Raw genomic sequence first — 57,671 nt, 5'->3', positions numbered from 1 at the left:
AGGGAAGTTCGGAAATACCCCTTAATGCAAGAGGGCGTCAGCAGGCAAGAGAGACACATGAACTAGTGAAAAGTCTTGGCCTTATTCCAACAAAATTAATAACCAGTCCACTGGGAAGAGCAATTGAGACAGGCTGTATAGTAGCTGGAATTGATATTAGTGACTATCAGGAAAATGAAATAACTAAGGACAATAAGCCTGATGATGTGGTAATTGAGCCAGATTTAATAGAAATGTCTTTTGGAATATATGAACAGAAAAATATGGAACAGGAAAATCCGGAATTTCTTGTTGAATGTTTCGATAAACCTGAAACTTATAATCCTCCTGAGGGTGGAGAAAGTTATGACGAGGTTATAGCAAGAGCGAGACGTATGATAGAAAAAATCAGAAGTGCTATAAAAACAGGTCAGTTTAATGATGATGACATTGTTATGCTGGTAAGCCATGGGGCACTTAGCCATGCTGTTTTTGAGACAATTAAAAAGACTCCACGAAGCCAGTATTGGGATGTGGATTTCAATAACTGCGCCATAGCAGAATTGTTTATAAGTGAAGATGGCACAAAAGACAATTACCAGTTCATCTCAGATGGATTTGAGAAAAACTGGTAATTGATAATAGTATTATTCAGAGTAGACAACCTTGTTGCGGCCTGTTTCTTTGGCCTCATACAAGGCTTTGTCAACTTTGGCAAAGGATTCAATTTTATCGATATCCTTAGTTATTAGGCAAACACCGATACTTATAGTTACCTGATCAACAGGAGTAAAATCGGTTACAGACACTCTTATGCGGATACGCTCTGCCACATCAATAGCAGTTTCTTTATCGCAATTTGGAATCAGACACATAAATTCTTCTCCACCCCAACGGGCAAAAAATGCATTGTCTGGAAGTCTTTCCTTTATTGTATTTACAACTCCTGTAATTACTTGATCTCCCACATCATGACCGAAAGTGTCATTGACTCGCTTGAAGTGGTCAATATCAAACATAATCATAGCCACGGTGTCAAAGGCTGAAATATTGTGAATTAGCTCATCATAATAATAGTCAAGTGCTGCGCGATTATAGATTTTTGTAAGCTGATCATGACTAGCCATGTTTGCAAGAAGGTTTATATTATCATTTAAATCCTCGGTGGTTGATTCAAGGAATGATATCAATCGATCAGTTAAATCGATTACCTCTGGCTCAGCTTGCAAACGTGGATCGGTGATAGGGGAAGAATCGGTGACTGGTTTGTTACCTTCCTTTATACCAACTGCGACAAGAGAACCATTTAATAGGCCATCGCCATGCTCGTCGTAAAGAAGTTCTCCATATCCACAGGACCAGGTTACATTAGGATTAACCTGTTTAAAGTATGAAAATTCTCTTTCAGCTAGTTCATCCCCCATAAGTGTTCTACGGCTCATACATGCATAAATAAGTATTGCATCAGGATTGAATTCCTTCATCTTGTTGGCACAGGTCAAGGATTCATCCAAAAGATAATTCGCTTTTGCATAGGCTAAGCTGAACTTTGTTCCCTCTGGTATTTCAATTCCAAACTGAAGAGAGGTTACTGTGTGCTTTAATGCAACACGGGCAACCAGCTTATTGTTATGTTTGAAAATAAAAGGAAATGCTGCTGTATTCTCGAAAAAGTATTCATTAATAGGAACCCCTAAATATTTATTATATACAGTGACAGCAGGCTTATCATTTATTTTGTAAACCTTTCCATCAGATGAGCTTTCTGTAACAGTAAAGGTGTTTCCTAAAGGTTTCCAGCCAAGATTATAGTGGGTGGTTATCTCCAGAGTAGGTCCGTGAAATACCACAATTACCATACCTCTTTCATATACGTTGTTGTTATGGAAAACCAAAGACTCGTCTGATTTTAAAGTTGAAGTGCCAGCCAAAGCACCAAACAAAGGAATATTAGGATACTTCGCTGATACTACATCTATAAAATCCTGAGGAGTCAGTGTAATATCTGAGCCCATCATTAGAATGCCTTTTACATCTTTGATGTTTTCCAGTTCCTTACATAATTCAATACCTACTTCTCTAGGAGTTAGTTTATGGCAGTCATAAGAGAAGGCTGTATAATCGTTTTCTTCAAATAAAAGAACGGATACAACCGGAAATTTTGCGGCATGAGTATCATGGGTCATTGCGCAGTGAGAAGTCATACCGATGATTGTTATTTCTGGAAGTGCAATATGAGCATACTCCAGTCCCTTTTTTATATAATCAATATCGCCGCTAGGCTCTACAGCTTGAAAAAGAACTTTTTTGTGTGGCGTTTCTTCAATAAAGTTAAGCAGCTGTAGGGCAACATCATCCATTTCATCAGCTTTGTCAAATACAATAGTTCTTTGTTTCATATTGCCTCCTAAAACGATATGTCAATATTGTCACTTTGGTACATAACGTGACAGTATTAGTATATTGAAAAAAAAACAACATTTCATGGAAATTGTGTGAACATACTCGAAAATAGAAAATATTTGTGATACAGTTAGGTTGCTGGGGAATATATTGTCAGAAAGGGGTAATTATGCAAATATCAATTGGTACATCAATGAAGGCTGATGTCAATTCAGCCGTAGCCGAAGTAATTGGAAAGGCTAATAATCCTAAATTATTAATTTTATTATGCGCATACGAGCATTTGAAGGACGCTTCGGAACAGATTGCTAATAAGTTCCCTGGTGTTGATTTAATCGGCACAAGTACAACGTCTTATTATGAATCAGAATCATCAGATAAGCGAATGGTTTTGATTTCGTTTGGTGCAGATGCAGAGGTTGAAGTAGGAATCTTGCGAAATCTATCGAAGGCACCTCTTCAGGATATTGCATCAATGGAACAAAAAGTTTCTAAGATTGGGGCAGGAGATGGCAACACAGTTTGCATTGAGTTCTGTACTAATGATGAGGAACGTTTGGTTTCATCTATGAATGTGGCTTTAGAGAAAGCTAACATTCCTATTGTTGGTGGTACTATTTTTGGATACCCAGCAGATGCAACAGGATATGCAATGCTTAATGGTGTTCTTTATCCAGATGCATGTTGTTATGCTTTAATTAAAAATAAAACAGGAAAGATTAGAACATATTCTGAGCTAATTTTCAGACCTATAGAAGGGGCAAATACACATATTGCAACAAAGGTTAACCTGGCGAAGAAGGAACTTATTTCTTTGGATGGTAGACCTGCAGCTGATGTGTATTGTGAGGATGCTGGCGTTAGTAGAAGCGAGTTAGTAGACAATGTTTTGGTTAGTCCGCTTGGTCGTGTAATCGGTGATGAAATCTTCATCAGTAGCCCTTATGCGATTGGTGAGAACGGTTCATTGATTAATTACAAAAAAATCAATGAAAATGATACCATTCAGATAATGGAACTGATGGATTACGACGAGATTGGTGCAGAAACAAGACGACAAATCAAAGAAGAGAATAAGAAAATCTCATTTGTATTCTCTGTAAATTGTATCTATCGTCATCTACTCTACACTCAGAGGAATTATCTAACCGAATATTTGACAGCCATGAAGGGCGTTGGCCCACATGTTGGAATCATCGGTGGTGGTGAGCAGTACAAGAAACAACATGTAAATCAGACAATGGTATGTGCAGTATTTGAGTAGGGTAGATAGGAGGACGATATGGGACTTTTTGGTAAGAAGAAAGTAGTTGAGCAGGAAGTTGCAACAACTACGCCAGCAAGTGAGAAAGCTGTTAATTTAAAAGATAAAATGCATGCCTTAAAAGAGGTTGGTAGATTCTCGATTGAGCAAAAGAATATGCTTCAGAGAGAAGAGGCAAATACTATTCAGGGTATTGAGACAATCAGAGATTCTTTCTCAGTTGTTGAGGAAAAGTATGGTAACATTTCTGATTCAGTTGCCAGATTCCAGGATCAATTCAAAACAATTGAGGAGATTACACAAGCCTTTGATGAAATCGTAAAGAAGCTTGAAATTACAGCTGACGATTCTCATGAAGGTATGGAAAATGTAGATAGAAGCTCTAGTGCAGTTTCAGATACAATCGCAGAGGTTGAGGAAGTGTTTGAAGCATTCCAGAAGAGCTTTGATGACATTCGTGAAAAGGTTGAACAGATTGGTGGCTTTGCAAAGCAGACAAATCTTTTGGCCCTTAACGCTTCAATCGAAGCTGCACGTGCAGGCGAGGCAGGCCGAGGATTTGCCGTTGTTGCTGATGAAGTAACAAATCTTTCTACTGAAATCCAAAGCGTTGTAACATCTATCTTTGATAGTATGAAAGAACTTGATGAGAATAATAACCGCTTGGTTGAATCAGTTGATCATACAAAGGATGCTATCAGTGCTTCGCATGAGAGAGTAGTTGAAACTCAGGAAGTTGTTGGAAAGATTAAGGACGTTGCAGATGAGGTAACAGGCCAGAGTGCTCAGATGGCAGATGTATTTAAGAACTGCGAATCATCAATTAATGAAATCTCTGACAACATTGACGACTCTCAGAGATACTTCGATACAGTTTCAGACGACATCGAAGATATCAAAGTTAAGATTACTAAGAAGGGATTCATGTTTGAGGATATGAATAACGTCCTTGAGCAGATTGCTCCTCTTACTGAACTTTAATTGAAAAGATTTATCACGAGTGGGACCGGCTTTTTGCTGGTCCCTATTTAATGTGGTAGAATACTACAGAATAACAGTTTAGAGGAGACGCAAAATGAATTTTCCAAAAGATCCAGTGATGCTTCTTTCTGTAGTAAATACTGCATTAAGAGATTATTATTCAAGCTTTGATGCATTAGTGGAGGATAATGAAATTGATGGTGATGAAATTATTGCAAAGCTTGCAATGATTGATTATCACTACGACGCTGAAAAGAACAAATTCAGATAATAGAGAGAATAAACTTATGAAAAAATTTTTTGCAGGGTTAATAAAAACGGTACTGGTGCTTGTAATAATCGGCGCATGTATGTGGTATGCATTCGGTGAAAATGGTCCATTTAATGAGCAGGCAAAAGCCTTTGCCAAAGAGCAGGGAATGGAAGATGAGCTTCAGTGGCTAATAGGTGAGACGGAAACCACGGAGGATGAGCCTATTGCCGTGGAGGCAGAAGATACTGAGGATACATCAGAGGCTGAACCTACAACAGAGGATTTAACAACATCAATTGTCTTTACTGGAGATGTTGAGCTTAGTGAATATGTTCAGTCAAATTATGATAGTCAGGGAATTGATGGTGTTGCATCAGCTGAGATACAGTCACTTTTAAATGACGCCACATTTACCATGATTAACAATGAATTCTGTTTTTCTGAAAGAGGACAGCAGGCTCCAGATAAGCAATACACATTTAGAGTAAATCTTACTTACGTAACAATTCTTAATGATTTAGGCGTAGATATAGCGGGGCTTGCAAATAATCATGTACTTGATTATGGTCAGGATGCATTGACAGACACTTTTACAACACTTTCTGATGCCGGTATTGAATATACAGGTGCTGGAAACAGTCTTGAAGAGGCTAGTAAACTTATTGTTAAAACAGATGCGAAAGGCAGAACCTACGGCTTTTTAGCAGCCAGCCATGTGATACCAGTTGGAAGCTGGAATGTTCTAAACTCACAGCCAGGAGAATTCTGCTTCTATGATGAGACAGATTTATTGAATGCTATTTCAGAGGCAGACAGTCAGGTGGATTATTTATTCGTAATGGTTCACTGGGGCGTGGAGCACACAACCGAGCTTGAGGATTACCAGACTAATGATGGCTACAAAATGATTGATGCTGGCGCAGATGCTGTAATCGGCATGCACAGCCACTGCTTACAGCCAGTTGAGTACTACAATGGTAAGCCTATTTTCTATAGCTTGGGCAACTTCATTTTTAACCAGACAATCAAGTCAGGTGGAGGTGGTGCAGTTCAATTTACAATTGATGAGAATGATGCTATTAGCTACAGAATAGTACCAATTAGCGCCTCAAATGCAGTGACTTCAATAGACGAATCAGGCTATTCATATGTTGAAAGTATTTCTAGCAATGTAGCCGTTGATGAGAATGGATTTATATCAGAAAAAATACAATAAAGTACAAAATCGAGAACAATAAAAAAAGCCATCCATTTTTCACAAAAAAGGTGTACACTAGCTATGGTTTGTAGTAACTAATTAAATTTTAAATAAATAGTTAAAGAAAGAAGAGGAATTAAAAATGGCAGGATTTGGAGCATTAATTGACATCCTTAAAAAGGATCCTAAGAAAATCGTATTTACAGAAGGTACAGACCCACGTATTATTGAGGCTTCTAGCCGTCTTCTTGGTTCAGATTTCCTTCAGCCAATTCTTATTGGTAAGGAAGCAGAGGTTGCAGCAGCTGCAGAAGAAGCTGGTTTCAACATCCGTGGAGCAGTTATCATTGATCCAGATAACTATGACAGATTTGATGAGATGTGCGAGCTTTTCTGTGAGCTTAGAAAGAGCAAGGGCGTTACAATGGAGCAGGCAGCTGCTACATGTAAGCAGGCAAACTACTTCGGTACTATGCTTGTAAAGATGGGCGTTGCAGATGCACTTCTTGGTGGCGCTACATACTCAACAGCTGATACAGTACGTCCAGCACTTCAGGTTATTAAGACAAAGCCAGGTAACAGCATCGTATCATCATGCTTCATCATGGTACGTAACTCTGCTACAGGTGATAGAGAAGTTCTTGCTATGGGCGATTGCGCAATCAACATCAAGCCAAACGCTGATGAGCTTGCAGAAATCGCTGGCGAGACAGCAGCATGTGCAAAGATCTTCGGTATCGATCCAAAGATTGCTATGCTTTCATACTCAACACTTGGTTCTGGAAAGGGCGAGGATGTTGATAAGATGCGTGAAGCTACAGCAAAGGCTAAGGAGAAGTATCCTGAGCTTGACATCGAAGGCGAGCTTCAGTTTGATGCAGCAGTTTCACCACGTGTTGCAAAGACAAAGTGCCCAGGCTCTACAGTAGCTGGTCATGCAAACACATTTATCTTCCCAGATATCAATGCTGGTAACATCGGATACAAGATTGCACAGCGTCTTGGTGGTTTCGATGCTTATGGCCCAATCCTTCTTGGACTTAACGCACCAATCAACGACTTATCTCGTGGATGCAATGCACAGGAAGTATACTCAATGGCTATTATTACTGCCGCTCTTGCTTAATATTTATAGAACGACTAAATTCCGCGACGGAAGTCGCGGAATTTTTTTAACGGAGAGAAATTGTTATGAGTAGATGGATTCTACAAAGAAAAGCTGCAGACTATGCAGGCTTAAGTTCGAAATTAAATGTGGACCCTGTTATTGTGCGTCTTATGGTAAATCGCGGTCTTAAAACATATGAGGAGATGAATGAGTATCTTCATCCTACGTTAAATAATTTCCCAGACCCTCATCTTTTTGCTGATATGGATAATGCTTGCGAACTACTTCTTGAAGCTATTGATGAAGGAGTAAAGATTCGCGTTGTAGGTGATTATGATGTAGATGGAATTATGTCTACATACATTCTTACCAGGGCTATTCAGGAGGCCGGGGGAGATGTAGACTATGCAGTACCTGACCGAATGATTGATGGATATGGCATAAATCCAGATATGGTTCAAAAAGCGTATGATGAAGGTGTTAGATTCATTATTACTTGTGATAATGGTATTGCAGCAGCTCCAGCAGTCAATTTGGCGAAAGAACTAGGTATGACAGTTGTTGTAACGGATCATCATGAGGTGCCATTCGAATTGGCAGATGATGGAGTTACTAGAAAGCAAATTCTTCCTAATGCAGATGCTGTGGTCGATCCTAAGCGAGAGGATTGCCAGTATCCATTTAAAGGAATCTGTGGAGCACAGGTAGCATGGAAGCTTGTGGAAGTTCTTTACGAGTTCATTGGAATTGAAAAAGAAGAATCTGATAAGTTTCTTCAGTTTGCCAGCATTGCTACGGTTTGCGATGTTATGGAATTAAAGGGTGAAAATCGCTCAACTGTATATCACGGAATCAAGGCAATTGAAACTACTGACAACATCGGCTTAAGTGCTCTTATTGCTAGAACGGAGCTTTCAGGAAAACCATTGAGCTGCTATCATCTTGGGTTTGTAATTGGGCCATGCCTTAACGCCAGTGGCCGTCTGGATACTGCAGCTAAAGCAATAGAGCTTTTGATGGAGGAAAATCAGGCAAAAGCACTTGCAATGGCAAATGAGTTGGTGGAACTTAATGCGGAACGAAAGGCAATGACACAAACCGGTATTGATAAAGCTAGAGAGCTTATCGAAACTACCGACATTGTAAATGATAGAGTTCTAGTAGTGTACATTCCTGAGCTTCACGAAAGCCTGGCTGGTATTGTGGCAGGACGTATTAGAGAAAGCTACAGCAAGCCTGTACTTGTGATTACAGATGCTGAGGATGGAGCGAAGGGAAGTGGCCGCTCAATTCCGGCTTACAATATGTTTGAGGAGCTTACAGCAGTTAAGGATGTGTTTACAAAGTTCGGTGGACATCCAATGGCAGCAGGTGTCAGCCTGCCAACAGAAAAAATAGATGAGCTTCGCCAAAGACTTAATGCAAACTGCAAATTGACAGATGATGATATGCAGGAAATTATTAATATTGATTGCGATATGCCTCTAGGGTACATCACTGAGGAGCTTGTAGATTCAATAGACTTACTTGCTCCATTTGGTACAGGTAATACAAAGCCATTGTTTGCTTTGAAAAATATACCTATAACCAGGGCGGCTTATATTGGTAAGGAAGGTCAGTATTTACGCTTATCATTACTTACAGAAAAAGGCCAAAATATAACAGCTCTTATGTTTAGAAATGTTCCTGAATTCGAAAACGCTGTTATCCAAAAATATGGAGATTCCAGCTGGCAAGGACTCTTTTCAGGAAGAAATACCGGCGTTAAAATGGATATTGTATACGAGCCATCTATTAATGAATTTAGAGGCCAGCGCAGTGTACAAATTATGATTGAACAGTTTCAATAGATTGCGTGTGATTTATTGAATCTCGCTGTTAAATCATTTAGAATCAATATAAATGCAAATATAAGGGGGATATATTTATGGGAAACCAGGAGACTTATACATTTGTTTCAAAGGATGGACATTCTGTAATACATTGTAGAAAGTGGCTTCCAGACAGAGAGCCAGTAGCTGTTTTACAGCTTGTTCACGGCATGGTTGAATATATTGAAAGATATGATGAATTCGCTACATTCCTTGCATCAAAGGGATACGTCGTTGTAGGTCATGATCACATTGGTCATGGTCAGTCTGTTACAAAGGATGAAGAGCTTGGTATCATGACAGGCAAGCATCCTGCTGACGATATGGTAGAGGATATCTATACTCATTATGCAAAGACAAAAAAGGAATATCCTAATCTTCCTTATTTCATTTTAGGACATTCTATGGGTTCATATATGCTTCGTAAGTTCTTATCTGATAAAACTGCTTATTTGGAAGAGCTTACTGGTGCTGTTATTATGGGTACAGGTCAGGAATCTGCAGGCACATGTAATGGCGGTCTTGCTGTTATTGCTGTTCTTTCACTTTTAAAAGGCAAAAATTACCGAAGCACATTTGTAAGAGATATGACATATTCTGCACCTTACAAGCAGTATGATTGCTACGGAAACGATTATGCTAATTCATGGCTTTCTAAAAACATTCAGAGCGTTGAAAAGTACTACCATGATAAATATTGTACATTCACATTCTCTTTGAATGCATATAAGGGCTTAGTAGAAGCTACAAAATATGTTGGAACAAAGGCTTGTGTAGAAAAGATGCGCAAGACTTTACCACTTTTAGTTGTATCCGGAGACGAGGATCCAGTTGGAAATATGGGCAAAGGTACAACAGCTGCAGCAGATGCTTTTAAAGCTGCAGGCATAAAGGATGTTACTCTGAAATTATATAGGGGTGACAGACACGAAATATTAAATGAGCTTGATAGAGAGCAGGTTTACGAAGATATCTATCAGTGGCTTGAAGCACACAAATAAAGGTAAAATGGAGTAGTTATGGATTCTTTGGAGCATTTAATAACAAGGTCAATAAAGACATATTATAAAAGTAAGCTATATGCTCCTATTGTCTTTTTGGTGATTCTTATTGCGGTAACCTTCATTTTCCCAATAGGACATATGCTTTTCCCTAAGACATACAGTGAGGATTCTATCAGCTTATACGAAATGTATAATGATGGTGAAAACTACGCAAAATTTGATTTAAAGAATTTATATTTTACAGGATATACCAGCAAATGGTTGGATAGAACCAGAGGCTACTATTATTACACTATGATTAATTCTGAGTGTGTTATAGTGCTTCTGGATCCTGATACTTGTGAGCAGGGCTCACCAACTATTGAAGAACTTACCATAAAAGGAGAAATCCTTTATGATTCTGAGGCAGCTAGAAACCTTCTAGCAAACTTGGCTAGTGATTTGAATTGGAGCGAGGAGGGCATTCTTTCTACAGTTTCTACATACACTATTTCTGAGCCAGATGCTACAGGACCTTCGGCAGAGGCCTTCCAGTTTTTCTACACGATTTTTGGTCTATACAGTGTTGCATCAATCATAGTATACAGTTTGTATATTGCATTTCCGGTGTTGTCTTTGCCAGTTCAGAAAACAAGAGCTTACGGCAAGCCAGCAGAAATACTCGAGGAAGCTGAGGAGGAGCTTGCTACATTACCACAGCTTGCAACAGAGGATATGTTTATTACAGAGCATTATTTTATTGAAACAAGTAGCTATGGTGTTGCCATTGTTCCAATTGATGCTATAATTTGGATTTACAAGTATTCAACAATGCACAAGTTTTTATGGCATCATTTCTCTATTACTTATACATTGCACATTACTGCAGGAAAGAGACACTATATCAAGTGTCCAAAGAATATCAAAAGTGATATTGACGGTATTATGGACTATTTGGCTGAGGCCAACCATGATATACTTGTGGGATTCTCGGAGGAGAATCGTCTCAAGGTTGAAGAAATTCAAAATGATTTTGATGTTATCAGAAAGATAACAAGCTTTTTATCTAAGAGGGTATAACAGGATGGAAGCTTATACAGGCTTTGCCACAGTCTACGATAGATATATGGACAATATTCCATATGATGATTGGGCACAAAATATAAAAGTACTATTTGAAAAATATAATATGCCAATGGAAATCGTATGCGATTTGGGCTGTGGTACAGGACAGATGACAAGACGCCTTAAGGAAATGGGCTACGATATGATTGGTATCGATGTCTCCTACGATATGCTTATGGAGGCTATGAGTCAGGAGGATTCCGATGGAATCCTTTATCTATGTCAGGATATGCGTTCCTTCGAATTATACGGAACGGTAGGAGCAGTAATCAGCCTTTGCGATAGCATGAATTATCTTGCGGACACAGATGAGCTGCTTCAGGTTTGTAAACTGGCAAATAATTATCTTGATCCTAAAGGTCTTTTCATATTTGATATGAAAACAGACAGCTACTATAAAAAACTAGGAACTGGTACGATTGCGGAAAACCGCGAAGAAGGAAGCTTCATTTGGGAAAATGAATACAATCCTGACACCAGAGACAATTATTATTACCTGACCATTTATGAAGAAAATGAAGAGGGCACTTTTGACAGATTCGAGGAAGAACATATGCAGCATGCGTTTACCGTCGATGAAGTGAAGGCTGCCATTGAAGAAAGTGGCTTAGAACTTCTTCAGGTGCTTGATGTTTCCAAAATGGAAGCACCTACAGAAGATAGTGATAGATTGTATTTTATAGCAAGAGAGGTTACAAAATGAAAGATTATATAGTTAGAGCAACAGCAGCAAATGACGCAGTTAGAGCATTTGCAATTACAAGTAAGGATTTAGTTGAAGAGGCCAGAACTCGTCATAATACATCACCAATCGTTACAGCAGCCCTTGGAAGAATGCTTTCAGCAGGCTCTATGATGGGCGTTATGCTTAAAGGCGAGGATGATTTGGTTACACTTCAGATTCAAGGAAGTGGTCCAATGAAGGGAATCACAGTTACATCCAACAGCAAGGGTGAGGTTAAGGGATTTCCTAATGTATCAGTAGTTGATTTGCCACCAAAGAATGGAAAGCTTGATGTAGGCGGAGCAATTGACCTTGGTATTATGAGGGTTATCAAGGATATGGGCCTCAAGGAGCCATATGTTGGTACTGTTGAGCTTCAGACTGGTGAAATCGCAGAGGACCTTACATACTATTATGCAGTTTCAGAGCAGATTCCATCATCAGTAGGACTTGGCGTTCTTATGAATAAGGACAATACAGTAAATTGTGCAGGTGGATTTATTGTTCAGCTTATGCCTTTTACTCCAGAGGAAGTTATTACTCAGCTTGAGGAGAATTTAAAGACTCTTCCTTCAGTTACAGATATGCTTTCAAGTGGTAAGACACCAGAGGAGATGCTCCAGATTGTTCTTGCAGGATTAGATGTTGAGATTAAGGAAACATATCCAGCAGCATACAAGTGTGATTGCTCAAGAGATAGAGTTGTAAAAAGTCTTGCATCACTCGGCAAGGAGGATATGGACGAAATCATTGCAGATGGCAAGCCAGTAGAGGTTAAGTGTCAGTTCTGTAATGAGGCATATGAGTTTACAATTGAAGAGCTCAAGAGCTTTAGGAGGAATTAGTCAAATAATTGCGCCCTATTAGATAAAAGTTTAGTTGTTTTTATTTGCTGATTTCCTGTAAACTAACACACGGAGATTTATTATCATTTTTAGAGGATTATGCACAATGAAAGCAAAAGGTCGCAAAAAGATTTATCCACCAAGTTATTACAGAGCAAAAAGAATCAGACTTGGAATAATTCTTGGTATTATTTTAATAATATATTTGGCAGGAAGCTTGTTCTTTAGAAATCACTTCTATATCAGAAGTAAGGTTAATGGCGTTGGTGCTTCATTTAGAACAGCTCAAAGCACATACGACAAAATCATCAACAGCGCTGATAAATACACTATTTCATTTATTGACGCTGATGGAAATGTTATCAACGAAGTCAGTTCAAGTGAATTAGGAGTAGGAGTTAACTACGACGAATCAGAGGTTCAGACACTTCTTGATTCTCAGACAGGTTTTAACTGGGTACTTCGTTTGTTTGCCCCAGCTGAGTACTACACAGCTACAGGCAACTCATATGATTCAGCAAAGGTCACAGCGGTAGCCAGCAGTCTTGACTTCAGCAATCAATCATCCACAACAGAATCTCAGGATGCCACTATCCAGTTTGATGGCGAAAAGTTTGTGATTGTTGATGAAGTATACGGAGATAAAATCACAGAAGAAGGCGTAGAGGAAGCAATCATCTATGCAGTTGAGAATCTTCAAACTGAGATTAATCTTGCAGATGGCACATGCTATGAAAAGCCAAATGTTCTAGCATCTGATGCTAATATTCAAAAGGCAGTTGATGTTTTAAACAATTACATGGATACAGATATCCATTATGATTTAGGCGAGGGCATTACAGAAGAAATCCCTGCTGATACAAAGGCTACATGGTTCACATGGGATGACAGCTTTAATGTTTCTTTCGATAGAGATGCTATTGGTGAGTACGTTAACTCAATGGGAGATAAGTACAACACTTATGGCAAGAAAAAGGAATTCACAACCACTTCAGGTGAGACAATAGAAGTTCCAGCAGGTTCATTCGGTTGGAGAATAGCATATGATGGCGAAATCGATGCAATCATTGCTGATCTTGAAGGGGGCGAGGATGTTACTCGTGACTTCACTTATCTTTACTACGGAACAAGCCATGGCGAACACGATTATGGCAATTCCTATGTAGAAGTTAACCTTACAGAACAGCATGTGTATGTTTATAAGGATGGTGAAATGGTATTTGATACAGATTGTGTATCAGGTAAGATTTCAGCAAACCATGGAACTCACACAGGTGTATACCCAATTGCTTACAAGCAGACAGATGCTACACTTAAGGGTGACAACTACGAATCACATGTTAATTACTGGATGCCATTCAACATGGGCGAGGGCCTTCACGACGCAACATGGCGCTCAAGCTTTGGTGGCACAATTTATAAAACAGGCGGAAGCCACGGATGCGTTAACCTTCCACTTTCCGCTGCAGAGCAAATCTACAATATAGTAGAAGCTGGTTGGCCTGTTATTGTTTTCTACACTGGCGACACAGAGGAAGAAAACTACCTTATCCAGAATCCACAGGTTAAGGTATCAGAGCTTATCGCAGAAATTGAGACAGTTACACTTGAGTCTGAACCTCAGATTGCTGAAGCTAGAGCACAGTACGAAGCTTTAACAGAAGAGCAGAAGGCACAGGTTTCAAATTATCAGGATCTTGTTAACGCAGAGCTTACACTTCAGACATTGAAGTTACAGGCTGCCGCAGAAGCGGCTGCAGCAGCTCAGGCTGGCGGTACAGATACAGGCGTTGTTCAATAGTGCACGATAGCGAGGCAAAATATGGCTAATTGGAAGAGTAATGTTAGAGAGGTAGTACCTTACACTCCAGGCGAGCAGCCTAAAACTAAGGTAATTAAGCTAAACACAAATGAAAATCCATACCCACCAAGTCCTTTGGTGGGTAAAGCTATTTCTAAAATAGAATTGGATTCTCTTAGAAAATACCCGGACCCAGGATGTCAGTCACTGATTTCGGCGTTGGCTAAATATCATGGATTTGATGAGGAAAATGTTTTTGTAGGAGTAGGCTCAGACGATGTTCTTGCAATGAGCTTTCTTACATTTTTCAATTCAGATAAACCAATTTTTTTCCCAGACATTACCTATTCGTTTTATGATGTTTGGGCATCACTTTTTAGAATTCCATTTGAGACTAAAGCACTTGATGAGGATTTTAAAATTATAAAAAGCGATTATGACACGCCTTGCGGAGGAATAGTTATTCCTAATCCTAATGCACCTACAGGAATAGCAGAGCCTGTTTCATTTTTCGAGGACATTGTTAAGGCACATCCTGAGTGTGTTGTGATTATAGATGAGGCTTATGTGGATTTTGGTTCGAAGTCTGCTATAGACTTGGTTCGTAAATACGATAATGTTTTGGTAGTTCGTACATTTTCTAAATCAAGAGCTATGGCAGGAAACCGTATTGGCTATGCTATTGGTTCGAAGCAGCTTATTAAGTATTTATCAGATTGTAAGTTCTCATTTAATTCATACACAATGGATACAATCACACTGCAAGCAGGGGTTGCTTCAATCGAGGATGACAGTTATTTCAAGGAAAAGCTTGATGCTGTTATTTCCACAAGAGAATGGACAAAGGCTCAGCTAAAGAAGCTTGGATTTACATTCCCAGATTCAAAAAGCAATTTTATTTTTGCAAAGCATGAATCTGTGGAGGCTTCAGTTATTTTTGAAGAGCTTAAAAAGCGTGGTATTTATGTGCGCTACTTCTCAAAACCACAGCGTATATCAAATTACTTGCGTATTTCTATTGGAACAGATAAAGAGATGCAAGTATTTATAGATGAATTAGAAAAGATATTAAAAGGAGTTTAGATTTAATGATCAAGTATTTAACAGTATTTTTTGTATCAATGGTTCCACTTATTGAGCTTAGAGGGGCTATTCCATTTGCCTATGGATTTAAGGCAGCAGATCCAAGCTTCAATTTACTTTTAGCTTATATTCTTATTGCCATTGGAAACATGATTCCTGTACCAATCATTTACTTCTTCGCAAGAAAGGTACTTGAGTGGGGCAAGGATAAGCCGGTTATCGGTGGTTTCTTTACTTTCTGCCTTGAAAAAGGTGAAAAGGGTGGCAAGAAGCTTCAGGAAAAGGCCGGTAGAGGACTTTTTGTAGCATTGTTATTGTTTGTTGGTATTCCACTTCCAGGTACAGGAGCTTGGACAGGTACACTTGCAGCATCAATCCTTGATATGGACTTTAAGTCTTCAATCCTTGCAGTAATCTGCGGTGTGGCTTTAGCCGGAATCATCATCGGTGTTTTATGTACACTTGGTCTTGGTGCATTTATAGGAGTGACAGCTTAATGGAAACAGTTAATATGTTGATAAATGTTGTAGCTATTCTTGTTGGCCTTGGGCTTTATATGGCTGTAATGAATTCTGCCTGGGGCAAGAAACATCAGGAATACATGTATGCAATAATGCTAGGAACAATACTTGTGGCTGTTCTAGTAGGAGGTTTTATTAGATGGCTAGTAATAGTAAGGTAAAAAAATCTGGTAGTACTGCCTGCGAATATTGTAACAATTTCGTATGGGACGAAGAGGATGAGCAATATTATTGCGAAATGGATATGGATGAGGATGATTATGTTAGATTGGTAACAGGTCATTACAGTGAATGCCCATATTTTGTTAATGGAGATGAGTACAAGGTAGTACGTCATCAGATGTAAAATATTTGTATTTATCAGTTAAATAATACAAATTATTATGATATTATATTTCTAGTTATATTTAGGAGGTCAGTGAAGTGAGAAAATTTAAAGCTTCAAAAGTGTTTAAGTCACTTGCAGCATTGATGCTTGCTGTAGTGATGACAGTATCCACACCAATCACTGCAAATGCAGCTGGTGCACAGGGTATCGATGTATCAAAGTATCAGGGGGCAATTAACTGGGCAGCAGTTGCTCAGTCAGGAGTTACATATACATTCATTAAGGTAGGAAGCACAAAGAGTGGTGTTGATCCTTATTTCGCAGCTAATGTAGCAGGAGCTCAGGCTGTAGGTATTCGTACAGGTGTATATATTTATTCATATGCAACAACAGTTGAGGCTGCTATCCAGGAAGCAAATCTTGTTCTTCAGTGGATTGAGCCATACAACATCAACTTCCCAGTAGCATTCGATTTCGAAGATGCAACTCAGAAGGGTATTGATGCTAATACATGTACAGCAATGGCAAATGCATTCTGTAGTGTAATCGCTCAGGCTGGTTACACACCAATGCTTTACACATACACAAACTTCTACAAGGCACACTTTACATCAGCACTTGCTTATGATAAGTGGATTGCTCAGTATTCAGATCACAATGATATTGCTGGATGGGCTATTTGGCAGTATTCATCAAGCGGAGCAGTTGCAGGTATCAGCGGCCGTGTAGATATGAACGTAGCACAGAAGGACTACACAGCATTCATTCCAGCAGCAGGTCTTCTTGATTTAGGCGCAGGAAATGTTTACTTCTTCAACAACTACCGTAAGCAGTTTGGTTGGGTAGATATTGCAGGAGTTAAGTATCATACAGATGAGACAACAGGTATTGTTACAACAGGTTGGTATGTAGATCCAGCAGGTACAGGTACATACTACTTCACACCTGGTACAGCTAATGCAGCAGTTGGTCTTACAACAATTGACAAGGCAATTTATTACTTCAATGAGGCTTCACAGCTTCAGACAGGTTGGTTAGAGCTTGGCGGAAGCACATTCTTCTTTGATCCACTTGCAAACGGTGCGCTCTACACAGGATGGTGGACAGATCCTACAGTTGGTACACGTTACTTAGATACAACAGACGGACACATGCTTGTTGGTCTTGCTGTAATTGGTAAGGATATGTACTACTTTAACGAGCAGGGCTTACAGCAGGTAGGCTGGGTAACAGTTAATGGTCTTACATACATGTTCAATCCTAACGACAACGGAAAGATGTACAAGGGATGGTGGACAGATGCAACAGGCACATACTACTGCGATCCTTCAGATGCTCACAGAGTATCAGGTCTTGTAGCAGTTGATGGTTCTATGTACTACTTCAACGAAGCAGGACAGATGCAGGTAGGTCTCATCACAATCGGTGGTGCAACATACTACTTCGGAGCAGACGGAAAGATGCTTACAGGCTTACAGACAATCGGAACAGCAGCTTACTACTTTGGAGCTGATGGAAAGATGGCAACAGGTCTTATAAACGCAGCCGATGGTAGTGTTTACTATGCAGGTTCAGATGGAATGCTTATCGCTGGTCAGACAGTAAAGATTGGTGGAAGTGATTACCTCTTTGGACTTGATGGAAAGCTTGTAATCAATCAGACAATCCAGATCGGAACAACTTTGTATCAGACAGATGCAAATGGTGTAGTAGTAGCTTCAGCTCCAGCTGCAGCTGCTGCACCAACTAAATAAATACACGTAGGTTAGAGAAAAATAAGAAGGTCCCTAGTAGACATCAAGCTCTGATAGTTCTAAAGCGAAACATGTTGTTGAGCGTAGAACTCATCAGGCTTGTAGTCGTAACTAGGGACCTTCTAGATTTTTAGTATTATTTAAGACCTACGTATTTCTCTTCGCAGTATTTGCAGCGATAGATTTCACGCTCCTCATCAGTGAGTATGAAGATTTGGTCTAGCTCTTGCTCAACGGTGCTGATGCAACGTGGGTTTTTGCAAGAGATTACATTTTTTATTTCGTGAGGTAGCGTTAGCTGTCTCTTTTCTACAATAACGTCATCTTTAATAATGTTGCAGGTGATGTTGTGATCAATAAATCCAAGAATGTCTAAATCGACACGTTCGATTGGACATTCTATTTTTATAATGTCTTTGCGGCCCATTTTGTTGGACTTGGCATTCATAATCATGGCGATAGTGCAATCGCTGCCAAGGTTATCCAAATGAAGGTCGCGGTAAATTGTCATGGATTCGCCTGCCTTGATATGATCAAGCACGAATCCCTGGTGAATTCCACTTATATTTAGCATATTATCCTCCTATACTAATTCCAAAAGAGTAAGTATTAAAGCCATTCGGATGAATACTCCGTATTTAGCTTGAGTGAAATACATAGCTCGTGGATCATCGTCAACGTCTACAGAGATTTCATTAACTCGTGGAAGTGGATGAAGAACCATCATATTTTCTTTTGCAAGCTTCATCTTTTCTGGTGTAAGGATGAAGAAATCCTTCAAGCGGATGTAGTCTTCTTCGTTGAAGAAACGTTCCTTCTGTACACGTGTCATGTAGAGAATATCCAGCTCTCCCATAACATCGTCTAAAGAATCAACTTCTTTGTACTCATATCCATTTTTTTCTAAAACATCTTCGCGAATATACTCAGGAACTTTGAGTTCTTCAGGTGAAATTAGTACGAATTTGATTCCAGGATAACGTACTAACGCATTGATAAGAGAATGAACAGTACGGCCAAATTTTAAATCACCGCAAAGTCCGATAGTAAGATCTTTGATTTCTCCACGTAAAGAGCGGATAGTAAATAAATCTGTAAGTGTTTGAGTGGGATGCTGATGACCGCCGTCTCCTGCGTTAATAACTGGAATAAGTGATCGCTGAGAAGCAACGAGTGGAGCGCCTTCTTTAGGATGACGCATAGCGCAAATATCTGCGTAAGAAGAAATGACGCGAATGGTGTCGGAAACACTTTCGCCTTTGGCTGCTGAAGAAGAATCAGCTGAAGAGAAACCAAGGACTGAACCACCAAGATTAAGCATGGCAGCCTCAAAAGATAGTCGTGTACGTGTGCTTGGTTCGTAGAAACATGTAGCAAGCTTTTTGCCGTGGCATTTCTCGGAATACGAGTCTGGATGATTTTTAATATCCTCCGCCAGGTCCATTAGCTGCTCTAGTTCCTCTCTAGAAAAATCTAGAGGGCTCATTAGATGACGCATTGGAAATCCTCCCTATTTAAATTAATTTCCTGATAACTAAATCGTCTAATTATATCACACTCGTTTCAAAAATAAACTAGTTATGTTAAAATTGTTTCCATGAAATATGCGGATATAATTATTGATATCTCTCATGAGAGATTGGATAAGACATTTGAATATATAGTGCCTACAGAGCTTGAAAATCAAGTAACTGAGGGTGTTCAGGTAGTAATTCCATTTGGACAGGGCAATCGCGCCATCACAGGATATGTGGTGGGATTGCACAACAAGCCGGAGTTTGATGTTACAAAGCTGAAGCCTATTGCAAGAGTGCTAAAAGATAGCATTGCCATAGAGTCTCAGCTTATTTCTTTGGCTGCATTTCTTAAAAAGAATTATGGTTCTACTATGAATCAGGCGTTAAAGACAGTTATTCCTATTAAGAAAAAGGAAAACGAAAAGCTAAAGAAAGAAATCAGCCTTAATATTTCAATTGAACAGGCCCAGATTGAGTTGACACAGATTCTTACCAAAAAGAATCATGCAGTGGGAAAAGAACGCCTTTTGAGAGAGCTTCTTGAGGTGGATGTTCTTGACTGGGAGCTTGCTACAAAAAAGCTTCAGATTCCATCGTCAAATATCAGGGATTTAGAATCTAAGGGAATTGTTAAGGTTGAATCCGTTAGAACATTCAGAAACCCTCATATCAACAAGGACGCAAATCAAAAGCACATCGTTTTAAATGAGGAGCAGGAAGCCGCTGCAGAAACAATCAAAGCAGATATAGATACAGGTCGAAGAAAGACATATCTTATCCATGGTGTTACAGGCTCAGGCAAAACAGAAGTATACATGGATGTTATGGAGCATGTGATTTCCATGGGACAGCAGGTAATTGTCCTCATTCCGGAAATCGCCCTTACATACCAGACAGTTATGCGATTTTACACCAGGTTTGGTGATAAAGTAAGTATTTTGAACAGTAGAATGTCTCCAGGAGAGCGTTTCGATCAGTTCGAAAGAGCTAAATCAGGGGAAATCAGCATTATGGTAGGACCTCGTTCTGCGCTATTCACACCATTTGCTAATCTTGGATTGATTATAATTGACGAGGAGCACGAGCCAAGCTACAAATCCGAAGTCATCCCTAGATATCACGCTAGAGAAACTGCAGTGTACCGTGCAAAGCTTGCAGGTGCTACTGTGATTCTAGGTTCCGCTACCCCTAGTCTTGAGGCATACAGTCGCACACAGACTGGAGAATATCAGCTTATTACTCTTCATTCCAGAGCGATGGGGCAGGATATGGCCTATTGCGAGATAGTGGACCTTAGGGCGGAGCTTCAGTCTGGCAATCGTTCTATGCTTAGTCGCAGATTGCAGGAATTGATGGCAGATAGATTGAACAAGCATCAGCAGATTATGCTGTTCTTAAATAGACGTGGGCTTATGGGCTTTGTTTCTTGTAGGGCCTGCGGCCATGTGTTAAAATGTCCACATTGCGATGTTGCCCTTCATTTACATGCAGGTGGCAAGATGAAATGTCACTATTGCGGTTACACAACAGTGGCAGCAAAGACTTGTCCAAGCTGCGGCAGCAAATATATCGGCAGTTTCAAGGCTGGTACTCAGCGCCTTGAGGAAATCGTAAAGGAACTGTTCCCTACAGCCAGGGTACTTCGAATGGATGCCGACACCACAAAAGGCAAGGATGGTCACGAGGAAATCCTATCAGCATTTGCAGCACATGAGGCAGATGTTTTGATAGGTACACAGATGATTGTCAAAGGTCACGATTTTGCAAACGTCACTTTAGTTGGTATAATAGCAGCAGATATATCTCTTAATGAAAGCGATTATCACAGTGGGGAGCGTACATTCCAGCTGCTGACCCAGGCAGTAGGACGAGCTGGTAGAGGTTCGGAGCCAGGCATAGCTGTTATACAGACATATCAGCCTGATAACTACGCAGTAGTTGCCTCTGCAAACCAGGATTATGACAGCTTCTATAGTCAGGAGTATGCATACAGACGCTTGCTTTCATACCCACCATGCTCACATATTTTGGGCATACAAGTTAGCTGCGACAAGCAGCAGGATGCTATCAAACAGGCAGATATTCTAGCAGATATCATCAGACAGGCGGATTCAAACATCATTATCATGGGGCCAGAGGACGCCTATATTGGAAAGCTAAAGGACGTTTACCGTAGGGTAATCTACGTAAAGGCCGACGAATACGATAGGCTTGTTAATGTAAAAGATACTATCGAGGCATTCTTATTGCAGCAAAAGCAATACAGAAATACCTCTACATGGTTTGATTTTGATCCGATATCTACAATATAACAGGATTTTAGAAAGGAATTATTATGGCACTTTTAGAAATTAGAGAATATGGTAAAGACGATGTTTTACTTAAGAAATGTAAGCCAGTAAAGGAGCTTACACCACGTCTTAAGACACTTATCGAGGACATGCTTGATACAATGTATGATGCAGACGGTGTAGGTCTTGCTGCACCACAGGTTGGCGTTCTTCGTCGTATCTGCGTTATCGATATAGGTGAGGGCCCAGTTGTTCTTATCAACCCAGAGGTTCTTGAAACATCTGGCGAGCAGACTGGCAGCGAGGGATGTCTTTCAGTTCCAGGTAAGACTGGAATCGTAACTCGTCCAAATTATGCAAAAGTAAAGGCATTAAACGAAGATATGGAAGAGATTATCGTGGAAGGTGAGGAGCTTATGGCAAGAGCACTTCTTCATGAAATCGATCACTTAGACGGTAATATCTACGTAGATAAGGTAGAGGGAGAGCTCTACAATGTAGAAGATTTCCTTGAGGAAATTGAAGACGAAAATTAATAGTATCCTTTTTGATAAAGGCCATCAACTGTATGTTGATGGCCTTTGTTACATTTAATGGTTAAAATATAGACATAGATGATAAAAATTTAACAATGTGCCGGCAAATTAATTGTTAAATGTAAAAGGAGGAAATAAATTGAAGTATCAAGGACTTTTCGAGCCTATTAAAATTGGCAAGCTCGAAATTAAGAACCGTTACGCAATGGCTCCAATGGGACCACTTGGTCTTGGAGATTGCGAAGGTGGATGGAATGACAGAGGTATTGATTACTACACAAGACGTGCACAGGGTGGCATCGGTCTTATCATTACAGGTGTAACTTTCTCTGATACAGAGGTAGAGAAGCCTTCATTCCCTAACACACCAAACTCAACATACAACCCAGTTCAGTTCGTAAGAACTAGCCGTGAGATGACAGAGCGTGTACATGCTTATGGCTCAAAGATTTTCTTACAGATGTCAGGTGGATTCGGACGTGTTACTATCCCTACAAACTTAGGTGAATTTCCACCTGTTTCTGCATCGGCAGTGCCTCACAGATGGTTAGACAAAACATGTCGTCCACTTACTGTAGAGGAGATTCATGGTATTGTAGAAACCTTTGGTAAAGGCGCATACAATGCAAAGCGCGCTGGTTTCGATGGTGTTGAAATCCATGCTGTTCACGAAGGATACCTTATTGATCAGTTTGCTATTTCATTCTTCAATCAGAGAAATGATGAGTACGGCGGAAGCTTAGAGAACAGACTTCGTTTTGCTAAGGAAATCCGTGAGGAAATCGCAAAGACTTGTGGATGGGATTTCCCAGTTGCAATGAGATTCTCACTTAAGTCTATGATTAAGGACTTCAGAGAAGGTGCTCTTCCAGGCGAGGAATTCGAAGAGAAGGGACGTGACATCGAGGAAGGTATCGAGGCTGCAAAGCTTCTTGAGAAGTATGGTTATGATGCACTTGATGTAGATGCAGGAACATACGATGCATGGTGGTGGAATCACCCACCAATGTATATGGAAAAGGCTCCATATAAGGAATTTGCAAAGATTACAAAGGAGCACGTAAACATCCCTGTTATTATGGCAGGTCGTGTTGACAATCCAGATACAGCACTTGAATGCTTAAACAATGATATCTGCGACATGATTTCACTTGGTCGTCCAACACTTGCAGATCCAGATATCGTAAACAAGATTCGTACAAACAAGCTTAGCCAGATTCGTCCATGTATCAGCTGTCAGGAAGGCTGTATGGGACGTATCCAGACATACTCACTTATCAACTGTGCTGTTAACCCACAGGCCGGTAAGGAAAGACTTAACACATACAACCCAATCGTAAAGAAGAAGAGAGTTCTTGTTGTAGGTGGTGGTGTAGCAGGTTGCGAGGCTGCACGTGTACTTGCAGAAAGAGGACATGAGCCAGTTCTTTACGAGGCAGCAGGACGCCTTGGTGGAAATCTTATCCCTGGTGGTGCTCCTGCATTCAAGGAGGACGATATCGCCCTTGCTAAGTGGTATGAGGATGAAATGACACGTCTTGGTGTGGAGGTTCACCTTAACACAAAGGCTACAGAGAAGGAAATTCTCGACAAGAGTTTTGATGCAGTTATCATGGCTACAGGTTCTCGTCCAAAGATGTTCTCACTTGGCGATGATGAGAAGGTTTACTCAGCAGAGCAGGTACTTCTTGGACAGAGGGAAGCTGGCAACAATGTTATCGTTGTTGGTGGTGGACTTGTAGGTTGCGAGCTTGCCCTTGATCTTGCACAGAAGGGCAAGAAGGTAACAATCGTTGAGGCACTTGATAAGCTTATGGCAGTGAACGGACCACTTTGTTCAGCAAACAAAGAAATGCTTGAAAAGCTTATTCCTTTCAACGGCATCGATGTTGTTACAGGTGCTCGTGTTACTGGATTCAACAATGGCGTACTTACAGCTACTGTTGGAGAAGAGACAAAGGAACTTAATGCAGATAGCGTAGTTCTTTGTGTTGGTTATGCTAGCGAGAACACTCTTTACAACCAGTATAAGAACGAGCTTGACGAAGTTTATCTCCTTGGTGATGCTAGACAGGTTTCAAATATCATGTATGGTATTTGGGATGCCTTTGAAGTAGCAAACCACATTTAATATAAATTAGTTTAATAACCACTTTTTTCGTATAATTTTTTTACTCCCCCGTGAATGGCCTTGATGGACATATTGTCTATCAAGGTCATTTATTCTATAATTAATTTCATGAATACAAGAAATTTTAAATGTTTTCAAGCTGTATATGAGGAAAGAAATCTACAGGCGGCAGCCAACAAGCTGTTTCTATCACCACAGGGCCTTAGTAAAATTATTAAGGGCATTGAGGATGAGTTTGGAACCAGTTTGTTTATTAGGTCAAAGGAAGGTTTCATTCCAACCGAAAGTGGAAGATTATTCTACGAAAAATCTAAAACAATAAGCAGAGATTTAAATGATTTGTTTTCATCAATAGAGGCGTTAAGTGAAAAAGAAAAACGCTTCAAGGTGGGATTTGCAGCAGGAACAATTAGAGCAATTGATGTTCCTAGTGTTGCATCTTTTATGACGGATAATCCTGAGATTCTCGCTAGCTGGTATGAGTATGAAAATGAAAATGTAATCCAGCAGGTGGTGAATGATGAAATAAGCTTTGGATTTGTAGTAGGAAAGCAATCTTTACCAGGCGTAGTCTGCGAACACGTAAAAGCAATTGATTTGGTGGTCTATGTCTATAAAGGACATAGATTTTGGAATGAAAGTCAAATTGAGCTAAAAAATCTGAGGGATGAGAAAATCATTTCCATGAATGAGAAATATCATGTATATCATGATATTGTGAATGCATGCCATCTCAATGGTTTTGCACCAAATATTGTTGCCAAGGTAGATGAAGGAGAGTCGCTGTATCTATTATCAAAGAATAGAGCTGGCCTTGGAATCTCCCCAAGATTCTTCCCAGAAACAGATGAAATAAAACCACTAGTCATTAAGGACTCATACACCTGGAATGTGTATGGAATCTACAGAGAAGACTCTGCGGACAAAGATTTAGCCAAGAAGTTTTTAGCGGCTATTAAATAATTGGGAGAATAAAAATGAATAACGGACATCGTGGAAGTAGCAGACGTCGCAGAAGATTGAGACGTAGAAGACAGTTGATGATGGCTGCCTGCTGTCTAGGACTTGTAGTATTGGTATTGGGGACAGTTCTCATCGTCAAAAAGGTAAAAGGTACTGACGATGAGCCTGTTGAGGTTGCGGCAGAAGTAGATGTTGCAAATGAAGAGCCTGAGGATGGAACTACGGTTGAAGTGGTAGAGCCTGAGGAGACAGAAGATACAACAGATGAGACTGATGCAGAAGATCCAGGGGCTTCAACTCAGTCAGAGCAGGGAGCTTCGGTAAATGTGGAGGATATTGTTAATGCCAGCAATGTTGGAGAAAACAGCACCACCACATACGGAATCGACGTATCAAAATTCCAGGGCACTATTGATTGGGCTCAGGTTGCCAGCTCAGGGATTAATTTTGCAATGATTCGTGTCGGCTATAGAGACTCCACAACAGGAGAAATTAAGCCAGATACAAATGCAAAATACAACATGCAGGAAGCAGAGAAAAATGGCATAAAAATCGGTGCGTATTTCTTCTCTACGGCAGTTACAAAGGATGAGGCCATAGAGGAGGCCGATTGGGTTGCAAGCTATGTAGCTCAGTATCCTATTACATATCCAGTGGGATACAATTGCGAGGGCTTTGAAAATAGCACCAGCCGCCAGTACAATCTTACAAAGGATGACAGAAGCAATATTGCTATAGCATTTCTTGGAGAAGTTTATAATAAAGGATATACTCCAATCTTTTATGCTTCTAAGAATGAAATGGCATCAGATGCAAAGTGGAACACATCCACAATTGGTGCCAAGTACAAAATCTGGATGGCTTGGTACAATCAGGATTCTTCAAATCTTGCCACAGGCCCATCGGCTGGATTCAAATACGATATGTGGCAATACACCAATCAGGGAACAATCCCTGGTATTACTAAAAAGGTGGATGTGGATGTAGCATACTTTGGGTACAACGGCACAGAAACGGCTAAGGACACTTCGGAAAGAGCTACAGCATCAGCAGATGTTGAGGCATTGATGAAGTTTACAGAAGTCAATGAGACAGTTACAGCAAAGAGCAAGACAAACCTCCGTGATAAGCCTAGTCAAGGCTCAGATAGTAAGGTAATGGTTACCCTTGAAAATGGTCAAACAGCCACAAGAACTGGTACAAGCACAAGCGGTTGGTCGCGAGTGGTTTATAACGGTGCCACATACTACGCTGTATCAAGTTATTTGACCACAGATTTAAGTGCACCTGCACAATCTGCAGCGCCAGCTGAGCAAGCTCCGGCAGCAGAGGAAGCACCAGCTCAGGCACCTGGTTTTAAAACTAAATTTACAGATGTAAATGAAACAGTTACTGCAAAGGAAGTGGTAAACCTTCGCTCAAAGCCTAGTGTTACGGATGCTGATTCTCAGGTAGTAGCTACACTTAGTGCAGGCCAGACAGCCATTCGAACAGGTATCAACAACGAATACGGCTGGTCACGTGTAGAATACAATGGACAAGTACTTTACTGTGTAAGCAGTTATATAAAGGTTGTGGAATAAGAAAAAGCTGGCATTGCTGCCAGCTTTTTTATTCATGCTTCAAGTAGAATATTGCAAGTTGAGTACGATCTCTCAGATTTAACTTTTCTAGGATGGTGGATAGATAGTTTCTTACTGTTCCTTCTGAAAGGAAAAGCTTCTGGGAGATTTCTTTGTTTGAAAAGCCTTCAGCAACTAACTGGATGACTTCAAATTCTTTTTCGGAAATATCGTATTTACGATAGTCAAAGCCTTCATCATCAGTGTTAGCCTGATTCATTAGTGTAGGAAGCTTATCTATAACAGCGCCTCCAAATACGCTCTGGCCGTTGATTGCAGCGTGAAGCGCAGCAGGAAGAGATTTATAGTCCTGTTTAAGTAAGTAGCCTTTTACGCCAAGTTTCAACGCTTTTACGATATATTCATCATCTGAGAATGTAGTTAAAAAGAGGATAGTGGCATCACGATGATTTGTAAGAATCTTTTCGGCAGCTTCCAATCCATTCATATCGGCCATTCGGATGTCCATAAGAAGCAAATCTGGCTCAAGCTCATCATAGAGAGCTACAGCCTCGCGACCGCTACCGCCTTTTCCAACTATTTCAAAATCAGCCTCAGCAGAGATAATCATCTCTAGCGACATTGTGATAAGTTCGTCATCGTCTACAAGTAAAATTTTTTTCTTTTCCATAATCTATCCTCGCTTGTTGTCAAAAGGTAATCTGGCAAACACTGTAAAGCCATCGTTTAAATAAAAGTAAGCTTCTCCACCAAGGGAGCTGGCTCTGTTTTTAATGTTGGTAAGTCCTATTCCATCATAGTTCTCAGCACCAAGCTTTAACTTCATATCAGAACTAAGGGTTCCATTATCTGTAATGGAAAGAGTGCAGAAGCTGTTATTCTGATGGAGAATCACTGAAACAGTATCTCCATTGGAATGCTTTATTATATTTGTCACAGCCTCCTTTAAAATACCAATCAGTGATAGTTTGATATTTGTTGGAAGTGCTTCATCCAAATCTAAATCCGTATTTACGGTAAAGGCGTTAAGTTCGCCTATTATTTCATCGAAGTTCTTTTTCAAATCAATTGAGTCATCGTGCAAATCGTGGACTGATGCTCGCATCTTTGCCATGGATTCATCAAGGGTATTAGCCAGCATATCAAGCTGTGGAGCAAGCTTCTCATCCTTATTAACTGTGGTTATGGCACCAAGGAGTAAAATGGCTCTGGATAGTAAATGCCCAACATTGTCGTGAATCTCTCTGGCAATTCTGTTTCGCTCTGCAAGGGTGGCAAGGTGAACCTGCTGGTCCTGTTCAGAGAGAAGACGTTTATTTTTATCCTTTAGAATGGATTCCAATTCAAAGCTGTCATCACGGGTGCGGTGCAGCTGTGCCTGCAATTCCATCATTCTTGTCCAAAGAATAGTAGATATAAAAGTGAATCCTCCCAGGACAAAGATTGAAAAAACAAGTGGAAGACTGGCATCTATAACCGCCACCATATATACAAAGGTTATAACAAATGGAATTCCTGTCAGAGTGAGATAGACTGTTTTTTGATTAAACAGAAGGCTTATTTCAAGAAGCAAAAAAACACAAATAGACATTACAACCGAGGTGGTTGTAATGCCATTTGAATTAATTATTAATCCTAATCCTACCGCTGCCAGAGAGCGGATGACTATATCATATAGCATATTGCTCCTTTTTCTTTGTGATGATAAGACCTGCTGCGAAGAATACCATTGCAAAGAGCACTTCTATTAATAAGTAACTAGCGAACTGACGGCTCCAGATGTTGTTGATTGGAGTATCGTTTATAAATTTGATTGCTGTGGTGTACCAGTAGAGTGGCAAAAAATGTGCTGCCTTTACAATTGAAGCTGATAAATACTGGGTGTCTACAAATACTCCGCAGAGGAAACTCATGGAGAGTACAAACATATTTGCAACCATGTTTATAAGGCTCTCGTTTACTGTGATTGAACAAATGAAATATGCCATTCCAAGTCCTACAAACATGAGAGTGTAGGTGTCTATTGCGTAGAAGATGAATTTCGTATTTTCGTATTCAAGACCCATCAGGCTGATTACTATGATTGCCACAGTAGTGATAGCAAAGCCGATGAAGATTACTGCTGCGATTGAAGCAGCGTTTCTGGTGAAGAAATGCATTCCACTAACGGAAATACGATTGTTTACATCTCTGTTCTTCATGAATGTAAGAGTGCATGCGCAGCATACACAAAGTAACATCATAAGTGTGTAGCCGTTGAAGGTATACATTCCTGAGTAGTAAGAACGATGATTTTCTTCTGATTTATCAACGACTGTAGCCTGTGTATTGCTAAGCTTTACCATCTGGTCGTGAGTGAGAGAAATAGCCGCATTCTCGCTGTAACCACTATTTAAATATACCACAACATCCTGTAAATAGTCATTAAGCTTCTCTGTAAGTAAGAACTGTGAAGCGGTAGTTCCAGGGGCGATGTAGGTAAGAGCATCTTCCACATCACCTGACTTAATCTGTTCCTCAAATCCCTCTGGAATAATAAGTGCATAATCGTAAATTGCGAAACGCACATTGTCATTCATTACCTGTGGATCATCGGTTCCAGGGGCAACAACTTCCTGAGTTTCTGTAAGATAATCAACCAGTGCCTGGCTGAGGTTTGAATTATCATTATCAGTAACTGCTACCTTCACTGTGACTTCTTCAAAGGCGCTTTCCTGAGTGCTTGTGGTTGCCTTAGCCTGCATATTTCCGAATACTGTAAAGATAGTTAAATATACAATGATTGTTGTGATATTTGCTTTTAATGATTTTAGTATTGCATTAAAGACTGACATATTTTCTCCTCCTTAAAAGGATTGCGCTTATGAAAAGGCTGACTACAATCATGATGCTCATAATTGTTATATCCTGGTAGTACATTGCTGTTTTGCCGTAGGTGGCTCTTGTGTAGAGGCAGTCGACTAAAAGGGCTGCTGGATTAATTCTGTTAAGAATAGGTGCTTTGCTTTCGATAAGCTGTCTAATCTGGTGCCACATAAGGCCACTGAAGAATGAACAGGTCATTGTGAAGCAAAGTGGAACAACCATTAATAGTCTTGAATTCTTTATGAGGGAACCCATAAGGACACCACAGGATACACCAAGAGCACTTCCCAATGTTGTTATGGTGATTATGTTTACAAGTGGAGCTCCAAAGCTTATCTTTAATATTTTTTGTACATAGATAACAACTACTGCATTTGAGACTGCCTGCATTATCATTGCTGCGCAGATACCAGCCACGATGGCCATCAACTTGCTTGTTGGTGAGCACTCAAAGCGTTTTCCCTGCTCAGTCATATTTGCACAGATGCCTTCAAGGATTGTTGTGCTAATCCATGAACTGAAAAGTGATGACATTGCAATTAATGCGAAGAAGTACTGCACATAAGGTGATGTGTTATTTCCAAAATCATGTTCCTTTATTATTGCAAGATTTTCTGTCACCATATCCAGGGCTGACTGGATGTTCTCTGGATGATCCTTTGCTATCGTATCAATCACATTCTTTTTGTTCTCGTATTCTCGTACAATCTGGTTCATGACGGTGGCGTTGTAGCCATTGGTAGGAACGATAGTTTCGATTTCTTCACCATCCTCCATGTAGAATCCAAATATTTCATCTGAATTCATGGCATCCATAGCTTCCTGCTTTGAACCGTATTTACGAAGGGAGAGGATAGCTTCGTTTCCATCTGTTTCTTCTGTAAGTTCATCAAGAACCGTCTCGAAGTTTGATTCCGCCTGATTCGTATTTACGTATCCTACTTCTATGGTGTGGAAGCTGTCCGGGTCATCCTTAATCATATTTCCAAATCCCAAATAGAAGACTGTGGCAAGTACGATTGGAAACAGGAAGTTCCATCCAACCATATAGCGGTTTCGGATTATCTCCTTAAATTTATATACAAAAATTCGTCCGAACATTAGTCTCTGAGCTCCTTTCCTGTGATTTCAAGGAATACATCGTTTAATGTAGGAAGTTCTGTTGATACGTGACCAAAAGGAATGTTGTTATCTGTCAGATAACTGAGGACATGTACCAGATTATGATCTCCACCATCACATTTAATAATAAGATCATCTCCATCCTCCTTAATCTTATAAACATGATTGATTTCCTTTAATCCGTTGATAATCTCATCAGATTTATTAGGAAGATTTACTCGGATTGTCTCACGGTTCATAAGGGATGACTTAAGTTCATTTGTAGTTCCGTTGGCAAGGTTTTTACCGTGGTCCATAATGATTACTCTTGAGCAAAGCTCCTCAACCTCTTCCATATAGTGTGAGGTGTAGATGATTGTTGCACCGTCCCTGTTCATCTTCTTGATGCCTTCAAGGATCGCATTTCGGCTCTGAGGATCAACTGCAACTGTTGGCTCGTCGAAGATGATAAGCTTTGGCTTGTGAGCAATTCCGCAGGCTATGTTAAGTCTTCGAAGAAGTCCGCCTGAAAGCTTTTTAGGCTTCTGCTTTTTGAAATCTGTAAGGCCTGTAAACTCAAGTGCTTCTTCAACATACTGTTTTCTAGTTGCCTTATCCTTTATATAAAGTCCACAGAAGAAATCTACGTTTTCGTACACATTCAAGGTGTCGATAACTGCCACATTCTGCATTACCACACCAATCTGTGATTTGATATCGTATGCATCCGGGCTCATTTCCTTGCCCCAGATTTTGATATCCCCTTTATCAAAAGTAAGAAGAGAAAGGAGACAGTTGATTGTGGTAGTCTTTCCTGAACCGTTTGGACCAAGTAGTCCAAGGATTTCCCCTTCTTCAATGTTTAGTGAGAAGTGATCTACAGCTACATTCTCACCATATCGCTTTACTAAATTGTCGATTGACACTACTGTGTTACCCATTTCATTTCTCCTTTTTATTTGTGTTACAGCCGTCGGCTGTGTGTTTCTTTTGATTTGTTCTGAGATTATAATACCGAAACTTTTGTCACATCTGTAGTGAACTGCGTCATAAAGGCACATGACAATTGTCATGTTGTTGAAGTGAGTGGGATATGCTATATTCAACGTAATGTTAAGTATGTGGGGGAAAAGCGATGTATGATAAAGCTTTAGTATATATACATGGAAAAGGGGGAACAGCTGATTCTGCTAACGAGTTTAAATCATTATTTCCGGAATATGATATATATGGTTTTGACTATAAATCGGAAAATCCATGGGAAGCAGAAATAGAGTATAAACAGTATTTTACTGACTTAGCCAAGAAATATTCAATTATTACCGTTATTGCTACAAGCCTAGGTGCTTACTTTTTAATGATATCAGGTGTTCAAGCACATATTCATAGAGCATATTTTGTTTCTCCAATTGTAAACATGGAAAGATTAATTCAAGACATGATGAAAAGGGGAAATGTTTCCAATGAGGAGTTGGAGAAGAAAAAGATAATTCAATTATCTACATATGAAACTTTATCATGGGAATATTATACTTGGGTAAAACAACATCCAATTGTTTGGAGAGTACCTACTTTCATTTTATATGGTGAAAATGATAACTTCCAAACAATAGATACAATTAATAGGTTTGCTGAATCGGTAGGTGCAAAAGTGACAGTCATGCTTAATGGGGAGCATTGGTTTCACACACCTGAGCAGAATGAATTTAGAAGAAATTGGCTGAGAAAATTAATTGAAGAAGATAAAAATGGCAATAATTTATGATGTGGGGAGAGGATTACAGTTGGGATATAAAAATAATTACTAGAGAGGTAGGGAGAGAGATTCAATGTGTATTATTTGCGACAGAATAAAGATGATAAAAGAAGGGACAAATCCATATTTTGTTAGAGAACTTGAAACAGGATATGTTGTTATAGGTGATAATCAGCATTTTGAAGGCTACACACTATTTTTGTTTAAAGAGCATGTTGTAGAGTTGTTTAATATTGAACCTACAGTTAAAACAAAGTATTTGGAAGAAATGAGCATAGTTGCAGAAGCTGCTTATAAGGCTTTCAAACCTGAAAAGATGAATTATGAATGTCTTGGAAATGGTGATGCTCATTTGCATTGGCATCTGTTTCCTAGAAAACAGGGAGATATAGAAAATTATGGAAATAATGGAAGAGGACCTGTTTGGTGGTATCCTATGGAGAAAATGTATTCAGATGAAAATAGACCAAATACTGAGAAACTCGAAGAGATGAAACGACGTTTAAATGATGAGTTAGAGGCATTATTAGCGTAGACAAATTGGGGTTTACCACTAGCAACTGTAAGCTAGGCCACAGCTAGTGGTAAGAAAAAGATATTATTACCACTAGCAATTACAAAGCAAGCCTGCGCTAGAGGTAAAATATGATAGCTGTACCACTAGCGATAGCGATTTCAAGGAATGCTAGAGGTAAGGAAATGAAAGATTACCACTAGCAAAAGTAAATCCGGGGGCTGCTAGAGGTAAAACTCAAAAAATGTACCTCTAGCAGACAGGAATGTAGTTAATGCTAGTGGTAAAAGTCTAATATTTAAGCATATAGGGGGGGTTACAATGAACAACATAGAAAGAAGAGACAAAGAGCTGGTATATATTTCAGATGATGAAGTATTTGAAGAGCAAAAGATAGCAAGACGCCTTACGCAGGAACTTAATACTGTAGATAGGGCTGACTTCGATGCTATAAAGAAGATAGTTAATAAGCTTTTGGGAAAATCTGATGCTGATACTTTTATTAATCCACCTTTTTATTGTGATTATGGAAGTCATATAGAGGTTGGTAAGAATTTCTTCGCAAACTACAATTGCACCATGTTGGATGTTGGAAGAATCAGAATAGGTGATAATGTGCAGATAGCTCCCAATGTAGCTATATATACTGCGGGACATCCAGTTCATCCTGCTACAAGAAACACATTGTATGAATATGGAATAGATGTAACCATAGGCAACAATGTGTGGATAGGAGGCAATGTGGTGATATGTCCTGGAGTAACAATAGGGGATAACACTGTGATTGGTGCTGGTTCTGTAGTTACTAAAGACGTTCCTGCTTGGTCCATTGCAGCAGGCAACCCATGCCGTGTGCTAAGAAAGATAACAGAAGATGACCGCAACAAATATTTTGCTGGCAGGGAGATAGACGAAGAAGCATGGCAGGATATCCTGCGAATCCAGCGTGAAGCAAATGATGAGCGGAAATATCCGAAGGCATAAACGGCAAGGGGGTACATGATGGGGAAACCAATTACAAAGGAAGAAATTGTAAATGCACTGTATTCTGTTGGTTTGGCGAAAGGTCATACTGTGATGGTTCATACAGCATTATCTAAAATGGGCTATGTCTGTGGTGGGGCGCAGGCCGTTATTGAGGCATTGATTGAAGTGGTTGGAGAAGACGGTACAATCATGATGCCTGCACAATCCTGGAAGAATCTTGATCCTGAGGATGGAGTCCATTGGACCGTTCCGGAAGAATACTGGCAGATAATCCGCGATAACTGGCCGGCTTATGATAAGAGAATTACGCCAACAAATACCATGGGAGCTGTAGCTGAAGCGTTCCGTCAATGGCCGGGAACCCTGCGAAGCGACCATCCGTCAAGATCCGTTGCGGCATGGGGCAAACACGCAGAATATCTTGTTAATAATCATGACCTTTCCAATATTTTCGGAGAAGGCTCACCAATAGGAAAACTGTATGAACTGGATGGGGAAGTTTTGCTTATTGGTGTTGGTTATGATAAGAACACGTCTTTGCATCTTGCAGATGTCCGCGCTGATTATCCCGGCAAGCATAATTGCATAGAGCATAGTGCAATCATGGAAAGCGGTAAGCGCGTCTGGAAAGAGTACGAGACGCTTTTTGTTGATGGTGAGGATTTTGATCGGATAGGAGAAGACTTTGAACAGAGCAATGCTGTTAACAAAGCCATGATTGGAAATGCCGAACTACGCTTAATGGATCAAAAAATACTTGTGGATTTTGCTGTTGACTGGATTCAGAAATATAGAAGAGGATGAACATTACACTGCATTTCACCCCACATAATATGCATTTCACCGTCCATTTGTTGAAGAGGAATTAGTTCTTCCCTACACTGATATGTGTAGGGGGGAAACTTTAAATGAAAAAGAGCAAATGGGGGATTCTTTTTATATCTCCATATATCATCGTTTATCTATTATTCACGGCTTTGCCGATTGTTATTTCCTTGTATAAATCTTTATTTGTAAATTATTGGAAGGGACTAGAGGAAGTGGGTCCGTTCTTTTGTGGTCTCGAAAATTATGTGACGTTGCTTACGGACAAGAGCATCTACACTTACCTTGGTAATACGGCCATCATGTGGATTCTTGGATTTGTGCCACAGTTAGTTTTATCGATTACGCTGGCGGCATGGTTTTCGAATCATAGATTGGGTCTAAGAGGAATCCAGTTTTTTAAGACAGTTATATATTTTCCAAATCTGATTATCGCCGCGTCATTCGCATCTTTGTTTTTCTCTTTTTTTGCAGACTGCGGTCCTGTAAATGCACTGCTGATGGAGCTGGGAATTATTGATGAGCCATTTCAATTTTTCTCAAATACCTGGTCCACAAGAGCATTGGTGGCATTCATGAATTGCACCATGTGGTTTGGTAATACCACTTTGCTTTTGTTGGCGGGAATGTTGGGGATTGATAAGTCTCTAAAGGAAGCAGCTGAAGTGGATGGAGCCAGCACCTGGCAGGTATTTACAAGGATCACGCTGCCACTTATTCGACCAATCCTTTTGTATGTGATAATTACATCTCTTATAGGTGGAATCCAGATGTTTGATGTTCCACAGATTCTCACCAAGGGAACGGGAGATCCAAATCGTTCCACCATGACTGTGCTGATGTATATGAACAAGCACATGTTTAGCAAGAATTATGGTGTGTCAGGAGCATTGTCTTTTATATTGTTTGTGGTGACAGCGGTGCTTTCTATCATCGTCTTTAGCCTTAACTCTAAGACAGAAGAAGGGAGGGGCGTAAGATGAGTAGACGTGTGCAAAGAATCTTCGCATATACGATATTGATCATCGTATCTTTCCTGTGCCTGTTTTGGTTTTATGCCTTATTTATAAACGCCACCAGATCTAACAGCGAGCTATCAAGTGGATTTTCACTGATACCTGGAACGGCCCTTGTGAAAAACTGGAATAGCATGAGACACTGCGCCTTGCCTGTAATGAATAGCATGAAAAACAGCATGGTGATAGCGCTTTCTTCGTCACTACTTTGCAGCTATTTTTCCATTATGACAGCCTATGGAATTCATGCATATTGCTTCAAGGGCAGGAAGTTTTTTTACACCATTATGATTGGTTTTATGATGATTCCAAGACAGGTGACGGCCCTTGGATTTATAAGCTTGGTGGATGATATGCATCTGATGGATACATTTATTCCGCTGATTATACCGGAAATAGCATCTCCAATCGTTTTCTACTATATGATAAAATACATGGAGAGTACGCTTCCAATGTCACTAGTGGAAGCGGCAAGGATTGATGGTGCTTCAGAGATTTTTGTTTTCAATAGAATCGTGTTGCCACTGATGAGACCGGCATTTGCGGTGCAGATGATTTTCAAATTTGTGGAATCTTGGAATAATTATTTTATTCCGGCACTGATTTTACATGAGGATAATAATAAAACAATGCCAATTGTAATATCGCTTTTACGAAGTGCAAATTTTGCAAATTACGATAACGGTCTGATCTACATGGTAATTGCCTTTTCAATCCTGCCATCTATCATAATCTATCTATTTTTGTCGCGTCTGATAATCAGCGGCATAACAAGCGGGGGAATAAAAGGTTGATGAACATCAATATCCACATCATTGAAGACTCCAAGGAGGAGATACTGGATATCTTCTGTCATGAGGCCAATAAGGAGAGGCTGCAGGAGATTGCAAAGGAGCTAGTGGAGGGCAATCAGAAAATCACTTGTAAGAAAGATGATAAGACATATCAGATTCGTCTGGATGAGGTCTTTTATATAGAGACAGTTGATGAGAGATTGTTCATTTATTGTGAGGATGACGTTTATGAAAACAGGATGCGTCTTTATGAAGCAGAGCAGCTGTGCAGCGGCGCTGATTTTTTCAAGGCATCAAAGTCTATGCTAATCAACATTAAAAAGATTGAAAACATGAAGCCATCTCTTTCAGGGCGATTTGAGATTACCATGATAAACAAGGAGAAGCTGATTGTTTCCCGAAAATACGTAGCTGATTTAAAGGAAAAGATGGGATTATAGGAGTATGACAGATGAAACAAGAGATATTAAATGTTCTTAGAAGATTTATAAATGTGTGCGCTGGCATGCTGTTTATTATGGTGATTTTAGGGCCAGTGCTTGGAATTGTGGATGGTATAAATAATGTGCAGTTTGCAGTGTTGATAATCTGTGCAGCTGCAGCGGCACTTTCTAGTTTGGTGTTTATATCAAAGCAGGAGTTGCACGGGGCAGCTTGGTGGTGCAGAGAGATTATCTGCATACTGATAAATATGGCCATCACATTGCCGTTGACTTTCTACGCAGGCTTGTGGGAAAGCCTGGTGGGAATGCTGGTGGTGATGTTGATAATACTTGTCATCGCCTTCGGAAATCATTTCGTTGAATTCTTATATGATATGAAAACAGCGAACTTGATTAATAGCAAAATCAAGGAGATGAGGTAGTAGTACAAAGGGTAGAGAAATAAATAGAAATATGGTAATATACTTTAGATTTAGACTAATTTTTTAATACGAAAGAATATTTATATATAGAAGGAGATAAATTACCATGAAATTGGGCATTGTAGGTTTACCAAACGTCGGTAAATCAACACTTTTTAATTCACTTACAAAGGCAGGAGCACTTGCAGCAAACTATCCATTCGCTACAATCGACCCTAATGTTGGTGTCGTATCAGTTCCTGATAAGCGTCTTGACGAGCTTACAAAGATGTACAACTCTAAGAAAACAGTTCCAGCTACAATCGAATTCGTTGATATCGCTGGTCTTGTAAAGGGTGCATCAAAGGGTGAGGGACTTGGAAACCAGTTCCTTGCAAACATCCGTGAGGTAGATGCAATCGTTCACGTTGTTCGTTGCTTCGAGGATGCAAATGTTGTTCACGTTGATGGTTCTATTGATTCTCTTCGTGATATCGAGACAATCAACCTTGAGCTTCTTTTCTCAGATATGGAAGTTATGGAGCGTCGTTACTCAAAGACAGAGCGCAGCGCTCGTATGGACAAGACACTTCAGAAGGAAGCTGCTATGCAGAAGCGTCTTCTTGATCATATGGAAGCTGGCAACATGGCAAAGACATTCGAGCTTAACGATGAGGATGAAGAAGCATACTTCAAAGAGTACAACCTTCTTACTGCAAAGCCAGTTATCTACGCTGCAAACGTAGAGGATGAGGATCTTGCAGATGACGGCGCAAACAATAAAAACGTTCAGGCCGTTCGTGAGTACGCTGCTAAGGAAGGTTCAGAGGTATTCGTTATTTCAGCTCAGATTGAGCAGGAGATTTCAGAGCTTGAGTCAGAGGAAGAAAAGCAGGAGTTCCTTGAGGCTATGGGACTTGAAGAGTCAGGTCTTGATAAGCTTATCACTGCTTCTTACAGACTTCTTGGTCTTATCTCTTATCTTACATCAGGAGAGGATGAGACACGTGCTTGGACAATCAAGAAGGGCACAAAGGCTCCACAGGCTGCTGGAAAGATTCACACAGATTTCGAGCGTGGATTCATCAAGGCAGAGGTTGTTAGCTATGATGACCTTATGGCAAACGGTTCTATGACAGCTGCAAAGGAAAAAGGCCTCGTACGTATGGAAGGTAAGGAGTACGTTGTAGCTGATGGTGATGTAATCACATTTAGATTTAATGTATAACAAATTGTGAATTATGTGGGAAAAATCCCTGATTTATCGGCATATCTGTTGATAAATAGATTTTGTTTGATATTATATTGATAAAGATAGTTAACAGTTTGTTTTTTACCCATAAGGAGGTATTTATGAAACTTACTAATATTAAGGACACAGAAGCATTTTTTAAGGTTATCGATAACTGCCAGGGAAAGGTAGAGCTTGTTACAGGTGAGGGTGACAGACTTAATCTTAAGTCAAAGCTTTCTCAGTTTGTTTCACTTGCAAATATCTTCCAGGCTGATGAGAGCATTCCTGAGCTTGAGCTTATTGCATACGAGCCAGACGATGCAAAGAAATTATTGGAGTTTATGATTAACCAATAATCACATTGAAAAGAGGAATGATCATTCCGAATTAGAAAGAAAAAGGTTCTCAGTGTACGCTGAGAACCTTTCTTAAAGTTTATAAATAATATTGGAGATTAGTTATGCGAGCTTATGAAAGACTACTAAATTATGTAAAGGTTTACACAACCAGTGATGAAGAGAGCACTACAGTTCCTTCAACTGCTAGACAGTTTGATTTGGCAAAGATTCTTGTTGAAGAATTGAAGGGCCTTGGCATCGAGGATGCAAAGGTAGACGACAAGTGCTATGTTTATGCAAGCATCCCAGCAACAAAGGGATACGAAGACAAAAAGGCAATTGGCTTTATTGCACACATGGATACTGCGCCAGATTTCTGTGGTGAAAACGTAAATCCGATAATCGAAGAAAACTACAACGGTGAGGATATCGTTCTTGGCACATCTGGAAGAATTATTAAGGTATCAGATTTCCCACACCTTAAGGAGTTAAAGGGACGTACTTTGATTCACACAGATGGAACAACACTTTTAGGCGCTGATGATAAATCAGGTATTGCTGAAATCATGACATTTGCAGAGGAGCTTCTTACAAGCGATGAGCCACACGGCAAGATTTGCATCGCTTTCACACCTGATGAGGAGATTGGTGCTGGTGCAGATCATTTTGATGTTGAATACTTTGGCGCCGACTTCGCATATACGGTAGATGGTGGCGAAGAAAACGCGGTAGAGTACGAGAACTTTAATGCAGCTGAAGCAAAGATTAAATTCAACGGTGTAAACATTCATCCAGGTGATGCAAAAGATATTATGGTTAATGCAGCACTTGTTGCTATGGAGTTTAATTCAATGCTTCCACCAACACAGACACCTAGTCAGACAGAGGGATACGAAGGATTCTTCCATCTTCTTGATATGTCTGGAGATGTCGCAGAGGCAAAGCTTTGGTACATTATTCGTGACCACGATGCAGATAAATTCGAAGAGAAGAAAAAGGTTATGGAGCATGCTGCTAATATCATCAATCAGAAATATGGTGAGGGCACATGCGAGCTTAACATTAGAGACCAGTACCAGAACATGCTCGAGATGATCAAGCCTCACATGTTCCTTATCGATTACGCTTTCGAGGCGTTAAAGGATGCTGGAGAGAATCCAAAGGCTGTTGCTATCCGAGGCGGTACAGATGGAGCACGTCTTTCATTTATGGGATTGCCTTGTCCAAACCTTGGAACAGGTGGCTACAACTTCCATGGCCCAATGGAGCACATTACAGCGGAGGGCATGGATACAGTAGTCAAGGTACTACACGGTATTACAAGCAAATTTGCTACAGAATAAGTTAGCCGATGAGCTGGTGAGAGCGTAACCAGCGGACTGGGGGAATTATGTCAGCGGAAAAAAGAAAAGAATTACTTGTAGATATTTTGATGGATGCCTTGTCAGGCTTGTGTATTGGTATCGCAATTTATAACTTTGCTGCAGATGCCAAGTTTCCATTGACCGGGCTTACCGGTATTGCAATGATTTTCTATCAGTACTGGGGATGGAAAATCGGTCTTATGACAATCATAATGAACATTCCACTGATAGTGGTTTCATACAAGGTTTTGGGACGAAAGTTTCTTCTTAAAACTTTCAAGACTATGGCTATAGGCACTGTTATGATGGATTTTGTGGCACCCCTTGTGCCTAAGATAGAGATTTCAAATATCCTTTTGAATGCTCTAGTGGTAGGTGTGTTTACTGGATTAGGTTACGCGCTTGTTTATATGCGCAACTCATCTACAGGTGGTGCTGATTTTATCATGATGCTTATCAAGGCAAAGAATCCACACATGTCACTTGGTCGAATCTTTTTCATAGTTGATGTGGTTATCATTGTAATCGACACAATCGCATATGCGCACTCATTTGAAGCTCTGTGCTATGGTTTTGTAATCAGCTATGTAGGTTCACTTGTTGTGGATAAGGTAATGATTAATGCCGACTCAGGTATGATGTGTATGATTGTTACCAACAAAGCAGAGGCAATTGCAGATGCTATTGATAAAGCAGTTGAGAGAGGAACAACAATCTTCACTGCAAAGGGCGGATACAAAGGCGATGAACGTCAGGTTTTGATGTGCGCCTGCTCAGACAAGCAGATGTATCAGGTCAATCGTGTTGCAAAAAAGATTGACGTGGACGCATTTATTGTCATAATGGAATCAAAGGCAGTATATGGTGAGGGGTTCAAGAGATTTAAACCTTAAGGAGTATAGAAATGTCAGAAAAGATTTGCGTTCTTGGTGTAGCAGGAGGATCTGCTTCAGGCAAGACTACAATTATTAAAAAGCTTCAGGATTATTTTGGAGAGGACATTGCGGTTATCAGCCATGATGCATACTACAAGGCACATCCTGATATGTCATTTGAGGAGCGTAGCAAATTAAACTACGACCATCCAGATTCATTTGAATCAGACAGAATGGCAGAGGATGTTAGAAAGCTTATCAAGGGATATGCTATCGATATGCCAGTTTACGATTACGTAAATCACAATCGTTCAGAGGAGACAATCCGAATTGAGCCAAAGACAGTTATTGTCATGGAGGGTATCCTTATTCTTGAGAACAAAGAGCTTAGAGATTTGATGGACATCAAAATCTTTGTTGATACAGATGCTGATGAGCGTTTAATGCGTCGTATCCAGCGTGATATGATTGAGCGTGGTCGTAGTATCGAATCAATCATTGGTCAGTACAGCGATACTGTAAAGCCAATGCATGAAGAGTTTGTTGAGCCTTCAAAGAAGCATGCAGACATCATTATTCCACGTGGAGGAGAGAACGCTGCAGGTCTTGATATGCTCATCACATACATGAACAAAAAGCTTCATGAAGAAGAAAACTAAATAGACGTTTATGCAATGTGCGACTTGTGCCACAGTGGTTTTTGTTGATAAGGACGAAAATCACTGTGGCTCTTTTATTTCCTTTAATTTGGAATATCCCTATGCTAAAATTGAATAGTAATTGATAAAAAATTATCAATTATGGAGTATTAAAAGGGAGAAATAATTAATAATGGGAAACAAACCAATCGTGTTGGCTGTTGCCGGTAAGGGCGGAGTAGGCAAAACTTCGTTAGCTTCGGTGATGGTCAAGTTGTTAGTGGAAGCTTATCCAGACAAACGCATTCTAGCAATCGATGCTGACCCAGCGGTGGGACTTTCGACAGCACTTGGTGTTGAACCAACTCTTACTCTTGATGACATCAGGAAAGAGGCAGTGGAAGCTGCAGAAAATGGTGATACCAAGGCGACTGTGGAAGTGCTTGGGGAGGCGAGATACCGTATTTTCGATGCTATGGTGGAAATGGAGGGCTTTTCTTTTATTGCAATAGGAAGACCGGAGGCTGCTGGTTGCTATTGCAAGATCAATACTTATCTCAAGGAAGTAATCTCTTCAGTTTCAGACAATTTTGATTACATAGTAATAGACGGAGAAGCAGGGATCGAGCAGATTAACCGTCGCGTTATGGAGAAGGTGACACACCTTATCCTTATCACAGATTCTAGTAAGAAGGGCTGCGATGTAGTTAAGACAATCAAGAATGTGGCTGACAATCTTGTTATGTACGACCAAATCGGAGTAGTTGTTAATCGTGTCCCATCTGAGGAAGTTTTGGAATTCATGGATTTGGGAGATATTCCACTTCTTGGATGGATACCTGCAGATGCCAACCTTACCGAATGCGACCTTAAGGGAAAATCGGTGCTAGGTATTTCAGGGGAATCACCTATCGTGGTTGATATGCGCCGTGCATTACATAAGATAGGAATAATATAAAGTGTACAATTTTTATGTGAGCAGGTAACTATCAAGCTCTTGGTGTTACTCAAGGAGCCAATCTCGCGACGGAGTAATACCAAGGCTTGAGAGTGTGACCTGCGGACCAAAGGGAGAAAATATATGAAGGATTTAAAGCATCTTATATATTTTGAGAATCTCTTAATGGATGCTGATAATGATTTGGTGCGCGAAGCGCAAGCTGCTGGCAGAGTTTGCGTGGGCTCTGTGTGTTATCAGATACCAGAGGTTCTCATGAATCTAGGTAATTGCTTTACCGTGAGACTTCGCGCGCCAAGAACTGGTTCTATGGAGATGGGAACTTACTATTTGACCAGTTTTTTGTGCGAGTATTCAAGAGCATTGCTTGAGCGTGCAATTGAAGGGGGATATCAGTTTTTGGATTGCCTCATCGCGCCAGATGGTTGCACCATGATCAACAGATGTGTTGAAAATATGGAGCTTCTTAAGATGAATGAAAAAGAGCACTTTTTCTACAAGTATCTAGAGGTTCCAATGAAGGCTGATGATAATGGATTAAACCTCTATGTAGGTCAGTGCCGTTCAAAGATTTTGGAGCCACTTCATGAAAAGTTCGGAGTGGATATTTCCGATGAGGCACTTCGTAAATCCGTAGAAAATCACAACAAGATTTGCCGAATCATTACCGAGCTGGGTAATTTCAGAAAAGAAGAAAAGCCACGTATCACAGGATATGAATTCCATATCATCACAATGTGCACCTATGTGTGCCCACAGGATTTGCTCCTTGAAAAGCTTGAGGAAACACTCGAAGAAGTAAAGAATCGTGTGCCTGATGAGAAGTGGCCATATCGCGCCAGAGTAGCGGTTGTTGGTTCAGAGGTAGACGATATCGATATGATTAAGCTTATCGAGGAATCAGGGGCATATGTATGTGCTGATAGATTCTGTTTTGGTTCATTGCCGGGGCGTGAGGAAATCATTCTTAACGAAGAGGAAGATGTGCTTACACAAATTTGCCGTCATTACATGATGAACTGCATGTGCCCACGTCACATGGATACTCCAAAGATGAATCGACGCCGTGAATACGTTGATGAAATTGCAAGGGAGTACAAGGCAGACGGAATCATCTATGAGCAGATGAAATTCTGTGATCCATGGGCTTATGAAAGGATGGTAGGAAGCCATGTTCTTCGTGATGAATATGGTTATCCAGTTCTTACAATCGATAGACCATATGCGGTGGGTTCATCGGGACAGATTCGTACCCGTGTCCAGGCCTTCGTGGAAAGTATCGAAATCAAAAAGATACAAGGAGGTAGACGCTAATGGGAAAAGCAGTAGGCAGCTCAAAATTAGGTGAGCTTTATAGCGGTGATAAAAAGGTTTTTAAGCACCGCGAGTGGAGAGGAATCAGGGATACCTGGTACGACTACACCAGATGGCTTGGAATCATAGCTATGCTTGGAAAGTTTATGCTCCACCCAAAGAATGTAAAGGGATTTTTCAGATATCGTTGGATGCTTAACTATTTGGCAGTTCCAATGATGATTGATAAACATTCCATGGGACTTCGTGGAACTCAGCTTCGTATTTGCCGTGAGGAATACGATTTAGTTGCATCGGACGTTGCAAAGCTTTTGACAAAGATTTTTTCAATGGATAGAAACCTTGGGGCAAGTCCAGAAAAGTCAAAGCATGTAGTTCTTATGGATGAAAACGAAATGACCAACATCATGTGCGGCTTCCCAAATCTTGAGGGACTCAGTTGGGAGACAGCAAGCTGTTATGTATGCGTTCTTCTTCAAGGAGATGCCATGACACATTATTTGGATGTTGTTCAGGAATGTGGTATGCCAGGTGATGTTTGTCCTATGCCTGCATCTGAGGCTGGTATTTGTATTGATGGGGATATGCCTGTTTTTGGCAAGTGTGCAGTTCAATGCAACACTACTTGCGATGGTTCGCTTATGGGAAATGGTGTTATTTCAAGAGCACTGGAGCGAAATGGCATTCCAGTTCATCAGCTTGCTACACCACTTCGTCACACAGAGCCTGGTGTTCAGGAGTATGCAGCTCAGGAGGTTAGAAATGCCATCGCCTTCATCGAAGAGCAGACAGGTGAAAAGTTCGATTGGGATTATTACTTTGAATGCGCTAAGCGAATCAACATAGGTGCCTGCGAATGTACTGAGTGGCTTGAAATCACAAAGACAGATTATCCGCAGGTTATCGGAAACAACATCCTGCTTTATCGCGAGACAGAGTATATGGCCATCGCTGGAAAGGTCCCAGCATTTGCCAAGCTTGATAAAAAGATTACCAAGATGGCAACAGAGGCTTATCAGAAAAAGACAATGCTTGCTAAAGAGTATCGTCATCGTGCTGTTATATGGGGCGTTCAGTCACAGTTCTACACAGACTTCGTGGCATGGCTTTTGAACTGCTGGGGAATTCTTCCAATGTTCGACATGCTCACCATGGTATCCCTTGATCCTATTTCAGAGGATGACAAGGAACAGGCCATCTACGACATGGCACATCAGTATGAAAACATGATTATGAGAAATCGTACTCATGGTGGCTATGAGGTGCTTCTTGATGACCTTTGGAGATACTGTGAGGAATTCCGTGCAGACATGGTTATCCTGTGGGAACACATAGCATGTAAGGCACTTGATGGTATGCATGGTATGTTCGAAGAACAGGCGAGAGAACACGGTATCAAATTGGTTTGGGTAAACCATGACCTCTATGACCCACGTGTCATCCCTCGAAAGAACCTTCGCCAGGACGTAAACCGTTACATGCGCTCAGTCCTTCGCGAAGAGCCCCTGGACCCAACGCTAGAGGATTACGACGATACTAATTTATGGTAGGAGAATAGAAAGATGAAATATTTTGGTGGATGTGATTCCGGTTCTACATACACAAAGTGTGTGATTATAGATGAGAATGGAAAAATGGTGGCGGACGTCACCTTAAAAAGTAGGATAAATGCTGTGCTATCTTGTCAGGATGCCCTTGATCAGGCAGTGGCACAGGTGCCAGATTTAAATAGTGCAGAGGATTTGACTTACCTTGTAGGTACTGGATATGGCCGTAACAAGGTTCCTTTTGCAGATGAAAATATCTCAGAGATTAGCTGCCATGCAATGGGTGTCCATGTGGCTGACCCAACAGTAAAGGCTATTATCGATATCGGTGGACAGGATGTAAAGGGGATTGCAGTTGATACTGATGGAACAGTTCTTAATTTTGCCATGAATGATAAGTGTGCAGCAGGAACAGGTCGTTTCTTTGAGGCCATGGCTAGAGCATTTGAGATGGATTTGGATGAGTTCTCAAATCTTTCCCTCAAGGCAAAGAATGTCATTCCAATTACAGCGCAGTGTACCGTATTTGCGGAGTCAGAGGTAATCTCTCTTGTTGGAGAGGGAAAGCCAATGGATGAAATTGCAGCAGGTATTGAACTTTCGGTTGCAAAGAGATGCTTTGTAATGTCTAAGAAGGCTGGTGCCACAGATAAGATTACACTTACAGGTGGATGCGCAAAGAATGCAGGACTTAAGGCTGCCATCGAGCAGGTTCTTAAGCTGAAGGTTATAGACCTTCCAATTGATCCACAGCTTATGGGTGCTCTTGGTGCAGCTGAGTTTGCAAGAAAGAAAGGAAATAGATAATGTTAAAAGTGTTAGGAATTATCGCAATAGTGTTGATATGCCTTTGGATTTTATCCATGATTGTTTATTTCTTCAACCTGGATATGAAGCTCACAAGCGCATTACAGCCACTGCTTGCAAAGCATTACGATAAGATTAAGAAAGATAGAAAGATTTAATGAAGCTATATGATGAAAGCATTAAAGAGCTGCTTGCTGGATTAGATATTTCTAAGGCCAAGAGTCTTGATATCGTAAATGCGAATTGGACTGATGTGGGAGACCATAATCTAATTCTTAGAGCTGATATGGCTTATGAATTGGGAGGAGGTACTAATCCTGCAGTATCAGCTATGGCTGTTACCTGCAATGACGAATTCGTAAATGCGGATGAAGTTATTTTGATTGGTCCAGATTTAAATGAAATCAAAAACGACACGCCATACGCAAGAATAGCCATTGTGAAGGTGGCTGAGGAAAGCCTTGGGGATGGCAATGCACTTTATAATGCAATTAGAAAAATAGAATACGTTAGGTATCACATTAATCCAAAGGGGTACATGACACGCATCTCTGCATCAAACAACAGAGAGCCGGTACGAGTTGGCAAGGAAGCTCTTAATGAGGGATTAGATTTCGCCAAGGTTGGAAAGCTGTTCCTTGATACCTACCATGAAAACAAAAATATTGAAGCTGTAAAGCTCATATTTATAACTGACCCAGCTTTTGACTACAAGTCATTGGCTGAGCAGGCAAAGCATCTTGAAGATATCACTGGCGCAATAGATCATATCTTCAAGAACGTAATGATGGACTGCGGAAGCTGCTCATTGCAGAAGGTCTGTGATGAAGTGGAGGGCTTGCGTGAACTCCATTTCTCAGTTCATTAAATATTTAAATGAGGCAGTAAGCGTAACTGCCGGATTATAGTTAAGAAAGGGAGTATAGGATATGCCAGAGATGAGCAAAGTAATCGTTCCACCACATATGAACGATAAAGAGCCAAGCAAGAAGATTATAGAGCTTGGAAGAAAAATAACAGATGTAATGCCACACAAGATGTTTGGCGTTAAGGTAGAGGACCCAGAGTACTGGGGTCTTGCAGAAATCGTAACAGAGGAGATGGCTGAGGTTGGCCTTACAATGAAGGTTCGTCATCACTACACATTCGAGGATCTCTGCAAAATGAATCCTGAGAAAGCAAAGGATAAAGAGGCTTTCCAGAAGTTACTTGATGATATGTCATACATCGGACTTTTAGAGTACGATTATGGTAATCACTATGACCACAATGGACGTACAGCACCACAGTCTGAGAGAAGATATGTACTTCCTATATTCGTTCCAGGTTCTGCTGAGCTTTTCAACATGGAAGAGTCAATTCCAGGTGAGCGTTCAAACAATAGATTAAAGCAGCATCCAGCTGTTGCATCATTCTTTGAGAGAATGACATACATTCCACTTGATGGTTTGACACACCTTATCCCACCAGGAGGCGCTGGTGTAGGTATGCACGTAATTCCTGTAGAGAAGGCTATCGAGTTCGAAAACGAAAAGGTAGACCTTGAGCAGATTTCATATTGGCTCAAGAAATATGAAGGACATATTGGTGTAGGCCAGTGCTCATGCCGTGTATCACGTGCTTGCCTTGAAGAAGGTTGCGGTGATGACGAGATGAACTGGTGTATCGGTCTTGGTGATTTCGCTGACTACTGCCGTGAGACAGGCAAGGGCCACGATATCACTTACGAAGAGGCTATGCGCATCGTTGAGCGTGCTGAGACACTTGGCTTCGTTCACCAGATTACAAATATCGATGGTGAAAACAAAATCTTCGGTCTTTGCAACTGTAACGTAAACATTTGTAATGCCCTTCGTACATCACAGCTTTTCAACACACCTAACATGTCGCGTTCTGCTTACACAGCTCATGTTGAGGCTGAGAAGTGCGTAGCTTGTGGTAAGTGTGTTGAGTACTGCCCAGCAGGTGCTGTTAAGCTTGGTCAGAAGCTTTGCAAGAAGGACGGTTCTGAGGTTGAATATCCAAAGGTAGTTCTTCCAGACAGAGTTCACTGGGGAAAGGATAAATACAACGAGAATTATCGTGATGACAATAGAAAGAACTGCTATGACACAGGTACAGCTCCATGTAAGGTAGCATGTCCTGCACACGTATCTGTTCAGGGTTATGTAAACATGGCAAAGAATGGCCGCTATGATGACGCTCTTGCACTCATCAAAAAGGACAACCCATTCCCAGCTATCTGCGGCCGTGTATGTAACAAGAGATGTGAGGCTGCTTGTACACGTGGCACTATCGATGCACCAGTTGCTATCGATGATATCAAGAAGTTTATTGCTGAGCGTGATCTTCATGCTGAGACAAGATATATTCCACCAATCGACATCCCTTCAAACCGTTTAACACAGTGGGATGACAAGATTGCAATCATCGGTTCAGGTCCTGCAGGTCTTTCATGTGCTTACTATCTTGCAACAAAGGGCTACAAGCCAACAGTATTCGAAAAGAACAGCCGTCCAGGTGGTATGCTCACATGGGGTATTCCAACATGGAAGCTTGAGAAGGATGTTGTTGAAGCTGAAATCGATGTTATCCGTCAGCTCGGCGTTGAGATTAAGTGTAATGTAGAGGTTGGTAAGGATATCACACTTGATGAGCTTCGTGCTCAGGGCTACAAGGCATTCTACGTAGCAATCGGATGCCAGGGCGGCAAGATTCCACCAATCCCAGGAACAGATGCTAAGGATGGTATTGACATCGCTGTTACATTCCTTCACAAGGCACTTGAGGATCAGACACAGAAGATGGATGGCAACGTAGTGGTTGTCGGTGGTGGTAACGTAGCTATCGACTGCGTACGTACAGCTGCTAGATTTGGCGCAGGCAACCCACAGATGTTCTGTCTTGAGTCTAGAGATGAGATGCCAGCTAACAACTCAGAAATAACAGAGACACTTGAGGAAGATATTGCAATCAACAATGGTTGGGGTCCAAAGGAAGTTCTCAAGGATGCTGAGGGCAATGTATCTGGTATCGTATTCAAGAAGTGTACATCTGTATTTGATGCTGACCACAAGTTCAATCCTCAGTACGATGAAAATGACACAATGACAGTAGAGTGCAAGCACATCATCTTTGCTATTGGTCAGGGCATCGAGTGGGGCGGACTCCTTGGTGATGGAAAAGAAAAAGTAGAATTCTGGCACGGTAATTATCCAGTAGCGGACAAACTTACATACCAGACAGCACAGCCAGATATTTTTGTTGGTGGTGACGTATATTCTGGCCCTAAGTTTGCTATCGACGCTATCGAAGCTGGTAAGTGTGCAGCAGATTCTCTACACAGATTTGTACAGCCAGGATGCTCTATGACAATCGGTAAGAATCGTCGTGACTTTATTGAGCTTGACAAAGACAACATTCTTGTGGAAGAATATGACACAGCGGGCAGAAATGAGCCAGCTATAGATACAAGCATTGATATGAAGCATTCATTCCGTGATGCTCACCTTACACTTACAGAAGAGCAGGTAAAGGCTGAGGCTAGCCGCTGCTTAAAGTGTGGTGCATCAGTTGTTGATGAGAATAAGTGTATCGGATGTGGTGTCTGCACAACTAAGTGTGCCTTCGACGCTATCACCCTCCACAGAACTCATCCAGAGTGCACACACATGGTTAAGTCTGAGGACAAGTTCAAGCATATCGGTGCTTATGCAGTAAAACGTGCCGCTAAAATTGCATTCTCAAAGAAGAGTGAAGCTGAGAAGCAAGCGGAGCGAGAGCACAAGGAGTATAAGAAGGGTAATAAGTAATTATGCATGAATTAGGTATTGTGTTTCATGTGGCGAAACAGGTTGAGGAAGTTGCTCAGGAGAATAATGCAGATCACATCAGTGAAGTAGTTCTTTCGATTGGTGAGGTATCTACAGTTATTCCGGACTATCTTATTGATTGCTGGGCTTGGAATGCTAAAAAGTATCCAAGACTTGATGGCAGCAAGCTTACTTGCGAAACTATTAAGGCAGTGACTTTCTGCGAGGATTGTAAACAAGAGTATGAGACAGTTGCTTACGGCAAAACATGTCCACATTGTGGCAGTGGCAACACTTATCTTGTTACAGGAAACGAGGTTATCCTCAAAGAGGTTATAGCTGACTAAAATAATTCACAATGTTGAATTAATATCTACATAGAAAATACACTATTGCAGTTTCTTATGATGCTAGAATTAACATTAGGTCTATGCCGTTTATTCTAGGGAGAATGAGTAACTGTCAATGGTGTATTTTTTTTGGAGGCGTATATGAAAAAGAAAGGCATTCTTTCTAGTGTAAAGGGAAAGCTTATCCTGACAATGGTAGTGCTTGCAGCATTGCCACTGATAGCCGCAACAAGTATTAACTACTACAGAACTACTACCAGTGCTAAAAAAGAGGCTCAAGAAACTTTGGCCTGGTCAGCATGGTTTTTAGAGGGTGAAATTAATAAGATTTTTTCCGAGACAGAGCTTGCTATGCAAACATTAGCAGCATCACCATCTACGGTGGATTTCTTAAAGACAGGAAATTCATCTGCTGAAGTTCATCATCAAATGGACGCTATAAATGCTCATTTTGATGATGGTAATGCAATTGTATTATCAAACGCAGCAGGAATGATGGCCCTTAGAAGTGATGATGGCAATCTTGCTGATGTATCAGAAAGAGCCTACTGGAAAGGTGCTATGGCAGGAGAAACAACAGCATCTGCAGTTGTAGTCAGCGCATCTACCAATTCACGTATCATAATCATAGCCGTTCCTGTATTTGATACAGATGGCAGTACAGTAATAGGTACACTTCATAGAAGCTACGATTTAAGCACATTCAGAGCTATTTTAGGTGAAGATGGTGAGGAAGCCTTCCTTGTAGATTTTGAAGGTACTTTGGCAGCTCATGCTGATTATGACATTAGCGTTGATGATGAACCTACAGTATTTTCATCATCTCCATATATGACTGATAATCTTGAAAGTGACACATATGTCAGCAACGCAAGTGGCGAGCCTACATATGTTTCATATGTAAGAGAGCCTGTAACAGGTTACATTATTTGCGACGCACGTCCTATCTCTGATGTAACAAGAATAGCAAGACTTTCAGCTGCCACAACTATTGTTGTAGGCTTGGTACTGTTATTCTTAGCAGGTGTTCTCGCATATCTTCAGGCAGTAACATTTACAAAGCCTATCATTGAGGTAAACAAGACTATTGCAGAGCTTGAAGAAGGATACTTTGTAAAAGTAGATAAATACACCAATCGAACAGATGAATTTGGAGAGATGATTAATAATACAAACAGCTTGATAGATAAGCTTTCTACTATTGTTGGACATATCAAGAATTCATCAAGTGAGGTTGCCGAGCATTCAGATGAACTGGCAGATATGGCAAATCAGATTGCAGGCACCACAGAGACAGTTGCAAATTCAGTACAGCATATTGCAGGCGGAGCAGTGCAGCAGTCAGAAGATATTCAGTCTGCAGCAGAGGGAACAAATCAGATCACAGATGCAGTTGGCAGCGTTCAGGATTCTACAGTAGAGATGACAGAGCTTGCTAAGAGAATGAAGGCCGCATCTGAAGCATCTACAGCTTCCCTTGATATCTTACAGAATACAAGTAGTGACATGACATCTAAGATTGATGAGATTTCTTCTAGAATTTCATCAACTCAGAATGCTGTATCTAATATTAATGAGCGCGTAGAAGGTATTTCAGGAATCGCATCTCAGACCAACCTTCTTTCTCTCAATGCTTCAATTGAGGCTGCAAGAGCAGGAGAGATGGGCAAGGGCTTCGCAGTTGTTGCTGAGGAAATCAGACAGCTGGCAGACGATTCTGATAGCCTTGCTTCAGAAATTCGAACAGAGATGGATGCACTTTTACAGGAGGCTGAGCAGGCAGTTAATGCTGCATCTCTTGTAATGGAAGGAAATGCTGAACAGCAGAAGGCATTGGCATCTACATTTGAATCTGTTCAGGGAATGCTCCAGGATATTGAAGAAACAGTTAAGAGCGTTACTAGAATTTCAGAGGAAGCAGATATCTGTGTAAATTCAAATTCACTGGTATCAAATGCAATGCATTCACTTTCAGCTATTTCAGAGGAGAATGCAGCAGCATCTGAAACAACAGGTGCATCAGTAGAAGAGCTTTCAGCTACAGTAAGTACACTTGCTGATTCTGCAGTTAATCTTAAGGAAATTGCAGTGAAGTTGAATGAAGAAATGCAGTTCTTCAAATAAAGATGGATAAAAAGGAAAAAGAACCTTTGGGTGGCTGAAGCCCAAGGTTCTTTTCTTTTGCACATCAACCGACATGCATTTGAAGGGAGAAAATATATGAACGGTCCGAATGACCAAGTAATTAACTAATTAAAAGAAGCAACATAGGTTGCAAATTAAGTTTAAGAAAGCCATGCTAATACACCATCTGGCTACACCGGAATATGGTCTGTAGTAGCCGTAGCTGGCACTTCTGTTTTCATACCAACCTCTGCTGAAGTTGATGCTTTGCTCAAACTGTCTATATCTAAAGTTGCTTGGCTCTAGTGCGATGGCTCTGGAAATGTATTCTCTAGCATCGTTTAAATTGCCAAGTCCCTGAGATGCAACTGAAGCGAAGAAATACCACTGCCCATTTCGGCCACTGTCAGGAATGCTGTAAAGCACATTCATTGCGGCGGCAAACTGTCTGGCGTTGATATAGTTGGCAGCTGCCTGCATCTCTACTGAGCCAGCGCCCTGACTACCGTAGGAGTCATATCCGTAAGAGTAGTTGTCACTGTAGCTGTTAGAGTAGCTTCCATTTTGTCTTTCATCCATTATCTGGTTGTAAGCTGCCTGAATCTCTTTGAATTTTTCTTCTGCCTGTGCCTTGTTAGGATTATTGATATTGGCATCAGGATGATATTTTCTGCTGAGATTTCTGTATGCTTTTTTTATTTCCTCATCTGAGGCGCCTCTTTCGACACCTAAAACGCTGTAAGGATTGAGCATTTATGGTTTCTCCTTTGGAGTGTTTTTCTTTATCTGCAGGTACTCGTATTTGGTCCATACACCTGTGTAGATAATGTTTCTAAGAATATCTGCATTCTCCACTATTGGCAATCGTTCAAAGGATTTTGCACATTCTGCCATGAGAGATGTGAGATTGATTCTCACGAAGGTTTCGAATTCCTTTGGTGATTCCTTTTTCATAAATGAAAGAGGGTTGTAGTTACCATTTTTTTCATCCTTCTTTAAATCTTCGTAGGCATCAATGATATAAATGAACTTGCCCATATGAAAGCCCATACAGTTAAGGGTACAACTCCAATCGTCATCCTTCCAATTCATAAGCGTACCAAGCATTTCGCCTGTGTAGCTGGAAACCTTATCAATGTTGGCTTCGCGGGCTTTTTCAGCAGCTGAAAGCTGCGCTATATATTTTTCAACAGCAGCAGTTTGCTTTGGATATTTATCCTTTATGCGATTGTAGTCCTTGTTTAGACTATCAGCTGCCAGCTTTGAAATTTTAGAATTATCATCTTTATAATTATCCATAAGACTGTGATATGAGAGGATAATGTCCATATCTGCAGCATATCTTATGGCGTCGCTGTTATAGAAATCTCTGACCTTGAATGGATGGATTATGCAACGACGTGTGTCCTGACTGAGATCAGGCTCGTACAGACTTTGCAGAAGTATAGCTAAAAAGCAAAGGTCGTAGTTGAGCAAGAGTTGGCCCTTGAAACCGGCTTCCTTGCCAAGCTGATGACACAATCCACAGTAGAATTGTTGATATATTTTTTTGTCATCCTCTGAAAGCTGCTTTATATCAGCATTTATATATCCAAACAAAATCGATACCTTATCTATACCCTTTTAATAAATTGAGTGCGACATTTACTACATGTTACTTGTATTTTGCCTCTGCCTCTTGGGGCACGAAGCTTTTGTTTGCAGTTTGGGCATTTGAAAATTGCATATACCTTACGCTGCTCATAGTTTGCCTTTGTGCGAGAGAAGAATGTTTTTGCTTTATAAGGAAAGCCAGAAAACTTTCTTCGGATTCCTGCTGTTTTTTCAAGGAACTTTTGATTCTCGTAATAACGCTTTTGATAGTTCTTTGAAAGCATGCGCCAAACACTGTATACGAGGCAGGCCATTGCAATCAGATAGAAAATATTAGAACCTGTAATCATTGTGAGAAGCATAAGTATGAGAGCAATCCATGTGACTGTTCTGCCAAGTGCATCTACACCTGTTCTACCTGAGAAAAATTGTGCCATTTTATATCTGAAATCGTTCATTGTGGCCTCCTCATATCGGATGTAAATCCGTTGTTGTTTAGTTGCACTTTAACTGTTAAAATAGGGTTCGTCAACAGTTTGGAAAAGTATTTAATAAAAGTTTAAGATTTGATTTAGAATACTTGAAATAATATAATGGTTAGTGTAAACTAACTTTAGTTTAATAAGTTGCACTGAGGTAAGTTTTATGATAAGGTTTATGTGAAGTGGATTGTGTGCAACTGAAATTTTATTTCAAAATCCATTTAGTTTAGGAGGAGTTGTTTTGAGAACTTTTGTTAACGAATCAGCAGAAAATTATCTTGAGACTATACTTATGCTCAGCAAGAAATTACCAGTTGTTCGCTCGGTAGATGTTGCTAATGAATTGAACTTCAAAAAATCATCAGTCAGCATTGCTATGAAGAATCTTCGTGAAAAGAATCACATCACAGTTACAGATGCAGGTTACATATACCTCACAGATGAAGGCAAGGCTATTGCAGAGATGATTCTTGAACGTCACGAGTTCTTTACAGATGTCCTTGTAAAGCTTGGTGTAGATGAAGAAATCGCATCAGAGGACGCATGCAGAATTGAGCATGTTCTCAGCAAAGAGAGCTTCAAGGCAATCAAGGATTACGCAGAAAAAAATATTTTGAAATAATACTCCAGCCCTAAAACAGGGCTGGGTTTTTCTTAGTTTTATACAAGGGGTATCAAAATGGACATTATGGAAAAAGAACAGCGTGACATTATCATTCAGCAGCTTAGAGAATCAGGCTGTCGAATCACAAAACAGAGATTAACAATCTTGGACATCATTTTAAATGGTGATCCATCATGTGTTAAGGAAATATATAGGGAAGCAGTTAAAAAGGATAAAAATATCGGTAGTGCCACTGTTTATCGTATGGTGAATACCCTTGAGGAAATCGGCGTAATCAATCGTAAAAACATGTATCAGGTCGATTGCAGCAACTGTGGACATCTTTGCGAGGATGCAGATTGTGATGACTCATGTCCAGGTGGTAGTTGTCCTGTATGTGAAACCAATGTTGTAGTTACATTGGATGATGATTCTAAAATCGTTATTGGAAGAGAAGAACTTAAGGATTTACTATACGAAGGGCTCAAGGCTAAGGGACGTATCAGTGGCCAGAAAATTTCTCGTTTGGCCATGTAGTTGATACCCTCAAATGGTTGAATTTATAGTTATTCTGATGTATTATTAAAAGGCTGTCAGTGTACTGACGGCCTTTAGTTATGTCAAATTTAGAAGAGGAGATACACAATGACTCAGTCACGTACACACAACTGTAACGAGCTTCGCCTTGCAGATGCAGGAAAAGAAGTTACTTTAGTTGGTTGGTTTGAAAACATTAGAAAGGTTTCGAAGAATCTTGGTTTCCTTATTCTTCGTGATTTTTACGGCACTACACAGGTAGTAGTAGAGACAGAAGACATGATGGCTATCATCGATTCTGTAAACAAGGAGTCTACAATCTCTGTAACAGGTACTGTTCGTGAGCGTTCTTCAAAGAACACAGAGCTCCCTACTGGCGAGATTGAGGTTGTTCCTACAGATATAAAAATTCTTGGTAAGTGTGACCACAATGAGCTTCCATTCGAGATTAACCGTTCAAAGGAAGCTGATGAAAATACACGTCTTAAGTATCGTTATCTTGATCTTCGTAACCCAGAGGTTAAGAGCAAGATTATTCTTCGTAGCAAAATCGTTGCAGAGCTTCGTAGCGCAATGATCGCTCACGATTTCATGGAGATTACAACTCCAATCCTTACATGCTCATCACCTGAGGGAGCACGTGATTACCTTGTACCAGCACGTAATCACCCTGGCAAGTTCTATGCACTTCCACAGGCACCACAGCAGTTTAAGCAGATCCTTATGGCATCTGGTTTCGATAGATATTTCCAGATTGCACCATGCTTCCGTGATGAGGATGCTCGTGCAGACCGTTCTCCAGGAGAGTTCTACCAGCTCGATATGGAGATGGCATTTGCTTCTCAGGAAGACGTATTCGCAGTAGTAGAGGATGTACTTCCTCCAATCTTTGCCAAGTACGGTGTATACAAGAGCGCTTCTACAGCACCATTCGTTCGTATCCCTTATCTTGAGGCTATGGATAAATACGGTTCAGATAAGCCAGATCTTCGTATCGACCTTGTTCTTCAGGATGCTACAGATGTTATGGCAGATTGTGGATTTGGTCCATTCGAGGGCAATGTTGTTAAGGCTATCGTTGTTGATGGTCTCAACGCTACACGTAAGCAGATTGATGCTATGATCGCTGAGGTAGAGGTTGCTACAGCTC

58 protein-coding genes (2 of these 58 only partly in view) are annotated in these 57,671 nt (G+C 40.5%); 47 read left to right on the top strand and 11 right to left on the bottom strand.

Annotated elements, in window-relative coordinates:
- On the top strand, positions 1-614 hold the 3' portion of the coding sequence (locus T375_RS11105; protein ID WP_044938434.1) for a histidine phosphatase family protein. It extends 58 nt beyond the left edge of the window; only the last 614 of its 672 coding nucleotides appear in the window; its start codon lies beyond the left edge, outside the window; it ends in the stop codon at positions 612-614.
- 12 nt (positions 615-626) lie between these two features.
- Here the strand turns inward: T375_RS11105 and T375_RS11100 are convergent, their stop codons facing one another.
- The gene (locus T375_RS11100) at positions 627-2,378 is read right to left on the bottom strand and encodes a sensor domain-containing diguanylate cyclase (protein WP_044938431.1); all 1,752 of its coding nucleotides are present in this window, start codon (positions 2,376-2,378) and stop codon (positions 627-629) included.
- Positions 2,379-2,551: 173 nt separating this feature from the next.
- Here T375_RS11100 and T375_RS11095 point away from each other — a divergent pair, with 173 nt between their 5' ends.
- The 16 genes from T375_RS11095 (at position 2,552) to T375_RS11020 (ending at position 18,221) form a co-directional block, all read left to right on the top strand.
- Positions 2,552-3,646 carry an FIST signal transduction protein gene (locus T375_RS11095; protein WP_044938428.1) on the top strand — a complete coding sequence of 365 codons (1,095 nt, stop codon included), beginning with the start codon at positions 2,552-2,554 and terminating at the stop codon, positions 3,644-3,646.
- 18 nt (positions 3,647-3,664) lie between these two features.
- Positions 3,665-4,627 carry a methyl-accepting chemotaxis protein gene (locus T375_RS11090; RefSeq protein ID WP_044938424.1) on the top strand — a complete coding sequence of 321 codons (963 nt, stop codon included), beginning with the start codon at positions 3,665-3,667 and terminating at the stop codon, positions 4,625-4,627.
- 94 nt (positions 4,628-4,721) lie between these two features.
- Positions 4,722-4,898, top strand: coding sequence for a DUF4250 domain-containing protein (locus T375_RS11085; RefSeq protein WP_033151501.1), 177 nt, complete (start codon positions 4,722-4,724; stop codon positions 4,896-4,898).
- 16 nt (positions 4,899-4,914) lie between these two features.
- The gene (locus T375_RS11080) at positions 4,915-6,096 is read left to right on the top strand and encodes a CapA family protein (protein WP_049960417.1); all 1,182 of its coding nucleotides are present in this window, start codon (positions 4,915-4,917) and stop codon (positions 6,094-6,096) included.
- Between the two features lie 124 nt (positions 6,097-6,220).
- Positions 6,221-7,204: a phosphate acetyltransferase gene (pta, locus tag T375_RS11075; protein ID WP_044938420.1), complete on the top strand. Its 984-nt coding sequence runs from the start codon at positions 6,221-6,223 to the stop codon at positions 7,202-7,204.
- Positions 7,205-7,269: 65 nt separating this feature from the next.
- Entirely contained in the window at positions 7,270-9,036 is a 1,767-nt protein-coding gene (gene recJ, locus T375_RS11070) for a single-stranded-DNA-specific exonuclease RecJ (protein ID WP_044938417.1), read from the top strand.
- 77 nt (positions 9,037-9,113) lie between these two features.
- Complete coding sequence (locus T375_RS11065; protein ID WP_044938414.1) at positions 9,114-10,058, top strand: alpha/beta fold hydrolase; 945 nt, start codon at positions 9,114-9,116, stop codon at positions 10,056-10,058.
- A gap of 18 nt (positions 10,059-10,076) precedes the next feature.
- The gene (locus tag T375_RS11060; protein ID WP_044938411.1) at positions 10,077-11,120 is read left to right on the top strand and encodes a DUF6709 family protein; all 1,044 of its coding nucleotides are present in this window, start codon (positions 10,077-10,079) and stop codon (positions 11,118-11,120) included.
- Between the two features lie 4 nt (positions 11,121-11,124).
- Positions 11,125-11,868, top strand: coding sequence for a class I SAM-dependent DNA methyltransferase (locus T375_RS11055; protein ID WP_044938407.1), 744 nt, complete (start codon positions 11,125-11,127; stop codon positions 11,866-11,868).
- The gene (gene hslO, locus T375_RS11050) at positions 11,865-12,734 is read left to right on the top strand and encodes an Hsp33 family molecular chaperone HslO (protein WP_044938405.1); all 870 of its coding nucleotides are present in this window, start codon (positions 11,865-11,867) and stop codon (positions 12,732-12,734) included. Before T375_RS11055 ends, hslO begins: the two co-directional genes overlap by 4 nt.
- A gap of 106 nt (positions 12,735-12,840) precedes the next feature.
- Positions 12,841-14,535, top strand: coding sequence for a L,D-transpeptidase family protein (locus T375_RS11045; RefSeq protein WP_044938402.1), 1,695 nt, complete (start codon positions 12,841-12,843; stop codon positions 14,533-14,535).
- A 21-nt stretch (positions 14,536-14,556) separates the two neighbouring features.
- Positions 14,557-15,618, top strand: coding sequence for a histidinol-phosphate transaminase (gene hisC / locus T375_RS11040; RefSeq protein ID WP_044938399.1), 1,062 nt, complete (start codon positions 14,557-14,559; stop codon positions 15,616-15,618).
- 5 nt (positions 15,619-15,623) lie between these two features.
- On the top strand, positions 15,624-16,115 hold the full coding sequence (locus tag T375_RS11035) for a COG2426 family protein (RefSeq protein ID WP_033151492.1): 492 nt from the start codon (positions 15,624-15,626) through the stop codon (positions 16,113-16,115).
- Positions 16,115-16,300: a hypothetical protein gene (locus T375_RS11030; RefSeq protein ID WP_033151491.1), complete on the top strand. Its 186-nt coding sequence runs from the start codon at positions 16,115-16,117 to the stop codon at positions 16,298-16,300. The genes T375_RS11035 and T375_RS11030 overlap by 1 nt, the downstream gene beginning before the upstream one ends.
- Positions 16,279-16,485 (top strand): DUF6472 family protein, encoded by a 207-nt coding sequence (locus T375_RS11025; protein WP_044938395.1) that lies wholly within the window; start codon positions 16,279-16,281, stop codon positions 16,483-16,485. The genes T375_RS11030 and T375_RS11025 overlap by 22 nt, the downstream gene beginning before the upstream one ends.
- Positions 16,486-16,562: 77 nt before the next feature.
- Positions 16,563-18,221 carry a GH25 family lysozyme gene (locus T375_RS11020; RefSeq protein ID WP_044938391.1) on the top strand — a complete coding sequence of 553 codons (1,659 nt, stop codon included), beginning with the start codon at positions 16,563-16,565 and terminating at the stop codon, positions 18,219-18,221.
- A 136-nt stretch (positions 18,222-18,357) separates the two neighbouring features.
- Here the strand turns inward: T375_RS11020 and T375_RS11015 are convergent, their stop codons facing one another.
- Both T375_RS11015 and pyrB read right to left on the bottom strand, forming a co-directional pair.
- Entirely contained in the window at positions 18,358-18,795 is a 438-nt protein-coding gene (locus T375_RS11015; protein WP_044938390.1) for an aspartate carbamoyltransferase regulatory subunit, read from the bottom strand.
- Positions 18,796-18,804: 9 nt separating this feature from the next.
- Positions 18,805-19,719, bottom strand: a complete 915-nt coding sequence (gene pyrB / locus T375_RS11010) for an aspartate carbamoyltransferase (RefSeq protein WP_044938387.1) — start codon at positions 19,717-19,719, stop codon at positions 18,805-18,807.
- A 99-nt stretch (positions 19,720-19,818) separates the two neighbouring features.
- On the opposite strand from pyrB, the gene priA reads away from it, so the two are divergent.
- The 5 genes from priA to T375_RS10985 all read left to right on the top strand — a co-directional run bounded on the left by priA (position 19,819) and on the right by T375_RS10985 (position 27,242).
- Complete coding sequence (gene priA / locus T375_RS11005) at positions 19,819-22,050, top strand: replication restart helicase PriA (RefSeq protein WP_044938384.1); 2,232 nt, start codon at positions 19,819-19,821, stop codon at positions 22,048-22,050.
- Positions 22,051-22,073: 23 nt separating this feature from the next.
- Positions 22,074-22,565 (top strand): peptide deformylase, encoded by a 492-nt coding sequence (gene def / locus T375_RS11000; protein ID WP_044938381.1) that lies wholly within the window; start codon positions 22,074-22,076, stop codon positions 22,563-22,565.
- 139 nt (positions 22,566-22,704) lie between these two features.
- Positions 22,705-24,696: an oxidoreductase gene (locus tag T375_RS10995; protein WP_044938378.1), complete on the top strand. Its 1,992-nt coding sequence runs from the start codon at positions 22,705-22,707 to the stop codon at positions 24,694-24,696.
- A gap of 108 nt (positions 24,697-24,804) precedes the next feature.
- A complete protein-coding gene (locus tag T375_RS10990) occupies positions 24,805-25,659 on the top strand; it encodes a LysR family transcriptional regulator (RefSeq protein WP_177175604.1) in 855 nt (284 codons plus the stop codon).
- Between the two features lie 14 nt (positions 25,660-25,673).
- Positions 25,674-27,242: a GH25 family lysozyme gene (locus T375_RS10985; RefSeq protein ID WP_049960416.1), complete on the top strand. Its 1,569-nt coding sequence runs from the start codon at positions 25,674-25,676 to the stop codon at positions 27,240-27,242.
- A gap of 28 nt (positions 27,243-27,270) precedes the next feature.
- Here the strand turns inward: T375_RS10985 and T375_RS10980 are convergent, their stop codons facing one another.
- The 5 genes from T375_RS10980 to T375_RS10960 are packed head-to-tail and all read right to left on the bottom strand — an operon-like array spanning position 27,271 to position 32,149.
- Positions 27,271-27,912, bottom strand: coding sequence for a response regulator (locus T375_RS10980; protein WP_044938374.1), 642 nt, complete (start codon positions 27,910-27,912; stop codon positions 27,271-27,273).
- Between the two features lie 3 nt (positions 27,913-27,915).
- On the bottom strand, positions 27,916-28,923 hold the full coding sequence (locus T375_RS10975) for a sensor histidine kinase (protein ID WP_049960415.1): 1,008 nt from the start codon (positions 28,921-28,923) through the stop codon (positions 27,916-27,918).
- Positions 28,913-30,076: an ABC transporter permease gene (locus T375_RS10970; RefSeq protein ID WP_044938371.1), complete on the bottom strand. Its 1,164-nt coding sequence runs from the start codon at positions 30,074-30,076 to the stop codon at positions 28,913-28,915. The genes T375_RS10975 and T375_RS10970 overlap by 11 nt, the downstream gene beginning before the upstream one ends.
- Complete coding sequence (locus T375_RS10965) at positions 30,063-31,208, bottom strand: ABC transporter permease (protein WP_044938368.1); 1,146 nt, start codon at positions 31,206-31,208, stop codon at positions 30,063-30,065. The genes T375_RS10970 and T375_RS10965 overlap by 14 nt, the downstream gene beginning before the upstream one ends.
- Positions 31,208-32,149, bottom strand: coding sequence for an ABC transporter ATP-binding protein (locus T375_RS10960; RefSeq protein WP_044938366.1), 942 nt, complete (start codon positions 32,147-32,149; stop codon positions 31,208-31,210). The genes T375_RS10965 and T375_RS10960 overlap by 1 nt, the downstream gene beginning before the upstream one ends.
- 194 nt (positions 32,150-32,343) lie before the next feature.
- On the opposite strand from T375_RS10960, the gene T375_RS10955 reads away from it, so the two are divergent.
- The 22 genes from T375_RS10955 to T375_RS10855 all read left to right on the top strand — a co-directional run bounded on the left by T375_RS10955 (position 32,344) and on the right by T375_RS10855 (position 53,305).
- The gene (locus T375_RS10955) at positions 32,344-32,973 is read left to right on the top strand and encodes an alpha/beta hydrolase (RefSeq protein ID WP_044938363.1); all 630 of its coding nucleotides are present in this window, start codon (positions 32,344-32,346) and stop codon (positions 32,971-32,973) included.
- Between the two features lie 64 nt (positions 32,974-33,037).
- On the top strand, positions 33,038-33,499 hold the full coding sequence (locus T375_RS10950) for an HIT family protein (protein ID WP_044938361.1): 462 nt from the start codon (positions 33,038-33,040) through the stop codon (positions 33,497-33,499).
- 300 nt (positions 33,500-33,799) lie between these two features.
- Positions 33,800-34,462, top strand: coding sequence for a sugar O-acetyltransferase (locus T375_RS10945; protein WP_044938358.1), 663 nt, complete (start codon positions 33,800-33,802; stop codon positions 34,460-34,462).
- Positions 34,463-34,480: 18 nt separating this feature from the next.
- Positions 34,481-35,269: an AAC(3) family N-acetyltransferase gene (locus T375_RS10940; RefSeq protein ID WP_044938356.1), complete on the top strand. Its 789-nt coding sequence runs from the start codon at positions 34,481-34,483 to the stop codon at positions 35,267-35,269.
- Between the two features lie 104 nt (positions 35,270-35,373).
- Positions 35,374-36,273: a carbohydrate ABC transporter permease gene (locus T375_RS10935; RefSeq protein WP_044938353.1), complete on the top strand. Its 900-nt coding sequence runs from the start codon at positions 35,374-35,376 to the stop codon at positions 36,271-36,273.
- Entirely contained in the window at positions 36,270-37,100 is an 831-nt protein-coding gene (locus T375_RS10930; protein WP_044938350.1) for a carbohydrate ABC transporter permease, read from the top strand. The genes T375_RS10935 and T375_RS10930 overlap by 4 nt, the downstream gene beginning before the upstream one ends.
- Positions 37,100-37,540, top strand: a complete 441-nt coding sequence (locus T375_RS10925) for a LytTR family DNA-binding domain-containing protein (RefSeq protein ID WP_044938347.1) — start codon at positions 37,100-37,102, stop codon at positions 37,538-37,540. Before T375_RS10930 ends, T375_RS10925 begins: the two co-directional genes overlap by 1 nt.
- Positions 37,541-37,551: 11 nt before the next feature.
- Positions 37,552-37,965: a hypothetical protein gene (locus T375_RS10920; RefSeq protein WP_044938344.1), complete on the top strand. Its 414-nt coding sequence runs from the start codon at positions 37,552-37,554 to the stop codon at positions 37,963-37,965.
- 106 nt (positions 37,966-38,071) lie between these two features.
- A complete protein-coding gene (gene ychF / locus T375_RS10915; RefSeq protein WP_044938340.1) occupies positions 38,072-39,172 on the top strand; it encodes a redox-regulated ATPase YchF in 1,101 nt (366 codons plus the stop codon).
- A gap of 125 nt (positions 39,173-39,297) precedes the next feature.
- Positions 39,298-39,534 (top strand): hypothetical protein, encoded by a 237-nt coding sequence (locus tag T375_RS10910; RefSeq protein ID WP_044938337.1) that lies wholly within the window; start codon positions 39,298-39,300, stop codon positions 39,532-39,534.
- A gap of 104 nt (positions 39,535-39,638) precedes the next feature.
- Positions 39,639-40,859: a peptidase T gene (pepT, locus tag T375_RS10905; protein ID WP_044938334.1), complete on the top strand. Its 1,221-nt coding sequence runs from the start codon at positions 39,639-39,641 to the stop codon at positions 40,857-40,859.
- Positions 40,860-40,906: 47 nt separating this feature from the next.
- Entirely contained in the window at positions 40,907-41,773 is an 867-nt protein-coding gene (locus T375_RS10900) for a YitT family protein (RefSeq protein ID WP_044938332.1), read from the top strand.
- 11 nt (positions 41,774-41,784) lie between these two features.
- Entirely contained in the window at positions 41,785-42,414 is a 630-nt protein-coding gene (gene udk, locus T375_RS10895; RefSeq protein WP_033154551.1) for a uridine kinase, read from the top strand.
- 172 nt (positions 42,415-42,586) lie between these two features.
- Positions 42,587-43,351: an ATP-binding protein gene (locus T375_RS10890; protein WP_044938328.1), complete on the top strand. Its 765-nt coding sequence runs from the start codon at positions 42,587-42,589 to the stop codon at positions 43,349-43,351.
- Positions 43,352-43,474: 123 nt separating this feature from the next.
- Positions 43,475-44,665, top strand: a complete 1,191-nt coding sequence (locus tag T375_RS10885) for a 2-hydroxyacyl-CoA dehydratase family protein (RefSeq protein WP_044938325.1) — start codon at positions 43,475-43,477, stop codon at positions 44,663-44,665.
- A complete protein-coding gene (locus T375_RS10880) occupies positions 44,665-46,215 on the top strand; it encodes a 2-hydroxyacyl-CoA dehydratase family protein (RefSeq protein WP_044938322.1) in 1,551 nt (516 codons plus the stop codon). Before T375_RS10885 ends, T375_RS10880 begins: the two co-directional genes overlap by 1 nt.
- Positions 46,216-46,227: 12 nt before the next feature.
- Positions 46,228-47,019: an acyl-CoA dehydratase activase gene (locus tag T375_RS10875; protein ID WP_044938319.1), complete on the top strand. Its 792-nt coding sequence runs from the start codon at positions 46,228-46,230 to the stop codon at positions 47,017-47,019.
- Entirely contained in the window at positions 47,019-47,177 is a 159-nt protein-coding gene (locus T375_RS13755; protein WP_177175605.1) for a hypothetical protein, read from the top strand. The genes T375_RS10875 and T375_RS13755 overlap by 1 nt, the downstream gene beginning before the upstream one ends.
- Positions 47,177-47,887, top strand: coding sequence for a carbon monoxide dehydrogenase (locus T375_RS10870; protein WP_044938316.1), 711 nt, complete (start codon positions 47,177-47,179; stop codon positions 47,885-47,887). Before T375_RS13755 ends, T375_RS10870 begins: the two co-directional genes overlap by 1 nt.
- 61 nt (positions 47,888-47,948) lie before the next feature.
- Positions 47,949-50,831 (top strand): FAD-dependent oxidoreductase, encoded by a 2,883-nt coding sequence (locus T375_RS10865; RefSeq protein ID WP_081822037.1) that lies wholly within the window; start codon positions 47,949-47,951, stop codon positions 50,829-50,831.
- A gap of 2 nt (positions 50,832-50,833) precedes the next feature.
- Positions 50,834-51,178 carry a hydrogenase maturation nickel metallochaperone HypA gene (locus tag T375_RS10860; protein WP_033154545.1) on the top strand — a complete coding sequence of 115 codons (345 nt, stop codon included), beginning with the start codon at positions 50,834-50,836 and terminating at the stop codon, positions 51,176-51,178.
- Between the two features lie 144 nt (positions 51,179-51,322).
- Positions 51,323-53,305 (top strand): methyl-accepting chemotaxis protein, encoded by a 1,983-nt coding sequence (locus T375_RS10855; RefSeq protein WP_044938313.1) that lies wholly within the window; start codon positions 51,323-51,325, stop codon positions 53,303-53,305.
- Positions 53,306-53,434: 129 nt separating this feature from the next.
- On the opposite strand, the gene T375_RS10850 is transcribed toward T375_RS10855, so the two are convergent.
- Genes T375_RS10850 through T375_RS10840 form a run of 3 tightly spaced genes read right to left on the bottom strand, consistent with a single transcriptional unit; the run spans position 53,435 to position 55,356 of the window.
- A complete protein-coding gene (locus T375_RS10850; RefSeq protein WP_044938310.1) occupies positions 53,435-54,058 on the bottom strand; it encodes a J domain-containing protein in 624 nt (207 codons plus the stop codon).
- Positions 54,059-54,904, bottom strand: coding sequence for a DUF5685 family protein (locus tag T375_RS10845; RefSeq protein ID WP_044938307.1), 846 nt, complete (start codon positions 54,902-54,904; stop codon positions 54,059-54,061).
- A 14-nt stretch (positions 54,905-54,918) separates the two neighbouring features.
- Positions 54,919-55,356, bottom strand: a complete 438-nt coding sequence (locus T375_RS10840) for a TFIIB-type zinc ribbon-containing protein (RefSeq protein WP_044938304.1) — start codon at positions 55,354-55,356, stop codon at positions 54,919-54,921.
- 265 nt (positions 55,357-55,621) lie between these two features.
- Between T375_RS10840 and T375_RS10835 the strand changes: the two genes are divergently transcribed.
- The 3 genes from T375_RS10835 to aspS form a co-directional block, all read left to right on the top strand.
- Positions 55,622-56,002, top strand: a complete 381-nt coding sequence (locus tag T375_RS10835) for a metal-dependent transcriptional regulator (protein WP_033154541.1) — start codon at positions 55,622-55,624, stop codon at positions 56,000-56,002.
- 57 nt (positions 56,003-56,059) lie between these two features.
- A complete protein-coding gene (locus T375_RS10830) occupies positions 56,060-56,521 on the top strand; it encodes a Fur family transcriptional regulator (RefSeq protein ID WP_044938301.1) in 462 nt (153 codons plus the stop codon).
- Positions 56,522-56,629: 108 nt separating this feature from the next.
- A protein-coding gene (aspS, locus tag T375_RS10825; RefSeq protein WP_044938299.1) for an aspartate--tRNA ligase crosses the window boundary here: on the top strand, positions 56,630-57,671 show its 5' portion. Its footprint extends 722 nt past the window's final position; 1,042 of the gene's 1,764 nt are visible here — the first part of the coding sequence; it begins with the start codon at positions 56,630-56,632; the stop codon falls past the right edge of the window.

It is taken from the genome of Pseudobutyrivibrio sp. LB2011 (assembly GCF_000701765.1).
GTDB lineage: Bacteria > Bacillota > Clostridia > Lachnospirales > Lachnospiraceae > Pseudobutyrivibrio > Pseudobutyrivibrio ruminis.
The sequence above is the reverse complement of the archived record's forward strand: the minus strand, read 5'-3'. Positions and strand labels throughout refer to the sequence as shown.

Coding starts and splice junctions, on each gene's coding strand:
- T375_RS11100 (WP_044938431.1), bottom strand. CDS start 2,378: ATGAAACAAAGAACTATTGTATTTGACAAAGCTGATGAAATGGATGAT.
- T375_RS11095 (WP_044938428.1), top strand. CDS start 2,552: ATGCAAATATCAATTGGTACATCAATGAAGGCTGATGTCAATTCAGCC.
- T375_RS11090 (WP_044938424.1), top strand. CDS start 3,665: ATGGGACTTTTTGGTAAGAAGAAAGTAGTTGAGCAGGAAGTTGCAACA.
- T375_RS11085 (WP_033151501.1), top strand. CDS start 4,722: ATGAATTTTCCAAAAGATCCAGTGATGCTTCTTTCTGTAGTAAATACT.
- T375_RS11080 (WP_049960417.1), top strand. CDS start 4,915: ATGAAAAAATTTTTTGCAGGGTTAATAAAAACGGTACTGGTGCTTGTA.
- pta (WP_044938420.1), top strand. CDS start 6,221: ATGGCAGGATTTGGAGCATTAATTGACATCCTTAAAAAGGATCCTAAG.
- recJ (WP_044938417.1), top strand. CDS start 7,270: ATGAGTAGATGGATTCTACAAAGAAAAGCTGCAGACTATGCAGGCTTA.
- T375_RS11065 (WP_044938414.1), top strand. CDS start 9,114: ATGGGAAACCAGGAGACTTATACATTTGTTTCAAAGGATGGACATTCT.
- T375_RS11060 (WP_044938411.1), top strand. CDS start 10,077: ATGGATTCTTTGGAGCATTTAATAACAAGGTCAATAAAGACATATTAT.
- T375_RS11055 (WP_044938407.1), top strand. CDS start 11,125: ATGGAAGCTTATACAGGCTTTGCCACAGTCTACGATAGATATATGGAC.
- hslO (WP_044938405.1), top strand. CDS start 11,865: ATGAAAGATTATATAGTTAGAGCAACAGCAGCAAATGACGCAGTTAGA.
- T375_RS11045 (WP_044938402.1), top strand. CDS start 12,841: ATGAAAGCAAAAGGTCGCAAAAAGATTTATCCACCAAGTTATTACAGA.
- hisC (WP_044938399.1), top strand. CDS start 14,557: ATGGCTAATTGGAAGAGTAATGTTAGAGAGGTAGTACCTTACACTCCA.
- T375_RS11035 (WP_033151492.1), top strand. CDS start 15,624: ATGATCAAGTATTTAACAGTATTTTTTGTATCAATGGTTCCACTTATT.
- T375_RS11030 (WP_033151491.1), top strand. CDS start 16,115: ATGGAAACAGTTAATATGTTGATAAATGTTGTAGCTATTCTTGTTGGC.
- T375_RS11025 (WP_044938395.1), top strand. CDS start 16,279: ATGGCTAGTAATAGTAAGGTAAAAAAATCTGGTAGTACTGCCTGCGAA.
- T375_RS11015 (WP_044938390.1), bottom strand. CDS start 18,795: ATGCTAAATATAAGTGGAATTCACCAGGGATTCGTGCTTGATCATATC.
- pyrB (WP_044938387.1), bottom strand. CDS start 19,719: ATGCGTCATCTAATGAGCCCTCTAGATTTTTCTAGAGAGGAACTAGAG.
- priA (WP_044938384.1), top strand. CDS start 19,819: ATGAAATATGCGGATATAATTATTGATATCTCTCATGAGAGATTGGAT.
- def (WP_044938381.1), top strand. CDS start 22,074: ATGGCACTTTTAGAAATTAGAGAATATGGTAAAGACGATGTTTTACTT.
- T375_RS10990 (WP_177175604.1), top strand. CDS start 24,805: ATGAATACAAGAAATTTTAAATGTTTTCAAGCTGTATATGAGGAAAGA.
- T375_RS10985 (WP_049960416.1), top strand. CDS start 25,674: ATGAATAACGGACATCGTGGAAGTAGCAGACGTCGCAGAAGATTGAGA.
- T375_RS10980 (WP_044938374.1), bottom strand. CDS start 27,912: ATGGAAAAGAAAAAAATTTTACTTGTAGACGATGACGAACTTATCACA.
- T375_RS10975 (WP_049960415.1), bottom strand. CDS start 28,923: ATGCTATATGATATAGTCATCCGCTCTCTGGCAGCGGTAGGATTAGGA.
- T375_RS10970 (WP_044938371.1), bottom strand. CDS start 30,076: ATGTCAGTCTTTAATGCAATACTAAAATCATTAAAAGCAAATATCACA.
- T375_RS10965 (WP_044938368.1), bottom strand. CDS start 31,208: ATGTTCGGACGAATTTTTGTATATAAATTTAAGGAGATAATCCGAAAC.
- T375_RS10960 (WP_044938366.1), bottom strand. CDS start 32,149: ATGGGTAACACAGTAGTGTCAATCGACAATTTAGTAAAGCGATATGGT.
- T375_RS10955 (WP_044938363.1), top strand. CDS start 32,344: ATGTATGATAAAGCTTTAGTATATATACATGGAAAAGGGGGAACAGCT.
- T375_RS10950 (WP_044938361.1), top strand. CDS start 33,038: ATGTGTATTATTTGCGACAGAATAAAGATGATAAAAGAAGGGACAAAT.
- T375_RS10945 (WP_044938358.1), top strand. CDS start 33,800: ATGAACAACATAGAAAGAAGAGACAAAGAGCTGGTATATATTTCAGAT.
- T375_RS10940 (WP_044938356.1), top strand. CDS start 34,481: ATGGGGAAACCAATTACAAAGGAAGAAATTGTAAATGCACTGTATTCT.
- T375_RS10935 (WP_044938353.1), top strand. CDS start 35,374: ATGAAAAAGAGCAAATGGGGGATTCTTTTTATATCTCCATATATCATC.
- T375_RS10930 (WP_044938350.1), top strand. CDS start 36,270: ATGAGTAGACGTGTGCAAAGAATCTTCGCATATACGATATTGATCATC.
- T375_RS10925 (WP_044938347.1), top strand. CDS start 37,100: ATGAACATCAATATCCACATCATTGAAGACTCCAAGGAGGAGATACTG.
- T375_RS10920 (WP_044938344.1), top strand. CDS start 37,552: ATGAAACAAGAGATATTAAATGTTCTTAGAAGATTTATAAATGTGTGC.
- ychF (WP_044938340.1), top strand. CDS start 38,072: ATGAAATTGGGCATTGTAGGTTTACCAAACGTCGGTAAATCAACACTT.
- T375_RS10910 (WP_044938337.1), top strand. CDS start 39,298: ATGAAACTTACTAATATTAAGGACACAGAAGCATTTTTTAAGGTTATC.
- pepT (WP_044938334.1), top strand. CDS start 39,639: ATGCGAGCTTATGAAAGACTACTAAATTATGTAAAGGTTTACACAACC.
- T375_RS10900 (WP_044938332.1), top strand. CDS start 40,907: ATGTCAGCGGAAAAAAGAAAAGAATTACTTGTAGATATTTTGATGGAT.
- udk (WP_033154551.1), top strand. CDS start 41,785: ATGTCAGAAAAGATTTGCGTTCTTGGTGTAGCAGGAGGATCTGCTTCA.
- T375_RS10890 (WP_044938328.1), top strand. CDS start 42,587: ATGGGAAACAAACCAATCGTGTTGGCTGTTGCCGGTAAGGGCGGAGTA.
- T375_RS10885 (WP_044938325.1), top strand. CDS start 43,475: ATGAAGGATTTAAAGCATCTTATATATTTTGAGAATCTCTTAATGGAT.
- T375_RS10880 (WP_044938322.1), top strand. CDS start 44,665: ATGGGAAAAGCAGTAGGCAGCTCAAAATTAGGTGAGCTTTATAGCGGT.
- T375_RS10875 (WP_044938319.1), top strand. CDS start 46,228: ATGAAATATTTTGGTGGATGTGATTCCGGTTCTACATACACAAAGTGT.
- T375_RS13755 (WP_177175605.1), top strand. CDS start 47,019: ATGTTAAAAGTGTTAGGAATTATCGCAATAGTGTTGATATGCCTTTGG.
- T375_RS10870 (WP_044938316.1), top strand. CDS start 47,177: ATGAAGCTATATGATGAAAGCATTAAAGAGCTGCTTGCTGGATTAGAT.
- T375_RS10865 (WP_081822037.1), top strand. CDS start 47,949: ATGCCAGAGATGAGCAAAGTAATCGTTCCACCACATATGAACGATAAA.
- T375_RS10860 (WP_033154545.1), top strand. CDS start 50,834: ATGCATGAATTAGGTATTGTGTTTCATGTGGCGAAACAGGTTGAGGAA.
- T375_RS10855 (WP_044938313.1), top strand. CDS start 51,323: ATGAAAAAGAAAGGCATTCTTTCTAGTGTAAAGGGAAAGCTTATCCTG.
- T375_RS10850 (WP_044938310.1), bottom strand. CDS start 54,058: ATGCTCAATCCTTACAGCGTTTTAGGTGTCGAAAGAGGCGCCTCAGAT.
- T375_RS10840 (WP_044938304.1), bottom strand. CDS start 55,356: ATGAACGATTTCAGATATAAAATGGCACAATTTTTCTCAGGTAGAACA.
- T375_RS10830 (WP_044938301.1), top strand. CDS start 56,060: ATGGACATTATGGAAAAAGAACAGCGTGACATTATCATTCAGCAGCTT.